The organism is Sutcliffiella horikoshii, from assembly GCF_020524325.1.
In the GTDB taxonomy this organism is placed as follows: domain Bacteria; phylum Bacillota; class Bacilli; order Bacillales; family Bacillaceae_I; genus Sutcliffiella_A; species Sutcliffiella_A horikoshii_D.
In genome coordinates this window covers 57,672-115,342 of the sequence record NZ_JAIVKY010000001.1, presented here as the reverse complement: position 1 = coordinate 115,342, position 57,671 = coordinate 57,672, and the positions used below count along the sequence as shown (strand labels likewise).

Sequence of the window (57,671 nt, the reverse complement as noted above, 5' to 3'; positions counted from 1 at the left end):
CTCGGATGATTATGTTGAATACTATTCAGGAGATGTAAAAGAGTTAATTAATATCATTCGTTCAAATAGTGGAAAGAATATATTTGTTGATGGAGGAGCGGAAGTGATCAAAGAATTTGTCATGCAAGACCTTATTGACGAATATGTCATTTCCACCATTCCAATCTTAATAGGGAACGGTGTGAGATTATTTAAAGAAACAGAACGAGAACACAAGCTTGAGCTTGTAGAGAGCAAATCATTCCCATCCGGACTTGTTCAAAATCGGTATATAGTGATTAGAGACGAAGATAAGCAGGTGTAACTCTTTAAAGGGTGCACCTGCTTTTTTATTTTTTGATTGGAAAAAAGGAAAAAAGGAGTTTCCACCAATAATGCGTCCGCTTCGACCATTAAATTGCGACTTTCTACATTTCCCGGCTAACCTTCTACCATTAATCTCAAACCTTCTACAACTTTGCATGGACGGTTGCAAACTTGTAGGAGATAATAAGTAATATATGGTAGTAATTGGAGGTAAAGGGATAACTATGAAACTCAACACCATCAAAGCACTTGCATTTCTCTGTACAATTTTTATTTTATATCTGTTATTTTGGCCTGTTTCAATTGACCCTGTTGCATGGGAATCACCAAAATCTAGGGGATATACAGGTGATTTTGAGAAGAATAATAGATTAGAGGAGATGAATTATCTTTCTATTGAAGAATATAAAGAGCCGGAGCATATCGTCTATCGTGAAGGTTGGTTGTACGCAGCCACAAAAACTGGTGCAATCATTCGTGTACGGGAGGATGGCACAGGTTTACAGGAAATAGCAAATACGAACGGTAGACCATTAGGCTTTGACTTTGATAACGAAGGATCAATCATCGTTGCAGACCCACTTTATGGGAATCATGGCGGATTACTTAAAATAACCAACTATGAAGAAGGTGATCCAGATATTGAACTTTTAACAGACACTGCTGAAGATAAATCCATAAATTTTATTGACGCAGTAGTAGTTTCAAATAGTGGAACAATTTATTTTACAGATGCTTCTCAAAGATCAAAAGCGAAAGAGATCGGTGAGGTTGGACGCGCTGGAGAAATAGATATTCTCGAAAATAGAAGCACAGGAAGAGTATTGGAGTTTAACCCGTCTACGAAAAAAACTAGTGTTTTGATGAAAGATATTAGCTTTGCAAACGGAATTGCATTAAGTATGGACGAAAAATTTCTCTTTATAAATGAAACGGGAAAATACCGTGTGTGGAAATTGAATTTAGATGCAGATCAGACAGTTAGTACTAAGGAAGAAAGTGAATTTGCAGAGGTGTTAATAGATAACCTACCTGGATTACCTGATAATATGATGCGTGGAAATGACGGCAGATTCTGGGTCGGACTAATCATGCCCAGAAATGATTTATTGGAATTTAGTTCCGATAAGCCATTTTTAAGGAAAATGGCAATGCGTCTTCCAGATAAAATGTTGCCTAAAGGAGCAGGTTATTCGCATGTTATCGCAATTAACGAATCAGGCGAAGTACTAGAAGATATGCAAAGTGATTCCATACAATATACGAATATCACGGGAGTTACGGAAACAGAGGAAGTTCTGTATTTTCACCATCTTAATGATGAGAATGCCATTGGATGGATGAAAAAAGAAGCCTTAGGTTTTTAAAAGAAAGGTTGTTAAATATGTATTTTAAAAAATTGATAGGAATAGAAAAAGTAGAAAACAAACATATAAAAGTAAGGGAAGCTGTCAGAGCTATTGTAATCAGGGATGGCCATATATTGATGGTTCACTCCAACAAAGGTGATTTTAAATTTCCTGGTGGTGGCATCGAATCTGGAGAAACCCATAGAGAAGCACTTATCCGAGAAGTATTAGAAGAAACGGGATATGTGGATACGATTGTAGGCGAAAAGTTTGGTGTGTTTTTGGAAAGAAGAGAGGACGTTTTCGATCAAGATATCCTATTTGAAATGAACTCCCATTATTACCTGTGTGAATGCAGGGGAGAAACCGTTGCTCAACAGTTAGAGGGGTATGAGATAGAACAGGGTTTTACTCCTAAATGGATAACAATAGAAGAAGCTATATCGCAAAACGAATGTGCACAAAAACTAAGTGGGTATAACGGATGGATCGAGAGGGAGACCTACGTTTTACATGAAATTTTAAAGTTTATATCAAAAAGGGTGATAAAACAGTGATCTACGTCATAAGGCACGGTCAAACAGATTTTAATAAAGAGGGAAGAATGCAAGGGAGAAAGGGGCTGCCTTTAAACGAAGAAGGTTTGCGTCAGGCGAACGTATTAAAAGAAAAATTAAAAGATGTAGAGTTTCATTATGTTTTTTCTTCCCCACAAGAAAGGGCCGTTCAAACAGCTGAAATCATTTCCGGATTCAAATCCAACATAGACGAGCGGCTTGATGTATTTGACCTTGGAGAAGCAGATGGATTGAAAAAAGAAGAGGTGATTTTTAAAGGTGCGATACCTGACCCAACCAAGTATGTAGGAGTGGAAGGAATGGACCAATTTGCTGGCAGGGTAACTGGTTTCTTAAAGAGCCTTGAGGATGAGAAGTATGTTGGAATGAACATTCTTATAGCAGGTCACAGATGTACCACTGGTGTAATCGGGGCATATTTAAAAGGGGTTCTCGGGAAAGATAATGTATTAAAGTATTCGTCGGATAATGGAGATTACAAAGTTTATAATAGCAGGATTGTATCTTGACTGTTACATAATTGCAGTAAAACCGTTTTGGCATCAACTTGTACGATTATGGCACGAACTCGTATCATTTTGGCACGAACTCAGGCAGTTTTGGCATCAACTCCTCTCATTTTGGCACGAACTTTGCAAAAAACCTAAATTTTTCTTACATAGTGTCCATTTATCCTTCACCCGTACATGCTAGGTCTTCACCCATCAAGGCAATATCCCATAAGATATCAAAAACTAATGGGGTGACCACATATATGTTCGGAAGAATAATTAAACCGCGTTTGTTTCCTGCTTCCGTTAGAACCGTTGAAGGAACAAAATGGGGGTATATCGATGAGAAGGGGAAGTTTGTATTAAAGCCTACCTTTGAAGATGCGGGGGAATTTCAGCAAAACGGGCTGGCGATAGTTCGAAAGGGTGGGGCAGGAGTTATTACACAAACCGGTAAATTTGTGGTTCGTCCTATGTACAGCTCTATTTTCCCTTTTACAGAGGGCCGTGCCATTGCCATGTTAAATGTGGGTGGTTCCGTTGTCATAAATGAAAAAGGTAAAGTATTGACGCAAGAAGCGTATTCGTTTATTAGTCCTTATCAGGGAGGCCGTGCCGTTTTTCAAGATTCCAAAAATGGGGGAACCACACTTTATGGATACTTAGATCTTAACGGAAATGTCGCGATACCTGCCCAATACCAGTATGCCTTTGATATGAGTGAGGGAAAAGCCCTTTTTCAGGTAAAAGATAGCTTGTATACTTTGTTAAATTCTACAGGAACCCAACTACAAACTTATCCATATGAACAGATGAATGGATTGAGTGAAGGGCTTATTTCTTTTAAGAGAACCTATCAAGATAAAGCCGGGTATGTGGATGAGGCGGGGAATGTGGTTATTAAGCCACAATTTGGGATGGCCTTACCTTTTCAAGGCGGTAGGGCCATTGTCAATGCTTCCACAGACTATAAAAATAGATACGGTTTAATTGATAAGAGTGGAAACTATATTATTCCACCGAGATACAATGATATTAACCAACTTGGTGGGAACAGAGCGGCAATTGGTAGAGCAATTAACCCTGAAGAACCATTTGCAGGCTCCTCATATGCTATTGCTGATACGGTGAGCGGGCAGATAATGACGGATTTTCAATACGATACTGTTAACAACTACAAAGGAGAATATAGCTCTGTAACGCAAGGGCTTAAAAGCTTCTTTATCAACAAAAGCGGCAGAATGGCAAAAGAACTTCCTGTAATAGATGGGGTTGGAACGTTATCCATCGAAGGTCAGTTGGTGAAGGCATTTGTAGATCAGAGATTATCTTATTATGACAAAAGCGGGAACCTGGTGTACGCTCAAAACTCGATCATCCCTGTAAATAGAAATGTTTCAATCCGGGAGGAAAAGTACCGGCCAAATAAGGATTATCTGGTGTATTTTCCACAGCTACAAGGAATGAAAAATAAAGAAGCAGAGAAAAAAGTGAACGAAGTATTACGCACACAATCTCAAATTATTCCCATTCCGCCCGATAAACAACTCGATTATAATTACACAGGTGATTTTTCTGTGCAATTTTATAAGAAGAATTTATTAATTCTAGAGCTTAACGGCTACAATTATCCTTTTGGGGCAGCACACGGGATGCCTACACAAATAATGGTGCCAATAAATATTGATTCCGGTGAAATCTACATGTTAAAAGATTTATTCAAACCGAACAGTGACTATGTGAAAGTGTTAAGCGATTTGGTTGAAGAACAAATACAAGAAAACCCTGACAACTATTTCCCAGATTCTTTTAAGGGGATTCAACCTGATCAGCCCTTCTATGTATCTAGTGATGCGTTGTTCTTATATTTTACCCCATATGAGATAGCGCCATATGCAGCTGGTTTTCCAACATTTGAAATTCCATTTAAACAAATCAATAACATCATCGACAAAAAAGGTGCGTTCTGGCGGTCGTTTCATTAATTGTATGGCATAAAGAAAGGTAGCTTCTTTATCTAGAAGTCTACCTTTTTTCTATGATGGAATGGTTATGGTAAACGTGGTGCCTTTTCCTTTTTCACTTTGTACACTGATGGTGCCCTTGACTTTATTGATGGCACTGTAAACCATTAGCATTCCAAGGCCTGTTCCTTCTTCTTTTGTTGAAAAATAGGGCTTGCCTAATCGGTTTATTTCATGTGAAGTCATGCCAACCCCTGTATCTTTGATCGTAATCACGATGTTTTTCTTATCCTCCGTTATTAAGATAGAAAGTCTACCTCCATGGGGCTTCATTGCTTCAATACTGTTTTTAAAAAGATTAATGAAGCACTGTTGCATTTGATTGCGGTCATAGGACGTTTTCAACGTGTTATGAAAGGAATATTGAACTTCGACTTGGTGCATTGCAGCATATGGAATAATAAGATTCTTTGTATAATCAGCCTCTTCTTCCAGGCTTGAGTAGACCATATTTTGGGATTGTGGTTTGGCAAAAGAAAGGTAGTCACTCACTATTTTTTCTGCACGTTTCAACTCTTGCAAGGAAAGGTCTAAGTACCTTTTTTCTTCCTTGCCAATTGTCGTTGATTTACCCAGTAGTTGAAGAAAACCGCTTGTAACCGTTAATGGATTCCTAATCTCATGGGAAACACTTGCAGAAAGTTCACTTACCACATTTAGTCGTTCGGCATTAATGTAGCGCTCGCGGTTTCTAATATTAAGAATGATTTTTTCTATAAGAATGACTATGACGCCCATAAAAGCTGCATGCGTAGTTACTGCATATATACTAAGCATGATAAATTCACCATTTAAATTATCAAAATACAAACTTAGAAGAGTTAGGTATATACCCATAAACACAGTTGTAATTCCAACTGAGAAAGTTAATCTATTTTTTGGCTTGAATTGCAAAAACAAATTGCTCAGTAAAGGAACCAATAGAAAAATAGCGGTAGAGGTAAGCAATGAATGGATAGTTCCTTCTCCTCCGATATAAAAGCGGTATAAATTTAAGACTATGTAGATCGGAAAAACATATTTATAACCTGAATATAATGCAATGATGAAAAAAGGGATGTAGCGTAAATCAAATATGAAACCAAGCTGTAAATGAATTGGGTGTGACATACATAACACCATGGAAATAGCGGCAAGTAGACTGAACACCCATCTATTAAAAGATTGAGGTTTGTCTTCAAAGAAAACTAAGTAGATGATAATCGGGATAATCAAAAAAAGAAAATTCAATAATAATGTTTCAATCAAGAGGTTAAACGTCCCTTCTGGTACAACTTTCATTCTCATTAATAATATCAGAAACAGTTAGATTTGGGGGCAAAAATAGTAACTGTCTGTAAAATTTACTAGTAAACTGGTAGTGGATGAAAAATAGTTTGAAAAGTGTGGGAATAAGGTATCGAAAAATGGTCAATCATATACAAGATTTGTCTAGGAAGAGAGAGTATGGTAAGTGAGGGCGCCCGTTGAAGGGGTGGAGGATTCTTTCATCTTACCCTTTAATACGTATTTTCACACCACATCCACAAAGAATGGTATGCTTTAATTTTTTCGCAGGTTTATCACATATTTTACATAATGCTGCTGTCAATTGTTCTTCACCTCAATATAAAAAAATAGTATATAAATTATACTAACAGTTATCAGAAAAAAATCAATACTATTTTATAATAATTATAAAGTAATAACGTTTATTATAGGAGGGGTAAATTTATTTTTGTTAACTGTTTATGGTTAAATCTTAATTTGCTATACTACTAGAAAACTTGTTACTGAGGTGGGTGGGTTTGCTGTGAAGAAAAAGCATAACAATAATCAAAGACCTTTTTCGAATAAAAAAGAAGAGAAAGTATCTTTAAAAGATCAGTTAGAGGGGGATGTTTATTCGAAGTTAAAATCGATGAAGGACCAACTAGTTCAAACCGAACAAAAACACAAAGCGGAAGAAGCTGAAAGAAAAAAAGAAGAGAAACGATTAAAAGAGAAAAATAAATCGTTTGAAGAACTGTTTGAAGAAAGTAATCAAAACTGGAAAGAATTTAAGTAAGGATTCTATAGCGAAAGTGAAAGAGAATGGTCCGCTACATAACCATTCTCTTTTTTGTTAGGAAAGGAAAAAAGCCATGATGAAGTAGACTGCCAAACATAGCAGGGAGCCCAGCAAAAATGGCCCTATATGTAGTGTTGGCTTTTGTTGTTGTGGGTTGTATCGACCAGCCATGGAATCAAAAACGGCAGCTTCTGAATTTTTTGTGAAAATGTCTCCTGAGGAGCTTGTGAAGAATGCGATGAAGACAAAGGCAAGAGAGCCGAAAAACATAGTGCTTAAGAGGTTAAAGTCAAAGTAGGTGGAGATTCCGAGTAGGATTCCTATTTCTACTGCTAGCACAATGATTAAAGAGATTAGGTATTTAATCATTAAGTTTCCTCCTTCGGTACATAGATACAATAATATACGATTGGAAATGGAATAAGTTTCAAAATTTTGAAATAAAAAAGCAGTTTCCCGAATTGGGAGACTGCTTTGAGTTAGTCGCGGTGTGAGTCGTAAGAGGACTGTTTGATGATTTCTTTTATTGTTGTGTTCTCTTCTTCTGAAAGTGCTTGTGCGTTCATGGCATGGACGTTCGCTTCCAATTGTTTAATGGAGCTTGCACCAGGGATGACAGCTGCGATAGCGGGGTGTGCCAAACAATAGTGGAAAGCAGTTGTTTGAAGTGGCTTATTACCAGCCACATTCATTAGTTTCGGTAAGAGATTCTCCAACTCCTCATGACTATAATCAAGAAAATCTTTTCCTTTAAACTTGTTTTGAAGCTTACTAAGTCCATTGTCTGACAAGAGTCCTTTTGCTAGTGGACCACGAGCGATTACACTTACATTGTTTTCGTGAAGATAACCCAACCATTCTTCCGGGCGTGTATCAAGCATGCTGTATTGCATCATGACTGATACAATCGAGGAGTTTTCTACAAACCGCTTAATAACATTTGGTCTAATGGAAGAGATGCCGTATTCGCGGATGTACCCTTCTTTTTTTAATTCCTCAAATGCCTCAATTGTTTCTTCGGTAGGATCATCTATCGTACCACCATGAAGCTGGTATAAATCGATGTAATCGGTTTGAAGGCGGCGCAGGCTGTCTTTGACGGCTGATTGAATATGCTTCTTGGAAGGGTCCCATTCCCAGCCTTCTTTTCCTTGCGTCCATTTGTTCCCGGCTTTTGTCGCAAGTACGACCTGGTCGCGTTGACCCTTTAATGCTTTTCCTACCAGTTCCTCATTTTGACCAAAATCGTAAAGATCAGCAGTATCTAAATAATTGATCCCTAAGTCAAGTGCTCTTTTAACAATATCTATCGCTTTCGTTTGATCCGTACCAAGGGACATACAACCAAGTCCCAATTTGCTTACATATAGATCTGATTTGCCAAGTTGATTTTTAGGTAACAAGAAAAACCCTCCTTTTTCATCATTTTACCGAAAAGGAGGGTTCTGCTACAAATCATTCATCTTTTAAGGCGTTGATCCATGTTTTGACATACACGTGGTGAAGAGAATATTCCCTAAGCTTGTTGCGAATTTCCCAAGCCTTTCCAACTAATACGATATTGTTTGGGCGGACATAGACTTTCAATTTGCTCCCTCCTAACCCTTGTATGGTAGAATGTATGAAGAAATGGATGACTACAGAACAAGGAGCGGTCGGGATGAATCATTTAAAAGAAAAAACATTACATAGTGAAAAATTATTCTCAGGAAGGATCATTGATTTATATTTAGAAGACGTGGAACTTCCAAATGGAAAAACAAGTAAAAGGGAAATTATTAAGCACCCTGGAGCAGTGGCGGTTATTGCTGTTACAGAGGAAAATAAGATCATTATGGTCCGTCAATACCGAAAGGCGATGGAACGGGTATTGGTAGAGATTCCTGCAGGAAAGCTAGAAAAAGGAGAAGAGCCTATTGTCACCGCAAAACGGGAACTTCAAGAGGAAACTGGCTATACATGCGACGAATTAGAGCCATTGATTTCTTTTTATACTTCACCTGGTTTTGCAGATGAATTGGTACATTTATTCCTTGCAAAGGGGTTGCGCAAAGATACGGAAGAACATCACTTGGATGAGGATGAGTTTGTGGACCTATTGGAGGTATCATTAGATGAGGCACTCGAACTTATTGGAAAGAAGGAAATTTATGATGCAAAGACTGCTTATGCCGTGCAGTATTTGCAAATGCAAACATTGCTTCGAAAGTAGGGGACGGCCATGCAAGATTATTTTGCCGATTTACATATACATTTGGGCCGGACAGCCAGTGGTAAGCCGGTGAAAATAACAGCCTCCAATAAGTTGACATTGGAGGCTGTTTTGGAAGAGGCTCGCTTTAAAAAAGGCTTAGATATGGTAGGTGTCATCGATTGCCAAGTACCTGAAGTACTTATCGGTCTTCAAAATCGTATTGCATCTGGTGAGTTGGTGGAGCTTGTTGACGGTGGTGTACGCATGGGAGATCTTACATTAATTCTTGGTGCGGAAATTGAAATATATGATGAGAACTGTCAGGGCTTAATACATGCACTCTGTTATATGAAGACAGTGGAGAACATGGTGGAGTTCTCAAATTGGCTTAGCAAGCGTATGAAAAATGTTACGTTGTCTACACAACGTGTATATGAGAGTGGGGTTGCTATTCAGCGTGAGGTTAATCGTCTGGGTGGCCTGTTCGTCCCTGCTCATGTTTTTACACCTTTTAAAAGTTTGTATGGTAAAGGTGTTAAAAATAGCTTGTCGGAAGTATTCGATCCTGACATGATTGATGCAATTGAACTTGGGTTGAGTGCAGACACATCAATGGCTCGAAGGTTGAACGAGTTGGATAGGTACGCTTTTCTATCGAATTCTGACGCACATTCAGTCGGTAAAATTGCCCGTGAATACCAAAAAGTTCGTATGAAGGAACCAAGTTTTATAGAGTTGTGTCTTGATTTGAAGGAAGTGGATGGGCGAGGTGTGGTAGCAAACTACGGTTTGAGCCCGCAACTAGGAAAGTACTATACGACTGTTTGTGAGAAGTGCTTTACTTCATTAACGCAGGGTGAAGATAATTGTGGCAGTTGTGACCACTCGAAATTTGTTAAAGGTGTTTCTGAACGGATTGAAGAGCTGGCGGATAATCAAGAACCGTTAAGAAACCGCCCCCCATACATACATCAGGTCCCTTTGGACTTCATACCTGGAGTTGGTCCGAAGACTCTCATGAAACTACGAGGAGGTTTTGGAACCGAGATGGGGATATTGCATGAAGCAAGCCACGACGAATTGGTGGAAGTCGTAGGGGAAAAGGTGGCGTCTCTGATTGTGGCTGCAAGAAGCGGAAGGTTTGCGTTTAAAGCTGGCGGTGGGGGCAGGTTTGGAAAGGTAAGTGATGAATGAAGAGCGCTAATGAATCCTTCTGAAAGGGAAATGAGGGAAACATTGTCCTCATAGAGCGCCAATGACTCCCTCAGGAAGGGAAAAGTGCAAAACATTGTCCTCATAGAGCGCCAATGACTCCCCCATGCAAGGAAATGCGCGGAACATTGTCCTCATACGACTTAAATTCTACCTTCTCCGCAAGTAAACCAAAACCCACCATCTGAAAATTCTCCCCTAAAACAAGTCATACTTCCCTGTCTCTATCATACACTCTAGTAAGAGCGTGATAGGAGGAAGAGGGATGAAAAAACAGTCGCGGTTTACTATTTTACTAGGGCATATAAAAGAACACTCCTCTCTATATTTGTTTATAGTGGTGCTTTTTTTTATGGGTGTTATCTTCGGGGCCATCGTGGTCAATAGCATGAACTTTTCACAAAAACAAGATTTGTTTGTCTATTTGAGCCGCTTCTTTGGTCAGGTGGAAGAAGGACAGTTTGCAAGCTCGAAAGATATTTTTTTTCAGAGTTATTTTCATAATATTAAATACGTTCTTTTGATGTGGGTGCTTGGCATTTCCATTATTGGACTACCGGTTATATTGATACTTCTGTTTTTAAAAGGAGTGGTAGTTGGGTTTACCGTGGGATTCTTAGTAAATCAGTTAAGCTGGAAAGGGTTCCTTTTTTCCTTTGTGGCCATCCTTCCACAGAATATGATCGCCATTCCTGCTTACATTATTATCGGAACCTTATCGGTAGCCTTTTCCTTAAAGATGATCAGGCAACAATTTGTAAAAAGAATCCAAGAACCGTTTTTTCAACAGTTCATGAGATACACGATGGCAATGGGACTCATCTGCTTACTACTTGTTGGTGCTTCATTGATTGAAGCATTGGCATCTCCGGTTTTTATGAAATCGGTGATATCAATTTTAGAATAATAACAATTTAATAATGATTATTTTCACTTATTTATAATGATTATTTTTTTCTTTGACAGTTCCCTGCGCTTTCGATAAAATAAAGTGGTAAAGCGAGGGAGGGAACGAAATGGAAAATAGGATAGATCGCATAAAAAAGCTACTGCATTCCGCAAGCTATAAGCTAACTCCTCAGCGAGAATCAACAGTCCGAGTCTTGCTGGAACATGAAGAAGACCATTTGAGCGCGGAAGATGTATACCTCCTCGTGAAAGAAAAGTCACCAGAGATTGGACTGGCTACTGTATATCGAACATTGGAATTACTGACGGAATTGAAAATTGTCGATAAAATAAATTTTGGCGATGGAGTATCACGCTATGATCTTCGTCAAGAAGGTGCTAAGCATTTCCATCATCACTTAGTATGCATAGAGTGTGGAGCGGTCGATGAAATTCAAGACGATCTATTAGAAGATGTGGAAGCGATTGTGGAACGTGATTGGAACTTCCAAATCAAAGATCACCGTTTGACTTTTCATGGAGTTTGCCATCGATGCCAAGATACAGAAGAAAAAACTGAAGAAGAGAATACATAAACCTTTTCCACTTAAGATGGGAAAGGTTTTTATTTTGGATTTAAAGGTATAATTCTGCTTTAATTTGTCATACCTTCTAATAAGACAAGTTTATTGGGATAACTTGCATATTTGGAGGTTGACTTTTATGAAGAATATTATAGATTCATGCTATAATACATTTAAAGTGTTTATATTATTCACAGGTTGTACGGTCTTATTTTACTATGGAATTATGTGGATTAATCAAGAGTATCAGAATTATCACCGTTATGACGAGCCTGAAGGGGCAGCGGTGAAAGTGACAAAAATGGTAGAAGAAAGAGATGAGGGCTGGCTGCAGCGCTTAGTATTCTTTTATCATTACGGGGAGTAGAGGGTATTGCAAGATCAATTAAAAGATTTTATACATTTTTTAGTAGTCGAAAAAGGCTTGGCATCAAACACAGTAGTTTCCTACGAGCGAGACTTAAAATCTTATCTTTTGTATATAAGTAAAGTAGAAGAAATATCTTCGATGGATGCAGTTTCACGGCCTACCATTATTCAGTTTTTAAAGTTTCTTACGGAGAATGGAAAATCGTCTAAAACAATTGCCAGGCATATTGCCTCCATACGCTCATTTCATCAGTTCTTACTAAGGGAAAAGGTCACAACTCAAGACCCAACAGTACATATTGACCGTCCTAAACAAGAACAAAAGCTTCCACAAGTGATGTCTTTAGAAGAGGTGCAAGCGTTACTAGACTCTCCGGATACGAGTAAAGTGTTTGGGATACGTGATAAAGCGATGCTAGAGTTATTATACGCAACAGGAATGCGTGTCTCCGAGCTGATATCCCTTAATCTAAGCGATGTTCATTTAACCATGGGGTTTGTTCGTTGTGTTGGAAAAGGAAACAAAGAAAGAATCATTCCTCTTGGAACAATGGCTCAAAATGCCATCACCAATTATATAGAAGAAAGTCGTAGTCAACTGTTAAAAAAGAAAACCACCGATGCTTTGTTTGTGAATCTTTACGGTAACCGCCTAACAAGGCAGGGCTTTTGGAAAATATTAAAAAAGCTGACGAAGGAAGCCGGTATAGAAAAAGAATTAACTCCGCATACGTTGCGCCATTCTTTTGCCACACACCTTTTAGAAAATGGGGCAGATCTTCGTGCGGTCCAAGAAATGCTAGGACACGCCGATATCTCTACCACACAAATTTATACTCATGTCACGAAAACCCGCATGAAGGATGTTTACTCCATGTTCCATCCAAGAGCATAATTTCATTTTGCTGGAACAGTGAAAGGGCTGTTCGAACTGTCTGAACAGTCTTTTTTTAATCATTTTAATTGCAACTTTGAAAGCGCTTGTTTATACTAGAATCAGAGGTCAGACTTCTGACAAGTAGAAGTGCGGTCTTGTATGACTATCCTAAGTGAAAAAGGGGAAAATACAAGAGGTAAAATAAGATCGAAAGTTTGTAGGAGGTTAGAAAATGAGTTCTTATACATATAAAAGAGTGTTTTTAGTTGTAATGGATTCTGTTGGAATCGGCGAAGCACCGGATGCTGAAAAATTCGGTGATAAAGGTGCAGATACTTTAGGGCATATAGCAGAACACATGAACGGGCTGAATATGCCGAATATGGCAAAGCTTGGTCTTAGCAATATTGAACAAGTGAAGGGTGTACCAAAAGCAGAAAAACCGTTAGCATACTTTACAAAAATGGAAGAAGCATCAAGTGGTAAAGATACGATGACAGGTCACTGGGAAATCATGGGCTTGCGTATTGATACACCTTTCCGTGTATTCCCTGACGGATTCCCTGATGAGCTTATTCAGGAGTTGGAAGAACGTACAGGCCGTAAAATTATCGGGAACATCCCAGCTAGTGGAACGGAGATTCTTGATCAACTTGGTCAGGAACACGTGGATTCAGGAGCTTTGATTGTTTATACTTCTGCAGATTCCGTTCTTCAAATTGCAGCACACGAAGATGTTGTTCCTATAGAAGAATTATATGACATTTGTAAAATTGCACGTGAATTAACTTTGGATGAAAAGTACATGGTAGGCCGTATCATTGCACGCCCGTTTGTTGGTGAAGCTGGTAACTGGAAACGTACATCCAACCGTCATGACTATGCATTAAAACCATTTGAACGTACCGTAATGAATGAATTGAAAGACAGTGGATATGATGTTATTTCCATTGGGAAAATCTCCGATATCTATGATGGTGAGGGAGTGACGAAATCACTTCGCACTGTTTCCAACATGGATGGAATGGACAAATTGGTTGAAACGACTGCTACGGACTTTACAGGTATCAGTTTCTTAAACCTTGTTGATTTTGATGCAGTATATGGTCACAGAAGAGATCCTGAAGGATACGGAAAAGCATTGGAAGAATATGATGCACGTCTTCCTGAAGTGTTCGCCAACTTAAAAGAAAATGATCTATTAATCATTACTGCTGACCACGGCAACGATCCAACAGCACCTGGAACTGATCACACGAGAGAATATGTGCCATTATTAGCTTACTCTCCTCAACATAAAGAAGGAAAACAGTTAGATATCCGTAAAACATTTGCTGATATCGGTGCAACGATTGCGGACAACTTCAATACTAGAATGCCTAAGCACGGAAAAAGCTTTTTACAAGATTTGAACTAGGAGGAATTACTAAATGAATTTAGAAGCTATTAAAAAATCAGCTGAATATATCAATGCGAAATTAGCTAACAAACCAGAAATCGGCCTAATTCTAGGGTCTGGACTTGGTGTGTTAGCAGAAGAAATTCAAAACCCGGTTGTAATTCCTTACACAGAGATTCCTGAATTTCCTGTTTCAACTGTTGAAGGTCATGCAGGCCAGTTGGTTATTGGAGAATTGGAAGGGAAAACCGTTATTGCCATGCAAGGACGCTTCCACTTCTATGAAGGATATGCAATGGAAAAAGTGACATTCCCAGTTCGTGTAATGAAATATATTGGTGTGGAGAAATTAATTGTAACAAATGCAGCTGGAGGCGTGAACGAAAGCTTTGAAGCTGGAGATTTAATGATTCTTACTGATCACATCAACAACATGGGAACGAACCCGCTTATTGGACCAAATAACAATGAGCTTGGTGCCCGCTTCCCTGATATGTCCGAGCCTTATTGCAAAAACCTTCGTAAATTGGCCAAGGACGTTGCAGCAGAAATTGGTCTAAAAGTACAAGAAGGAGTATATGTAGGGAACACAGGTCCTTCTTATGAAACACCAGCAGAAGTAAGAATGCTTCGTACTCTTGGTGGAGACGCAGTTGGAATGTCCACTGTACCTGAAGTTATCGTTGCGCGTCATAGCGGGATGAAAGTGCTTGGAATCTCTTGCATCTCCAACATGGCCGCAGGAATCCTTGACCAACCATTAACACACGACGAAGTAATGGAAACAACTGAAATGGTAAAAGCAAACTTCCTACAATTCGTAAAAACAATCGTTAAAGGTATGTAAAAAGAATACATTAGCTGTTGATTGTAGCACAGGGTGGAGACTCCGGCGGGAGGTAGCGGTAGACTTGAGACCCCGCAGCGCAGCGAGGAGGCTCAAGCACCGCCCCGTGGAAAGCGAAGCCCGGTGCGGAAAATCAACAGCGGTGTTTTATAGCATTTATTTTATAGAAAATAAGAGGTGTTTCGGCATGAGAATGGTAGACCTTATTCAAAAGAAACGTGACGGAAAAGAACTAACAACAGAAGAAATCCAATTCATCGTAAAAGGATTCACTGACGGAACCATTCCTGACTATCAAATGAGTGCTTTCTCCATGGCCATTTTCTTCCAAGGAATGAGTGATCAAGAGCGCGCAGACCTTACCATGGCAATGGTACACTCTGGAGACACCATTGACCTTTCTGCTATCGAAGGTATTAAAGTTGATAAGCACAGTACGGGCGGAGTTGGCGATACTACGACGTTAGTGTTGGCACCACTTGTAGCGGCTGTTGGAGTTCCTGTTGCAAAAATGAGTGGACGCGGCCTTGGTCATACTGGTGGGACAATCGATAAACTTGAGTCTGTACCAGGCTTTCACGTAGAAATCGACAATCAAGAATTTATTGACTATGTAAACAAAAACAAAGTTGCCGTAATCGGCCAAAGTGGTAATTTGACACCTGCCGACAAAAAGCTTTATGCATTGCGTGATGTAACAGCTACTGTTAACAGCATTCCTCTAATTGCAAGCTCTATCATGAGTAAAAAGATTGCAGCCGGAGCTGACGCAATCGTATTAGACGTGAAAACTGGTGCTGGTGCCTTCATGAAAGACCTGGATGAAGCGAAAAAACTTGCAAAAGCAATGGTTGATATCGGAAACAATGTTGGACGTAGAACAATGGCGGTTATTTCTGATATGAGTCAACCTCTTGGATATGCAATTGGTAATGCATTGGAGATTAAAGAAGCTATCGACACTTTGCGCGGCGAAGGTCCAAAAGATTTAGAAGAACTTTGCTTGGAGTTAGGTAGCTACATGGTTCTTTTAGCAGAAAAAGCTTCCACACTGGAAGAAGCTCGCGGAATGCTAGAAGAAGTTATCCGTTCAGGAGCAGCAATTGAAACGTTAAAAACGTTCCTAGAAGCCCAAGGCGGAGACGCTTCTGTTGTGGACAACCCGGAGAAATTACCACAAGCAAAGCATGTTGTAGAGCTTGAAGCAAAAGAAGCGGGTGTAGTATCTGAGATTGTGGCTGATTCTGTAGGAACTGCAGCTATGTTACTTGGTGCTGGCCGTGCGACAAAAGACTCTGAAATCGATCTTGCAGTAGGAATTGTTCTGCGCAAGAAGATTGGTGACAAAGTGGAAGCAGGCGAGTCACTTGCAACGATCCATAGTAACCAAGAAGATCTGACGAAAGTAAAAGAAGCATTATATGAGAGCATTAAAGTGGTAACTGGTGACGTTAAGGTTCCGCCACTTGTTTATGATACGATTTCTGAATAATAGTAAATTGCGTTGACAGCAGCCCTGCCTTATTGGTCGGGCTGTTTTTTATTGATTAGATCTTTATGAAGACCTGGTTGACGAGAAAAAAGGAGGAGAGGTGTCTTCATAGTAGTTATGAAGACCTGGTTGACGAGAAAAAAGTAGGAGAGATGTCTTCATAGTAGTTATGAAGACCTGGTTGACGAGAAAAAAGGAGGAGAGATGTCTTCATAGTAGTTATGAAGACCTGGTTGACGAGAAAAAAGTAGGAGAGATGTCTTCATAGTAGTTATGAAGACCTGGTTGACGAGAAAAAAGGAGGAGAGGTGTCTTCATAGTTGTTATGAAGACCTGGTTGACGAGAAAAAAGGAGGAGAGATGTCTTCATAGTAGTTATGAAGACCTGGTTGACGAGAAAAAAGGAGGAGAGATGTCTTCATAGTAGTTATGAAGACCTGGTTGACGAGAAAAAAGGAGGAGAGGTGTCTTCATAGTAGTTATGAAGACCTCGGTGATAAGAAAAAAGGAGGAGAGGTGTCTTCATAGTAGTTATGAAGACCTCGGTGATAAGAAAAAAGGAGGAGAGGTGTCTTCATAGCCGTTATGAAGACCTCGGTGACAAGAAAAAGGAGGAGAGAAGTCCTCATAACTGTTATAAAGACACGAGTGACAAAAAATACCAAGGCAAGCGATTTCATCATCCTTAACTGTTCTTTGTATGTGATAAAATTATTTCCCTCCATTACCAATACTTAGTATAAAACTTAACTTTTTGGAAAAAATGTGAAGTAGGAATATGAATGGAGGTCTAAGGATGAAAAAGTTAACCACCGCAATAATTGCAATTGCTTTTACTTTTTCCGCATTTAGTCCTGTTGTAGGGGCGGAAGAAAAAAGTGTTCAACTTACTGAAAATGCTAGATCTGCAATATTGATTGAACGCGACACTGGTCAAGTGTTGTATGAAAAGAATGGACACGAAAAATTGCCGCCGGCGAGTATGACAAAAATTATGACGATGCTCCTCATTATGGAAGCCATTGATAAAGGTGAACTTACGTGGGATGAAAAAATCAGAACAAGTGAATATGCTGCCTCTATGGGAGGATCGCAGATATTCCTTGAACCTGGTGAAGAGATGACGACAGATGAAATGCTTCGCGGTATTGCAATCGCATCAGGTAATGATGCTTCTGTCGCAATGGCAGAACGTATCGCAGGATCTGAAGCTGCATTTGTAGATAGAATGAATGCCAAAGTAAAAGACCTTGGATTAGAGAACACACTATTTCAAAATCCAACAGGCTTGCCTGCTAAAAATCATTACAGCACAGCAAACGACATGGCAGTAATGGCAAAAGAACTTTTGAAATATGAGGGCATTACCAAATATACAGGTCAATATGAAGACTATCTCAGACAAGATTCAGAGAAAAAATTCTGGCTGGTGAATACGAATAAACTTGTTAGATTCTATCCTGGTGTGGACGGAGTAAAAACCGGATTTACACAAGAAGCAAAATATTGTTTAACAGCTACTGCCAAGAAAGACAATATGCGAGTAATTGCTGTAGTATTTGGTGCACCAACACCGAAAGACCGAAATGCTCAGATCACAAATATGTTGGATTTCGCATTCAGTCAGTATAAAACGCATCCTATGTATGAAAGAAACGTAGCAGTTGGAAGAGTTGAAATCAGTAAAGGTTCTGAAAAAGAAGTAGATGCGGTAACGAGTGAACCGATTTCTGTTCTAACGAAAAAAGGCGAGAGTACTGATGATGTGGAGAAAGAAATTACTGTAGATGAAAATGTGAAGGCGCCAGTTAAAAAAGGAGACAAAGTAGGAAAGATTGTCTTGAAAAAAGGCGGTAAAGTCCTTTCTGAAAGTGACCTTGTAGCTGCAAAAGACAGTAACGAAGCAAGCTGGTGGCAACTTTTCAAACGTTCCATGGGTCACTTCTCCAAGCTAGGATAAATACAAACTACCACCAAAATAGAACTTGTTTTTTTAGCGAATAAACACTAGTTTTGTCTGCAGGCAGGAAAACGGAAATCAAATATAGAAATTGACTCACTGAACAAAGTTTCCACAAGGGGGAAAGTGCAGTGAGTCTTACCGTTGATTTGGAAGTCAAACAAAATGTTCTTTGTGTACGTTTAGCAGGTGAATTGGATCACCATACAGCTGAAAATTTGCGTAACCAAGCTACAGCTATAATTGAAAAACATCAGATCACTCATATTATTTTAAATTTGGAACAGTTATCTTTTATGGATAGCTCAGGGCTCGGTGTCATATTGGGTCGCTATAAACAAATTAAAAATAATGGGGGAGAAATGGTGGTTTGTTCTATTTCACCTGCTGTAAAACGTTTGTTTGAAATGTCCGGGCTATTTAAAATTATCCGTTTAGAAGAAAGTGAAGAAAACGCCCTGCAAAAATTGGGGGTGGCGTAATGAAAAATCACATGAACCTTCAATTTTCTGCCCTTAGCCAAAATGAATCGTTCGCAAGGGTAACAGTAGCGGCTTTCATCATGCAATTGGACCCGACCATGGATGAGTTGACTGAGATTAAAACAGTCGTTTCAGAAGCAGTGACAAATGCAATTATTCATGGTTATGACAATGACCCTAATGCCACTGTTTACATTTCTGTCGAACTAGAAGACGGAGCTGTCCATATCACCATCAAGGATGAAGGTATGGGTATTGATGATGTAGAGGAAGCTAGACAGCCGTTATATACTACTAAGCCTGAGCTCGAGCGTTCTGGTATGGGGTTTACCATCATGGAAAACTTTATGGATTATGTAGAAATTCATTCATCTAGAGATACAGGCACCTCAATCCGTATGACCAAGTATTTAGCTAAGAGCAAAGCGCTTTGTAATTAAGGAGCTAAGCCTATGGATGTTGAGGTCAAGAACCAAACACAAACATACCTAAAAGATCATGAAGTAAAAGAACTGATAAAAAGAAGTCAATCCGGCGAACAAGAAGCAAGAGATACGATTGTGCAAAAAAACATGAGGCTTGTCTGGTCTGTGGTTCAACGCTTTATGAACAGAGGTTATGAACCGGACGACCTGTTTCAGATTGGCTGCATCGGACTTTTAAAATCAGTCGATAAGTTTGACCTTTCCTATGACGTAAAATTTTCTACCTACGCCGTTCCGATGATCATTGGAGAAATTCAGCGATTCATCAGGGATGACGGTAGTGTGAAAGTTAGCCGCTCGTTGAAGGAAGTGGCAAACAAGATCAGAAAAGCGAAAGATGAATTATCCAAAAGGTATGGTAGAGTGCCGACCATTAATGAAATAGCAGAATTCTTGGAGATCACCGCTGAAGAAGTGGTGCTAGCGCAAGAAGCTGCACGCGCACCTTCTTCTATCCATGAAACCGTCTATGAAAATGATGGGGACCCTATTACGCTATTGGATCAAATCGCTGATCATTCTGAGCATCGCTGGTTTGATAAGATAGCCTTGAAAGAGGCTATTGAAGAGCTGGATGAACGAGAAAAGCTGATTGTGTATCTGCGTTACTATAAAGACCAGACTCAAACCGAAGTTGCCCAGCGTCTTGGTATATCCCAAGTGCAGGTAAGCCGTCTGGAAAAGAAAATATTGCAACAAATGAAAGACCGTATGGATGAATAATGTCCGTACGGTTTTTTTGTTGGAGAAAACGTGGTAATTCTTGGTGTTCTTTTTTCCTTTGCATGGTAAATCTCCCACTAATCCATACTACATATACAATATCTTTTGGCAGGATGTGTTTGGAAGATGGATAAATCGCTATATGTTCGCCTTCGTCACCGGATTCAAGCTCGTCCAAATCAAATGATAAAAATAGAAGATGTGGCCCAGTTAGTTGCAGATACGGAAATTTTAGAAAAAGTGCGCAATATTTCTATTCATCAAATAAACATGAGTGATAGATCCATTGTCGTGTTGGATGTAATGCGGATGATTAAAGAGATTAGAAAAGTGGATGGAGAACTCGATATACAAACCTTTGGACCTGCTCAGACCATTGTGGAGGTTGTGTATAAGAAAAAACGCTTCCGCCCAATGTTTTTTATTGGAGTCTGGCTTCTTCTTTTCTTAGGTGCTGCACTTGCCATTATGAATTTTCATGAAGATGTTAGCATGCGGATTGTTCACCAGAAGATATTTAAAACCATCACCGGCCTGGAAGATGACAAGCCGCTCCTTCTCCAAATTCCTTATTCCATCGGTTTGGGCCTAGGCATGATTTTGTTTTTTAATCATGTTTTTCGAAAAAGGATCAATGAAGAGCCAAGCCCCCTAGAAGTAGAGATGTTCAACTACCAACAAGATCTAGATCAATATGTAATCATGCATGAAAACAAGGAGAGCTCAAAAAAAATTGATGACGATTAACATTGTATTTGTTGTATTCCTCGGTTTGGCAGGGGGGCTAGCTGTTGGATCAGGCTTTGTTGCGTTTCTTGCAGTGCTAGGAATCATTCCAAGGTTAACGCAATTGACCAAGACGACAAAATTTGTTTATGGCTACGAATGGGGAGTAATTGGAGGGGCATTGTTTGGAAGTTGGATTAGTTTAAACAGTGTCGCTTTTCATCTACCTTCTATTCTCGCCATCCCGATTGGTTTGTTTTGTGGGGTGTTTGTAGGCTTGCTTGCAGCAGCCTTAACAGAAGTGCTAAATGTCCTGCCGATATTAGCAAAAAGAATTGGCGTTGACGGTCAGATGGCAATTCTCTTGATGGCCATCGTGTTCGGGAAGATAATTGGGTCGTTATATCACTGGTTGGTGTTTGTCAATTTGTAGGAGGTATGGCAATCATGAGTGAAAAGCTTAAAGATAATTATAAAAATAACATAAAAAAGTTCCAGCCTAAAACACCTTACATTATCAATTGCGTGAAGGCTTTTCTTGTAGGAGGGCTAATATGTTTGATTGGGCAGGGTATCCAAAATTTCTATATGACGGTGTTTAATTTCAATGAAGAAAATGTGGGAAATCCTACAGTAGCTACTCTCATTTTAATTTCAGCCTTGCTTACAGGGCTTGGTATTTACGATAAACTTGGTCAATTTGCTGGTGCTGGTTCTGCAGTGCCCGTGACTGGGTTTGCAAATTCCATGACAAGTGCGGCGATGGAGCATCGTAGTGAAGGAATTGTCCTTGGCGTTGCGACAAATATGTTTAAGCTTGCAGGAAGCGTCATCGTATTTGGAGTGGTGGCTGCCTATGTGGTTGGCATGATCAGGTACTTATTAAATATGAGCTTTACTGGTTAGGGGGTAGAAGTATGCGACTTACGGGAAAGCAAAGTTGGGTTTTTGAACAACCAATCTATATTAATTCAACTGGAACAGCTGTTGGACCAAAAGAAGCGGAAGGGCCACTTGGTTCTTTGTTTGATAAAACGCATGATGCGCTCCACTGTGGTGAAGATAATTGGGAGCTTGCCGAAAGAAGGTTGATGGAGCAATCTATTCAAACTTGTCTCGAAAAGGTGAACCTGGAATACAAGGACATTGACTTTTTTCTTGCAGGAGACTTACTTAACCAGAATGTAACGGCTAATTATGTAGCACGGCATCATCAAATTCCTTTCCTTTGCATGTTTGGTGCTTGCTCCACCTCCATGGAAACATTGGCAGTAGGGGCAGCGCTTGTGGACGGTGGTTTTGCCAAAAGGGTACTTGCTTCCACCAGCAGCCACAATGCCACAGCAGAAAGGCAGTTTCGCTATCCTACCGAATACGGCGGCCAAAAACCTGATTCTGCAACTTTCACTGTGACTGGGTCTGGCACTGCGCTTGTCAGCAAAGAGCCGAGCCCTATCCGTATTACCTCAGCGACCATCGGAAGGGTAATGGATCTTGGTATCACAGACCCGTTTGACATGGGTTCCGCCATGGCGCCGGCAGCAGCTGATACGATTCAAGCGCATTTTCAAGATCTAAATGTTAATCCAGACAGTTATGACCTGATCGTAACAGGCGACCTTTCTGGAGTCGGAAGTCCTATCTTAAAGGAGCTTTTAAAAGAAGAAGGCTATGATATCACCGTTAAACATAGCGATTGCGGATTAATGATTTTCCGGCCAGATCAAGAAGTATTTGCCGGCGGAAGCGGTTGTGGATGCTGTGCGGTCGTAACATATGCCCATCTCATTAATGAACTATTGACTGGCATGATCAAAAAAGTTCTTGTAGTCGCTACAGGAGCATTACTCAGTCCTACCATGATTCAGCAAAAGGAATCGATTCCAACGATTGCCCATGGAGTTGTGTTAGAGAGGGTGGGTCCATAATGGAATATCTCATAGCTTTTGTGGTCGGTGGTTTGATTTGTGTTATTGGGCAGCTATTATTGGATTTTGCAAAACTTACACCTGCACATGTAATGAGTTCGTTTGTTGTCGCCGGGGCAATCTTGGACGGCTTTGGAATATATGATAAGCTCATTGATTTTGCAGGTGCAGGTGCAACCGTACCGATAACAAGCTTTGGTCATTCTTTACTCCACGGTGCCATGCACCAGTCAGAGAAACACGGCTTTATCGGGATTGGGATGGGAATATTTGAGTTAACCTCTGCGGGGATTTCCGCTGCCATTCTATTTGCTTTTATCGCCGCACTGATCTTTAAACCGAAAGGGTAGATAGATGTGATTACAAAACGGGTCATCTTAATAACGGATGGAGATGTATATGCCAAAAAGACGATACAGCTTGTTGCTAAACACTATGGTGGCAGATGTATCTCCGCTTCATTTGGCAATCCTACCTTGCTTAGTGGGGAGGAGTTAGTGAAGCTTATATTGCAGGCGAAAAGTGAACCCGTTTTTGTAATGTTTGATGACAGCGGTTTTCTTGGGGAGGGAGCAGGTGAGCGAGCACTTCGCTATGTGGCAACTCATGAACAGATTGAAGTATTAGGAGTAATCGCCGTTGCTTCTAAAACACACCAATCGGAATGGACAAGAGTGCATGTGACTGTTGATCGTGATTTGCAAATCTCCTCTCATGGAGTTGATAAAAGTGGAATACAGGAAATGGATATTGGAAGAATAAATGGTGATACCGTCTATTGTTTAGATGAGCTGCATTTTCCGCTTATTGTCGGAATTGGCGATATAGGAAAAATGGCAAGGAGAGATGACGTAAAACGAGGAGCTCCCATTACCAGTAAAGCGGTCGAAATCATTTTAGAGAGGAATGGGTATGATGTCTCACAATGGAATGGAAAAAGTACCGATATCACCGAAGCTGACGAATAACGAGAAATTTTTCAAAGACGAAGTAGGACTAGATGTCAGCTTTGACCTTGGCGTAAGGAAGTTCACTGTTCTTGGTAAGGAATTGAACCTCTATTATGTAAATGGTCTGTGTGACACAATGTTTATTATAGAGTTAATGGAAGAACTGCTTCACATAAATGATTTTGAAAAGAAGACATATAAAGTAAAAGAAATTGTTCATAATCGCTTGGTGAATCAGCAAGTGAATAACATTGAGTATATGGATGAAGTGGTCGACCAGGTGCTCAGTGGACTTGTTGTTATTTTGCTAGAAGGCGAACACAGCGGATTTGTCATTGATACCCGTGCATACCCAGGACGTAATCCTGAAGAACCTGATACGGAGAAAGTGGTCAGGGGAGCAAGGGACGGTTATGTAGAGAATATTATTGTCAATACTGCACTGACACGAAGAAGAATTAGGGATGAGAGACTTCGTTATGAAATTTTTCAAGTCGGTGAAAGGTCAAAAACAGACATTTGTCTAGCATACATAAAGGATGTAGCAGACCCAGACCTGGTTGATATAGTTCGAAAAGAAACGAAAAATATTGATATTGATGGCCTGACCATGGCGGATAAAACAGTTGAAGAGTTTATCGTAAAGCAGGGTTATAATCCATATCCGCTCGTTCGTTACACAGAAAGACCTGACATTGCAGCTACTCATCTGTTGGAAGGGCATGTCATTGTAATGGTAGATACTTCTCCAAGTGTCATCATTACACCGACTACCTTCTTCCATCATGTGCAACATGTAGAGGAATACCGTCAGTCACCTGCAGTTGGTACGTTTGTCCGCTGGGTCCGCTTTTGCGGTATCTTTGCTTCTTTGTTCCTGTTACCACTTTGGTTCTTAATGATTTTGGAACCAAGTCTGCTGCCAGAACAGATAAGCTTTATTGGACCAAATGAAGAATCTAATATTCCTGTTGTCTTTCAAATCTTTCTTGCAGATATAGGAGTGGAGTTTCTAAGACTGGCAGCGATTCACACCCCGACCGCCCTCTCCACTGCGATGGGTTTGATTGCTGCTGTATTGATTGGGCAAATTGCCATTGATGTCGGGCTTTTTGTCCCAGAGGTTATTTTGTATGTGGCAGTAGCGGCAATTGGATCGTTTACAACCCCAAGTTATGAACTGAGTGTGGCCAATAAAATAATGCGGTTACTCCTTTTATTGCTTGTTGCCTTTTTTCACGTGCCAGGTTTGGTTGTCGGAATAACCTTATTAATTTTATTCCTTGCTGGTACTCGCTCGTTAAATACACCGTACCTGTGGCCGCTCATTCCGTTCAGTCCAAAAGCGTTACTCATGATCCTTGTTAGGAGAAGTACACCAGGTGCAAAAATTCGTCCAAGCATCGTACATCCGAGAAATCGTTTTAGACAGCCTCAATAACAAACTAGTAAGAATATTCGCTTGATAGAGGCATTCATGTGTGGTAAAGTTTAGTTTAATCAAGTACAGAATAAAAGTGATTGTTCGAACAGCTAAAGATTCTGTTTAGCTGTTTTTTGCTTAAATTTTTTTAACAGGGCTAGAACACATCCACATTACTCTCATAGAGAATATGGTATTAAATAGGGTTACATAAACTATCAGCGCGAGGGGAAACGGCATATGTATTTTCATGGAACTAGTAAAGTAAACGCAAAAGGACACTTGGAAATAGGTGGAGTGGACACAATTGAACTTGCTGGAGATTATGGCACTCCCCTATACGTTTATGATGTTGCACTAATTAGACAACGTGCACGCGACTTTCAAACAACATTTAAAAATCTTGGTGTAAAAGCACAAGTAGCATACGCTAGTAAGGCTTTTTCTTCTGTTGCTATGTTTCAACTAATAAAAGAGGAAGGCTTATCACTAGACGTTGTGTCAGGAGGCGAACTCTATACAGCGCTTGTGGCGGACTTTCCGGTAGATCGCATCCACTTTCACGGCAACAACAAGAGTGTGGAAGAGCTTGAAATGGCTGTCGAGAAGAAAATTGGCTGTGTTGTTGTAGACAACTTCTTGGAATTGACTTTGCTTCAGGATATCTGTAAAAAGCATGGATATACGATGCCAATTCTGCTTCGAGTTACACCAGGCATTAATGCACATACACATGATTATATTTTGACAGGCCAAGAGGATTCTAAATTCGGTTTTGACTTGCAAAGCGGCCAGGCACACGAAGCGATGAAGATTGCTTCTAATGCAACTCATTTGGACTTGCTGGGAATTCATTGTCATATTGGTTCTCAAATTTTTGAAACAACAGGATTTAAGCTTGCTGCAGGCAAACTTTTTGATACATTAAAGCAATGGAACGAAGAAGAAGGATTTGAAGCGCGTGTTGTAAACCTTGGGGGTGGATTTGGCATTCGCTATACAGAGGAAGACAATCCCCTTCCTGCTTCCGTTTATGTAGAAGAAATCATCACTGATGTTCAATCTATTGTAAAAGATCATAGTTTGAAAATGCCGGAAATATGGATTGAACCTGGTCGTTCATTGGTAGGAGACGCGGGAACTACCATCTATTCTGTAGGATCTAAAAAAGAGATTCCTAACATCAGGCATTATTTGGCGATTGATGGCGGTATGACGGACAATATCCGTCCTGCGTTATATCAGGCAAAATATGAGGCGGTATTGGCAAACAGAGTGGAAGATGAAGCAGATGACAAAGTATCCATAGCAGGAAAATGCTGCGAATCTGGTGATATGTTGATCTGGGACCTTCCGTTACCAAAAGCGAATCACGAAGACTATTTGGCGGTATTCTGTACCGGAGCTTACGGTTATGCAATGGCAAACAACTATAACAGAATCGCGAAACCTGCTGTTGTATTTGTGGAAGACGGAGAAGCTCAACTAGTCATCCGCCGCGAAACATTCGAAGACCTAGTAAGACTGGACTTACCTTTTCAAGCGAAAACGAAGCTAACAAAATAATCACAACCAAACAAAAGCTCACCCTTTTTGCCGAGGGTGGGCTTTAAAAATCCTGTTGATTTCCATTCCAGGCGCTTAGCTTGCCTGCGAGCGGTCCGTGAGCCTCCTCACTTCGTTGGAAGCCACTGAAAAACTGAAATCTAATGAAAATTGTTGATTTTCAGCTGGTGATTGGAGCAAAAGGCGAAGACTCCTGAGGGAGATAGCGCTAGGTGGAGACCCCACAGGCGCAGCCGTGGAGGCTCCAGCAGCGCCCCTAGGAAAGCGAAGCCGTTTGCGGAAATCAACAGCGGTGGCACAATAATATCTGAAATCAATGACTTCTTCAGTGGCTTCCTCCGTTGCGGGGTCTCACCTGTCCCTTCCTCCCGCGGGCGTCTGCGCGCCTTCCACTACAATCAACAAAGTTACTTCATTTACCTAAAGATTTTAAAAGCTATATTGCAAGTATATTTAAAACCTCTAACATATCGCACACGTAATTTCTAGCTGTTGATTGGAGCAAAAGGCGAAGACTCCTCGAAAATGCTACGCATTTTCTTCGTGCGATGTTTAGCTGCCGAAGTCTTCCTTGTCCTGAGGGAGATAGCGCTAGGTGGAGACCCCGCAGGCTTGCCGAGGAGGCTCTCGTCAGCCCCTAGGAAAGCGAAGCCATTTGCGGAAATCAACAGCGGTGAATATGAGATACAAGAATTAAAAAGTAGCTTTACCGGACCTCTGACTTCCTTTTCCTACTATAATCATGTATGATTATAACTGGTTCTTTTAATTTTTATATACAAGGAGATGTTCATAATGGCAAAAACAGGATACATACTTATGGAAAACGGAGAAAAAATCGAATTCGAACTTTATCCAAACGAAGCACCTAACACAGTTGCTAACTTTGAAAAATTAGCAAACGAAGGATTCTACAACGGTGTTACATTCCACCGTGTCATCCCTGGTTTTGTTAGCCAAGGTGGAGATCCAACTGGTACTGGTGCAGGCGGTAGCGGCACTACAATCAAATGTGAAACAGAAGGTAACCCACATAATCATGAAGCAGGAAGCCTTTCCATGGCTCACGCTGGAAGAGACACAGGCTCTAGCCAATTCTTCATCGTACACCAACCACAACCACACTTAAACGGTGTTCACACTGTGTTTGGTAAAGTGACTTCTGGTCTTGAAACAGCTAGAAACATGAAAAATGGCGACGTTATGGAGAAAGTTGAAGTAACAGACGCTGAATAATAGTTTTAAAAGTGGGAGCAGAGATGCTCTCTCTTTTTTTACGAGAAAAAGAAAGAGGGTAACGACCATGAATAAAAAGAACTGGATTTTACTAGGCGTATTGCTTGGGATGTCCCTAGTGTGGGGCTTAATTTACTGGTTTTTCATCGTTTAACAAACTTATCTGAAACTTTAAATTTTACTTATCAGGAAGATATGCTAAAATAATAACGGTATACAACTACATATGAATGTCCTTCGGGGGTGGGTGAAATTCCCTACCGGCGGTGATGAAGCATTATGCTTCTTAGTCCGTGACCCGATTTTCTTGAAAAAGGAAAGCGGTGGATCTGGTGAAACTCCAGGGCCGACAGTGAAAGTCTGGATGGGAGAAGGATTATAGATTGCAAGCAGTGAAAAATCCATTTTTGAGCACTGTTTATTTTCCTATACGCAATTTTAATCCACTCAAACCTCTAAGGCTGTAATCTTAGAGGTTTTTTATTTTTTTCGGTAGAAGTTTAGGAGGGGGAATTGCTTTGGAAGATCAGTATTATATGAAATTTGCCATGGATTTGGCGAAGCGTGCAACAGGGCAAACCTCTCCAAACCCGGTTGTTGGTTGTGTCGTAGTGAAACATGGAGAAATTGTTGGATTTGGTGCACATTTGCGAGCGGGAGAAGCACATGCAGAAGTGAATGCCATTCAAATGGCAGGCGAAGACAAAGCAAGAAATTCAACCGTTTATGTAACGCTGGAACCTTGCAGTCATTTTGGCAAAACGCCTCCATGTTCTGACCTTCTCATTCAATCTCAGGTTAGCAGAGTGGTTATCGCGTCCACTGATCCAAACCCATTAGTAGCAGGGAAAGGGATCGAAAAGCTTCGTAAGGCAGGTATTGAAGTGGACCTTGGTGTATGTGAGGAGGAAGCCTTGGCGTTAAATCAAGTTTTCTTTCATCATATTAAAACAGGAAAACCATTTGTAACATTGAAAACTGCTGCAAGCCTCGATGGCAAGACAGCGACTCACACGAATGAGAGTAAGTGGATAACTGGACCTGATGCGCGAATGGATGTTCATCAATATCGTCATCAGCATGATGCGATTTTAGTAGGAGTTGGGACGGTTCTTGCAGATGATCCAAGTCTTGACACTAGACTGCCTAATGGCGGGAAGAACCCAATAAGAATCATCCTTGACTCTCACCTTAGAACACCACTGTACTCAAAAGTGCTAACAGACGGGAAGGCGCCTACCTGGATAATCACAGGCTCTAAACCGGAATTGGAGAAAGTGGTTGCTTTAGAGGGAAAAGAAGGAGTCAGAGTTCATACATTACCAACAGAAAAAGTAGAAATCAACGATCTTCTTTCGTTACTTGGCGAGGAAGGAATCACTTCTTTATTTGTAGAAGGCGGCGCGACAGTTAATGCTAGTTTTCTAAAAGAGAAAGCCATTCAACAGGTAATAACTTATATCGCTCCTAAATTAATAGGTGGAAAAGATGCTCCGACGCTTATTGGGGGAGAAGGTTTTGCTTCAATGAGTGAAGTTGTGGAGCTTGAAATAAAAGAGGTCACCAAGATTGGTGAGGACCTGAAGATTGTTTCAACCCCTAAAGAAGAATGGAGGTGAGCCATTGTTTACAGGAATCATTGAAGAGATAGGAACGATTAAACAAATCATTCGAGGCGATCAAGCAATTATTCTAGAAATCGAAGCAGAAAGAGTGTTAGAAGATGTAAAGCTAGGAGATAGTATAGCAGTCAATGGTGTCTGCTTAACGGTTACAACGTTTACTTCAAACCGATTTACAGTCGATGTTATGCCAGAAACAATACGTGCAACTTCGCTTAAGACATTAAATGCAGGTTCTAAGGTGAACCTAGAAAGAGCAATGATTGCGAATGGAAGATTCGGAGGGCACTTTGTCAGTGGGCATGTGGACGGAATAGGAACCATTCAAGATAAGAAGAGATTGGGCAACGCGGTTTACTACACCATCACTGTTGATGGTCCTTTATCACGATATCTCATGCTTAAAGGGTCCGTAACAGTTGATGGTACAAGCCTAACCATTTTTGGGGTGACAGATAATAGCTTTACTATTTCCCTCATTCCTCACACCTTAAATGAAACAATTCTAGGTGAGAAAGGAAAAGGTGATCTTGTCAATATTGAAGTGGACATGTTGGCAAAATATATGGAGCATCTGCTAAAGCAGCAAAATGAAACTTCTTCACGTAAATCGAGTATGTCTGCATCATTTTTAGAAGAGCATGGATTTAAATAAGGTGGGTGAGAAAGATGAGTGAGTTATTTAATTCAATAGAAGAAGCATTAGAAGACTTACAACAAGGCAAAGTGATCATTGTTTGTGATGATGAGGACAGAGAGAACGAAGGAGATTTCGTAGCTCTAGCTGAAAAGGCAACACCTGCTGTAGTGAATTTTATGGCAACCCATGGCCGTGGATTGATCTGTGTGCCTGTACAAGATGAGCTAGCAGAGAAACTGGACCTTGTACCAATGGTAAATCACAATACGGATTCACATGGAACTGCCTTTACCGTCAGTATTGATCATAAATCAACCACAACCGGCATTTCTGCATTTGAACGTTCCACTACCATATTGGAACTCTTGTCACCAACTTCAAAGGCAGGAGACTTTAAACGTCCAGGACATATTTTTCCACTTGTTGCTAAAAAAGGCGGGGTGTTAAGAAGAGCAGGTCATACAGAGGCAGCAGTCGACTTGGCGTTAATGAGCGGCTCCTACCCGGCAGGTGTCATCTGTGAAATTATGAATGAAGACGGCTCTATGGCACGTGTGCCAGAGCTAAGAAAGATTGCCGACAAATTTGATCTTAAAATGATTACGATTAAAGATATGATTCAATATCGTAACCGTAAAGACAAATTGGTTCAACGGGAAGTGGAAATTAAGCTTCCAACCGAATTCGGTGACTTCCGTGCTGTCGGCTACTCGAATGTCGTGGATGGAAAGGAACATGTAGCCTTAGTAAAAGGAGATATCGATCCTGACTCTCCAACGCTTGTCCGCGTTCACTCTGAATGCTTGACAGGAGATGTATTTGGATCCAATCGTTGTGATTGTGGACCGCAACTTCATGCAGCACTTGCTCAAATTGAAAAAGAAGGCAATGGAGTCCTTTTGTACATGAGACAAGAAGGAAGAGGCATCGGCTTGCTTAACAAAATGCGTGCCTACAAGCTGCAAGAAGAAGGTTACGACACAGTAGAAGCGAACGAGAAGCTAGGATTTGGTGCAGACTTGCGAGACTATGGAATTGGCGCGCAAATCTTACGAGACCTTGGTGTATCTCAAATGAAACTGCTGACTAATAATCCTCGTAAGATAGCAGGATTAAAGGGCTATGAACTTGAAGTTGTGGACCGCGTGCCACTTCAAATGCCCACCAAGGAAGCAAATGAAAATTACTTAAAAACCAAGCATTCAAAATTAGGGCATATGTTGCATTTCTAAATAGTCCAGTACGCTAGTTGTTACTTGGAGCAAAATGCGAAGACGCAAGCGGCGAGAAGCGGCAATGTTGAGACCCCTGAAACGTTGTAAGGAGGCTCAAGGCCGCCCAGCGGAAAGCGAAGCATTTTGCGGAAAGTAACAACGGCTTTGATGAAGAAATATAAATTAGGAGGAACTTAAAATGGCGAAAGTGTTTGAAGGTAATTTAGTAGGAACAGGACTTAAAGTAGGTATCGTAGTTGGCAGATTCAATGAATTCATCACAAGCAAACTTCTAGGCGGAGCACAAGACGCTCTTAAAAGACACGGAGTAGAAGAAGACCAAGTGGACGTAGCATGGGTACCGGGTGCATTCGAAATTCCATTGGTAGCAAAAAGAATGGCCGACTCCGGTAAGTACGATGCAGTAATTACCCTCGGAACCGTAATTCGTGGATCTACTCCTCACTTTGACTATGTATGTAACGAAGCGGCAAAAGGAGTATCTCAAGCCTCTATGCAATCGGGAATTCCCGTTATCTTTGGTGTACTTACAACAGAAACCATTGAACAAGCTATCGAAAGAGCAGGTACAAAAGCCGGTAACAAAGGTTGGGAAGCTGCTGCAGCTGCCATTGAAATGGCAAATTTATTACGCGAATTTTAAGATTTATTTTAAAAAGGTGTACTTTAAAGCTTTGTTTGGATAGAATGTATACTTAAGAGTAAGAAAATCTTTCAGATAGGAACATTTTTCATCCATTTTCCTATACTACTTGTAGTTATACTTATGAAAGTTTTTTCGATAATGAGGGGTAATTTATGTTAATTCGTTATAAGAAGAGCTTTGAGAAAATTGCTATGGGTCTAATGTCCTTTATGCCAACTGAAAAAGAGCTGAAGAAATTACAGCAATCGATGAGAGACTACGAAGAGAAAGAAAGTTGGCAGCTTTTCCTTTGGAAGGAAGACGATATTATCGGTTTGATTGGTATCGAGTTGGATGAGGAAAGCTTCACCATTCAACACATCAGTGTGATCCCTTCTCACCGCGGGCAAGGGTTTGGTAAAAGAATGGTTCTAGCGCTCACGCAAACTTATCCAAACAAAGCAGTCAAAACAACCCAATATACTACTGCATTTATTGAAAAATGCGATTTAAATGAAGATGAATGTAGTGAATAACTGCATATATGAGAAAAACGACGGCTTTCTATGTGAAAGCACGTCGTTTTTGTGTTGGGGAAGTGAATTTTTGACTCTGAACAGACCAGGAAAGTCACGTTAAGTAAAATACGAGCGGAACGGGAGCAAATACTGTCCAAAAAACAAAAATACGAGCCGAGCTGAAGCAAATACTGTCCAAAAAACAAAAATACGAGCGGAACCGGACTAAATACATGCCGTTCGACATAAATGGCTAAATTACGACATCAAGACTGAGTCCGACACCGCCTCCAACGCCCCGGCTTCATGTTCACCCTACCCCTTCTTCCGCAAATCCAGCTGCCTCTTCCTTTCCTCAATCACATCAGAACGATCCCTGACTGTATGTCTGTTTACCAATGATTCATTTAGCAAATCGCTTGCTGCTCCCCATACTTTACTCGCGCTCTGAGCCATAGCGTCACAAGACAGTTGCAGATCAGGGTCTGCTATTGGCAAATTCATACTTTCATAGGGTTCTTGTTTCGTTACACAAACGACACGTTCTTCAAGTGCTTCAACCAATCGTCCACTATCAAGTCCTAATGCCTCAATCTCCGCCGATTCCTTGCCGATAATCCGGCAGGCATTTTGAAGCATCCGTAATGCTCCACTGAAATTTTTCCTGCGGTGATGGTAAAGTCCCACGGCAATTTGGATGAGACCGACCCAATGAATGTCACGCTCAGCCGCATCTTTTTCCTTCCAATATTCTTCTAATACTTCATGGCATTCAAAATAGTCTCTATCACAATGAAAATGATATAAATAATCAAGATAAGCTTTTGGATACAAAGGATTTCCTCCTCAATACAAATCTAATAATATTTTAACATAATCATGAAAACCCTATAAAATCTTGCTACAATACTCTATACTATTGTATAGTTTGATGTTTATGTTAGGTGGATGAATGATTGTGCAGGAATACAATGTGAAAGTAGAGGCCTTTGAAGGCCCTTTGGATTTATTATTACATTTAATTAACAGGTTGGAAATTGATATATATGATATTCCGGTTGCTCAAATTACCGAGCAATACTTATTATACATACATACCATGAAAGAACTTCAATTAGATGTTGCTAGTGAGTATCTTGTCATGGCGGCTACCCTTATTGAAATTAAAAGCAAAATGCTGCTTCCGAAACATGAAGAGGAAATCCTAGACGAGGATGATGAATTTACTGAATATGAAGAGGATCCTCGTGAAGAATTGATGAACAGGTTAATTGAATATAGAAAGTATAAAGAGGCGGCAGATGATTTAAAAGAGATGGAAGAGGAACGAAGCCATCTTTTCACAAAGCCCCCAAGTGATTTGAGTGGTCTCATGAAGGAAGTAAAGCCGGAAGAAGTGAACCTGGATGTTTCCTTATATGATATGCTCGGCGCATTGCAGAAACTAATGCGCAGGAAGAAAATACAAAAGCCAATGCAAACGAGGATTACACGCCAGGAGATTCCTATTGAGAAGCGGATGGAAGAACTAATCCAAGATCTACGTCAATTTAGGGGACGCAAGCATTTTTATGAGCTTTTTCCAGAGTCAAGCAAAGAGTATATTGTCGTGACATTTTTGGCGATACTCGAACTTCTAAAAAAGAATAGTATTCTTTTGGAACAGGATAATAATTTTTCGGATATATATGTGTCTTATAAGGAAGGAGGAAACGATGGAAGTGGCTATTATTAATTGGAAAGCGATTGTGGAAAGCCTCCTTTTTGCTGCAGGAGACGAAGGGCTTACGCTAAAGGAACTTACAAATGTCCTTGAAGTGGAGGAACATGTCGCAAAGGATATATTAGATGAGTTGAGAAAAGGTTATCAAAAGAAAGAGAGGGGAATTACCCTCATAGAACTAGCAGGTACGTATCAATTGACTACTAAAAAAGAGCATTCTGTCTATTTGAAAAAACTAGTAGAATCGCCTTCTTCCCAAACACTTTCACAGGCAGCGCTGGAAACATTGGCGATTGTTGCATATAAACAGCCGATTACCAGAACAGAAGTGGAGAGTATTCGTGGTGTGAAAAGTGAAAGACCGCTTCAAACATTGGCAGCGAAGGCGCTAGTGAAGGAGGTTGGCAGGGCGGAAGGAACAGGAAGAGCCATTCTTTATGGAACTACGAAGGAATTTCTGGATTATTTCGGATTAAAAGATATTAAAGAACTGCCGCCGCTATCTGTAAATATGGAAGAAATGGATGAAGAAGCAGATTTGTTCTTTGAAAAGTTTCAAGAAACGTTTGAATCTTAAGATTATTTAAGTCTCTTATGGTAAAATAGTAGTATGGGAGGCTATAAATATGTAAGCCCCTATGACAGATTAGCAGGTGGGAGTGACCGTATGCGTATAATAAATAGTAGAGGGTATGAATTAGAAAAGGCGCAACCCAACACTTCTGAGGATTTTTTCAACCGCTCTGAAGTGACATTTGAAGATGAAGGACAAGAAAAGACGTTACACGTATTGTATATTCGATATTATGACGAAACCTTTGCTGAGTTCATCCCCTCCATGAGTGGAGAGGCAGATCCTATTTTCAAGATTGGTGAAAAGGAAGTTACTTTTAAAGATTTGGTAGCCATTACTTGTTTAATTAAAAACCCAAGTTTTCGTGAAAGAAAGCGAATCTATATTAATACGCAGGAAGAGCTTGCAGGGTATTTTGAAGGAGTAGATATTCCTAAACTTAGAGAGATCTTTGAAGGTATTCACAATCAAGGTCACTATAAGCTTTCATCGCCGCTACATTTTTTAGCGCAATCTACTTCTTGAAGTAGGCCAAGCTAGAAGTACTTCTAGCATTGCTAGTAATACTTTTAGCTTTAGAGACGTAACGTAGTAGAAATAGTAGAAACTCACAATTAGAAAAAACTATACTTGGAGGGTCATTTTTCAATGGCAAATACAATTGTAAAATCACAAACAGAACAGGTTGAGAGCTTTTTAGGAAATACGGTACATCAATTGAATACGTTCTTGAATGAAGCTACACTTTCCACTTTGATGGAAGAGTCTTCTACGAAACAAGAGTATGTAGAACTTCTTTTATTGAATACTCGTCGACTTGCTGTATTCTGTGACGAAGGGTTGAATGCTTGTCAAGTTATCCTGAAAAGTGAACCGTTTAGAAAGTCAGCTGCTGAAAAAGTTTTATATAACATTTACCATCAATGTATTGAAGAGTTTTTTGCTCCAAGAAACGATGCTTGGTATGAGGACAGCCGTTCTGCTTATACCGGAAAGAATTCCATTCAGTTCCATGAGGCACCTCCAGAATCATTAAAAATGGTGATCCGAGGTTTGGAGGGCGACTTCCAATCAGTTCGTGAAGAGTTGGAGTATTATGAAACAGACTACCGGACAAAAATGATGCAAAGCAATTGATCCTATAGCACCAGCCCATTCTTATGGGTTGGTGTTTTTTTTATATAACTCATACTCTGTTCCATTACGCCCAGATATTGCATACAATAAAACGATGAGTGCAGGGGAGGGTGAGGATAATCAGACAAAATCAGCATGTTTTTAGGCAATATTTAAGCGATGTGGAAGACTGGTGTTTGGAAATATTGACCTCCAATCAAAGTAGCAAAGAAGAATACCGTAGCAGTTGGTTATCAGAAATAAGGGGAATTCTAAAAAGGGTTCAACATACACAGGAACAAGAGTATCTCTATGAGTCTGACATATTAGATATCAAAAGGCATGTGGAAGATAGTGCTGAAGGAATGCGTAATGTTTCAGCAAGGCGTGTGAATAATGGAAGAGTGCCAATAGGCCAACACACCCTTCCACCACTGCCATATCCATATAACGCCCTTGAACCATACATTTCAAGGGAGATAATGGAACTTCATCACCAAAAGCATCATAAAAGCTATGTGGACGGATTAAATAAAGCGGAAATGAAAATGCTGGAGGCGCGCGAAACAGGTGATTTTGATCTTATCAAGCACTGGGAACGAGAAGCTGCCTTTCATGGATCCGGCCATTATTTGCACACGATGTTTTGGGATAACATGTCACCTAACGGTGGAGGTCAGCCAAGCGGAAGGCTCATGCAGCAGATAGTCCAAGACTTTGGTAGTTACGAGAAATTTAAAAAACATTTTTCACAAGCTGCTGACAAAGTGGAAGGTGTAGGGTGGGCTTTGCTTGTTTGGTCACCGCGTGCACACCGATTGGAAATTTTGCAAACGGAAAAGCAGCAGCTGTTTACTCAATGGGATACGATTCCCTTACTTGGTTTAGATGTTTGGGAGCATGCTTATTATCTTCAATATAAAAATAACCGCAAAGATTATATCGATAAGTGGTGGAATCTTGTTAATTGGAAAGATGTTGAAAAGCGTTACCAAGAAGCGTCAAGATTGAAGTGGAAACCATATTGATTAGGGAGGGGGGCGTTGTTCTCCTCTTTTTTTGTTTAAGGGTAGATAATGTGCGCAATGAAGACCTGAGTGGCGGAGAAATACGTGGAGAGAAGTCTTCATCAGGGTTATGAAGACCTGAGTGGCGGAGAAATACGTGGAGAGAAGTCTTCATCAGGGCAATGAAGACCTGAGTGGCGGGAAAATAGGTGGAGAGAAGTCTTCATCAGGGCAATGAAGACCTGAGTGACGGGAAAATAGGTGGAGAGAAGTCTTCATCAGGGCAATGAAGACCTGAGTGACGGGAAAATAGGTGGAGAGAAGTCTTCATCAGGGCAATGAAGACCTGAGTGACCAGAAAATAGATAGAGAGAAGTCCTCAATTGTTCTTTCCACCCATTCGACATAAAAACCATTCATAATCTAGGACAGGTTCCGCATAAACTTGTACAAAAATAGATAAGGGATGGGATTGGATGTCTCTCAAAAGAAAAATGTTCAGCATCGTGGTTGTTCCGCTGCTGATTTTCTCCATATGCATTCCACGAAGTGTACATGCAGAACAAGTAGGGGTCAGTGCTCGAAATGCGGTCTTGATGGAACAGGAAAGCGGCAGAATCATTTACGAAAAGGATGCACATGACAAACAGAGGATTGCCAGTATCACCAAAGTGATGACCGCTATCTTGGCGATTGAATCAGGCAAGCTCGATGAGATTGTAAAGGTCAGTGACAAAGCCGTTCGTGCTGAAGGCTCATCCCTTTACCTGAAACCAGGGGAAAAAATAAAACTCGAACATTTAGTTTTTGGTTTGATGCTCCGCTCTGGAAACGACTCAGCAGTCGCTATAGCAGAACACGTTGGAGGCAGTTTGGAAGGCTTTGTCTTCATGATGAATGCAAAAGCACAAGAACTTGGGATGACCAACACAGAATTCGCAAATCCACATGGTTTGGATGACCATGAAAACCATTACTCTACGGCATACGACATGGCACTACTGACTAGATATGCCATGGAAAATGATAAGTTCAAAGAAATTTCAGGCACAAAAGTGTACAGAGCACCGGCTGCTCCTGGTGAATCATGGGACAGAAGTTGGACCAATAAACACCGTTTGGTAACAGGTATGTACGATTACGCAACAGGTGGTAAAACAGGATATACAAAGCGGGCAAAACGGACCCTTATTACCACTGCGTCTAAAGAGGGCTTAGATGTTATTGCTGTGACGTTGAACGGTCCAGATGATTGGAAAGATCATATCTATATGTTCAACCGGGCCTTTGTCGACTATAAATTATATGATATTGCGGAAAAGGGAGAAATAGAAAATGTGAAAGATGATTTCTACAAAGGAAAAGTGTCCCTCTCCCGTGATATAAAATATCCTATGACAAAAAAGGAAAGAGAAAATGTACGGATTAAAGTGACGCTTGAAACACCAAAAAAGCAATGGAAAGACGGTGAGAATGTACCAGAAGTGGTAGGAGAGTATACATTGATTGTCCACGATGAGGCTGTAGTGGAAACACCGATCTACTTTGAGCGGAAACAAGAGAAGGAAGGCGGTTTCTGGAGTATCTTCAAGGATATATTTTTCATCATGGCAGGAAAAACTTCATGGTAAACATTATCTGGGTGGCGATGACCATTATCGGAATCCTGTTTGCGATGATTAATGGAACGATGGATAAAGTGAACGAGGCAATATTTACTGGTGCAAAAGATGCGGTAACAATTTGCATCGGTTTTATCAGTATACTAGTCTTTTGGCTTGGACTAATGAGGATTGCTCAGGAAGCAGGACTCCTGGAGAAGTTGGCCTCTCTCTTTAAACCTATCGTTCGGAGGGTTTTTCCAGAAGTTCCGCCAGATCATCCTGCAATGGGGTATATGCTTTCTAATATGATTGCAAACATGTTCGGCCTTGGAAATGCTGCAACTCCAATGGGTATTAAAGCGATGGAACAACTGAGGGAATTGAACGGAGGAAAAATAGAAGCAAGTCGTTCCATGATCACATTTCTCGCAATCAACACATCAAGTCTTACCTTGATTCCAACCACTGTAATTGCGATCAGGATGAATTATGGTTCTGCCTCTCCTACAGAAATAGTCGGTCCCACCCTCGTTGCCACACTTTGCTCCACTATCGCTGCTATTACAATAGACCGGTTATTCTATTACCGGCGTATGGCAAAAAGGAGGTAGTCCATGCAGCTCATATCCCTTATATCGTTATGGATGATTCCTCTTATAATCGGTTTCATTCTTTTGTATGCTACGTTTAAAAAAGTTCCCACCTACGAGACGTTTGTAGAAGGAGGAAAAGAAGGTATCAAGATTGCTATTTCTATTATCCCTTTCTTGGTTGGGATGTTGGTTGCCATCTCGATCTTCAGGGCTTCAGGCGCCTTGGACTTCCTCGTTGAGTTTGTTAGACCTGCTATGCAGGCAATAGGAATTCCAGCCGAAATCGTTCCACTATCCATTATCAGGCCGATTTCCGGAACAGCAGCCCTTGGGATGACGACAGATATGATTGCAACATACGGACCTGATTCTTTTATGGGGAGGCTTGCTTCTGTCCTACAAGGTAGTACAGATACCACGTTGTATGTCATAACGGTTTATTTTGGGGCAGTTGGTATTAAGAAAATGGGAGATGCCTTGAAAGTAGGTTTGTTGGCGGATATAGTGGGAATTATTGTATCCATTCTGGTCGTTACAATATTCTTTGCTATGTAAACTTTTCTGCGTCGAGAGAAATCTCGGCGTTTTTATTTTGTAATAGAAAGCTATATTACCGTTGATTTCCGTTCCAGGCGCTTCGCTTGCCTGCGGGCGGTCCGTGAGCCTCCTCGGCTTGCAGCCTGCGGGGTCTCACCTGTCCCTTCCTCCCGCGGGCGTCTGCGCGCCTTCCACTCCAATCAACAAGGTGACTTCATTTAACTTATGGCTAAAAAAAGAGACCTAGCGAGTTACTGATAAACCATTAACAATACTTTGACTAAATCTCTAGCTGTGGATTGGAGCAAATGACGAAGTCTCCAGCGGGGGAGTAACGGTAGCTTGAGACCCCTGAAGCGCAGCGAGGAGGCTCAAGCACCGTCCCGCGGAAAGCGAGGTCATTTGCGGAAAGGAACAGCGGGGCATACCAAGCAATTAAAAGTGGAACGGTGTTTTTCACCTTTTATCTATCGTACTTGGTCAAATACGGTTATTTATTATTCCCTCTTCCTTTTTACAATCAACAACAGGTATAATTAGAGTTTGCAAACATTGGGAATGATAGAAGAAGAGAAATCTTGGCTTTTATAGAGAAAGTCGGGTAAGATGTTGAATGAGGTGAAAGATATGGAACGGTTACAAAAAGTAATTGCACACGCAGGGATTGCGTCAAGAAGAAAAGCAGAAGAATTGATAAAAGAAGGTAAAGTAAGAGTTAATGATAAAGTGGTAAAAGAACTAGGGGTAAAAGTTAACCCAAACGATAAAATCGAGGTAGAAGGAATTCCTGTTGAACGCGAGAAACCAGTCTACTTCTTACTATACAAACCGCGCGGAGTTATTTCTAGTGTGAGTGACGACAAAGGTAGAAAAGTAGCGACAGATTTCTTCCCGTACATTGAGGAGCGCATTTATCCAGTCGGCAGATTAGATTATGATACTTCAGGGTTGTTGCTCATGACAAACGACGGCGAGTTCGCTAATGCGCTTATGCATCCAGCATCAGAAGTGGAAAAGGTATATGTTGCAAAATTAAAAGGCATTCCTTCTAGAGAAGCAATCAAAAGCTTGGAAAGAGGTATTAAGCTAGAGGACGAGAAAACAGCACCGGCTCGTATTAAATTGCTTTCCATGGAAAGAACGAAGAACACGTCTATTTTTGAAATTAGCATCCATGAAGGTCGTAACAGACAGGTACGTCGTATGTTTGAAGCAATCGGACATCCAGTCATGAAATTGAAAAGGGAACGCTATGGTTTCTTGAACTTGCATGGACTTTCTGCAGGGGAAGCAAGAGAATTGACACCGCATGAAGTGAAGCAACTTCGTGTGATGGCGACAAAACCTAAAAAATAATTGTAAATAGTAGGGAAAGCGGAGGAAGCTTATAGGGCAGCTTCCGCTTTTGTTTGTGTCTGGTTTCCGGTGTTTTGGGGCATCGGTTTTCAGTCACAAAACCTTCATATTCTATTATCTATGTAAAAAGTAGTAAATGTTATAATAACAAGGATGAAATGTCTCAGTTTTAGGAGAGTATGTATATGAATAAAAAGAAACGTTTACTGATGCGGACAAGCATACTGCTGATTCTTATAGTCGCAATCGGATATACCATGTATACAAACTTCTTCCAATCCAAAGAAATAGTGGATGTGGGGGATGAGGCACCAAATTTTGTACTTACCGATTTGGAAGGTAATGAAGTGATGCTCTCGGATTACCGGGGAAAAGGTGTATTCCTTAATTTCTGGGGCACATGGTGTAAGCCGTGTGAACGAGAAATGCCGTATATGGAAAACCAATATCAAGCTTTTAAAGAACAGGGCGTAGAAGTAATTGCAGTAAATATTAGAGAAACGAACCTCGCAGTCGAGAAGTTCAGAGATCGCCATGGACTAACCTTTCCCATCCCGATGGATAAGCGTGACCAAGTAAGACAGGCCTATGGGGTTTTACCATTACCGACTACTATTCTTTTAGATGAGAACGGCAAGGTCCTGAAAAAGCATTCAGGTGAATTGACAGAGGAAAGAGTTAAAGAATTCATGGAAATGATCAAACCTAAATAATAGGGAGTTTTACGTATGAGTGAAATAAAATGTGAATGTGGACACATAAATCCAGAGGGTACCATACTTTGTGAAGCGTGCGGAAAACCAACGGAAAACGATCAAAGTAAAGAAAAACTTTTGGATATGCGTTATGAAGGTAGTGCTAGGCGTTCACAAACCTATAATAAAACGATAATTGATAAAGTATGGAACTTTTTTTCATCTGTTAAAGTTGGAATCTGGATTATCTTCATTATTCTAGTTGCCTCTTCTATCGGAACAATTTTCCCGCAGAAAGATTATATCAATCAAGCAATCCCTGCTGAAATGTATTATGAGCAGGAATACGGATTTGCAGGAAAGTTATATTATACGTTAGGTTTTCATGATCTTTATGGTTCCTGGTGGTACATGCTTTTAATCGCTGCCTTGGGTATATCTTTAGTGATCGCCAGTTTAGACCGATTTATCCCTTTACATAAATCGTTGAAAACACAAAGGGTGACAAGGCATGAGAGCTTCATGAAACGCCAGAGGGTTTATGGAACGACAGTCGTGGAGGAAGATCCAAGCAGGGAAATCGAAAAAGCGAAGCAAGGTCTATTAAAACGTAAATTTAACGTGAGAGAAGAAGATGGAAATATTCTTGCTGAGAAAAATAGATTCTCCAGATGGGGTCCTTATGTAAATCATATAGGTATTATCATTTTCCTTATTGGTGCTATGCTTAGATTTTTCCCAGGCATGTATGTAGATGAAACAGTTTGGGTTCGTGAAGGGGAGACAGAACTTATCCCTGGCACCGGTGGTCAATATTATATGAAAAATGAAGGATTTATTTATGAAACATATAATAGTGAATCCTCTGACGAAATATTTAATTCCGCTATTTCCAGAGCCGGTGAAGATGCCATTGCGAGTAACTTCCAAACAAACGCGGTTTTATACGAGCGAAAAGGGGAGTACATCGTAGGAGCGGAACCAGAATTAGAAAAAGTAAAAGAGCATGCCGTTCAAGTGAACCAGCCTTTAAAGCATGATAACTATGCTCTTTATCAAGTAGACTATAAATTGAATGAATTCAAGAGCATGTCATTCAACTTGGAAAACAAGGATTCTGGTGACAACTTTGGTACAATAAAGGTGGACTTGCTAAACCCGCAAGAAACATATGACCTTGGTGAAGGTGTGTCTGTGGAACTGGTAAATTACTTTCCAGATTTCACTTTAGATGGTGGAGAACCTGCAACCAAGACCAGGGTACCTAATAATCCTGCATTTGTTTTCAGAATGATTACACCTGAAACTCCTGAAGGGGAAATTGCACTCGTAGCAATACGACAAAATATAGAACCTAATGGTACAAACCAGAACAAGATGACATTTGCAGGGGTAGAGACGCGCAATGTATCAGGATTGACTGTTCGAAAAGACTTGACACTATGGATTCTCGGCGCAGGTGGAGCGATCTTTATGATTGGTGTCATTCAAGGAATGTATTGGAACCACCGTCGTGTCTGGATCAGAAGGAACGGCAATGAGATTATGCTGGCAGGTCATACGAACAAGAACTGGTTTGGATTGAAAAATGAAATTAATAAAGCGTTAGAAAATACTTCTATTTCCATTCCTGTTGATCAAGTGGAAGCAGAAAAAGCACAGGAAAAAAAGGTAGAAAAGAAAGAGGAGGCATAATGATGGCTCAGCTAAGTGGTAATTTGCTTTATACTGCATTTATTCTTTATCTGATTGGTACAGCCTTCTTCGGTGGGGCAATTCGCGGTAAGCAAGGAAATAAAGCTGCGAAAATAGGGATTGTCATCACAATCCTAGGTTTTACAGCTCAACTAGGCTATTTTATTACCCGTTGGATTGCTGGAGGACATGCACCTGTAAGTAATCTATTTGAATTTACAACTTTCTTCGGTATGATGATGGTGTTAGCTTTTATCGTCATTTATTTTATATATAAAACTAGTACACTGGGAGTTTTCACCCTTCCAATAGCATTGCTGTTGATCGCTTATGCAGCAATGTTTCCGAGTGATATTTCTCCATTGATACCTGCTTTGCAAAGTCATTGGCTTGCAATTCACGTATCAACGGTAGCGCTAGGCATAGCCATTCTGTCTGTCAGTTTTGCAGCAGGTTTAATTTATTTGGTAAAAGTGGTAGATTATAGTAAAAAGGGTAAGAAGCCTTTCTGGGTAGAATTCACGCTTTATGTGTTAATTTCTTTCTTAGGTTTTATTTTCATCTCCATCGGATTTGGCGCAATGGATTACGAGGCGCAGTTCTCGTATATCAATAAAGATGGCGCAGAAGAACAAGTGGTATATAACTTATATCCAATTGTAGGTCCTAATGAAGGGGAATTATTGACTGAAGGCAGAATGGATTCTCTTGTAAACCTTTCTCCATGGATCAATACGGTAAAGCTAAACACAGTAATCTGGTCTCTGCTAGGTGGAGCAATATTATATCTTTTATTAAGAGTTATTATTAGAAAGCCAATTGGAAAAGCATTAAAGCCTGCAGTCGCTAGGGTTAACCTTGATATGGTAGATGAAATTGGGTATCGAGCAGTAACGATAGGCTTCCCTGTTTTCACACTTGGCGGACTTATCTTTGCTGCCATTTGGGCTCAACTAGCCTGGTCAAGATTCTGGGCTTGGGATCCGAAAGAAGTATGGGCGTTTATTACATGGTTATTCTATGCAGGATATCTTCATCTTCGTCTTTCTAAAGGATGGGAAGGCGAAAAATCTGCATGGCTCACGCTTGTTGGTTTTGCCATTATCTTATTTAACTTAATTGGCGTTAACTTAATCATTGCAGGGCTACATTCCTATGCGATGTAATACAAATAACCGGCCTTCACAATATTGTGGGGGCTTTTCTTACAGATAATTAAAGGGGGTTTAAGGAATATGGAAAAAGAAGTGAGAATACTTGTAGTGGATGATGAGGACCGAATTAGAAGGTTGCTGAAAATGTACCTTGAAAGAGAAAATTATGTTATAGAAGAAGCAGATAACGGCAACACAGCACTGGAGATGGCGCTTGAAAAAGAATACGATGTTATTCTGTTGGATGTCATGATGCCTGGTATGGACGGAATGGAAGTATGTAAAGAAATCAGGGAGAAAAAAGCGACGCCTATTATCATGCTGACAGCCAAAGGGGAAGAAACGAACCGAGTACAAGGGTTTGAAATGGGAACCGACGACTATATTGTAAAACCATTCAGCCCGAGAGAAGTAGTGCTAAGAGTGAAAGCGTTATTACGTCGCTCTTCTAGTACCACGTTCCTAACTACCGAAACAACAACAAAGGATGTCATTGTCTTCCCTCATTTGACCATTGATAATGATGCACACAGGGTGACATCCGAAGGAAAAGAAATAAATCTTACCCCTAAGGAATATGAACTTCTTTACTTCCTTGCAAAATCTCCTGATAAAGTTTTTGACCGAGAGCAACTGTTGAAAGAAGTATGGCAATATGAATTCTTTGGTGATTTACGGACAGTGGATACACATGTAAAGCGCCTTCGCGAGAAGTTGAACAAAGTGTCAGAACCAGCCTCTAAAATGATTGTAACTGTATGGGGCGTAGGCTATAAATTCGAGGTTGGCAATGAATCATGATTTGGAGAAGTGTAGTTGGTAAGCTATGGCTTACTGTGTTACTTTTAGTTTCATTTGTATTATTTGTTTTAACCATTCTTTTACTAGAATTCTTTGAGAATTACCATGTGCAGGAAGCTGAAAAGGATTTGACTCAGACAGCGAGTAAGATTTCATATATTCTTGAACAGCATAAAGACATGGAGCAATCCAAATCTATTGCTTGGGAGCTTGTAGATGAAGTGTCTCGAGTGGTTATATTTACAGACAAGGGGGAGTACTCCCATTCCCCAACATCCCAAATCGATCATTTGCCTGCTGAATTCTTTTTAAACGACCCGGATCTTTCCTTAGTCTTTGAAGATCAGCCAATTGTAACGAAAAAGACATATTTGCCAGATTTTCAAATTACAGATGAGATGCAAGGAGAAGTGATGATCGTTGGAATTCCCTTGCATATTAATGAAGATAAAGATGGAGCTGTTTTCGTTTATCAGTCTCTGCTTGCGATAAAAGAAACAACCAAACAAACAACGAAACTCATTCTGCTTGCAGCAGGTTTTGCAATCTTTTTAACGACCATTTTCGCATTCTTCTTATCTACAAGGATTACAGCACCTTTGCGTAATATGAGAGAAGCTGCTTTTGAAGTGGCAAGAGGGAAGTTCGATACAAAGGTTCCAATATTAACATCGGATGAAATTGGAGAACTTGGGATGGCCTTTAATCAAATGGGAAGGCAACTCAAATTTAATATTAATGCTCTGAATCAAGAGAAGGAACATTTAGCAAACATTCTTAGCAGTATGGCAGATGGGGTTATCACCTTAAACCGTGATGGCACCATTCTTGTAACGAATCCACCAGCTGAGAAGTTTTTACAAGCGTGGTTTTATCAAGAAGGCAATGCTAGTGGAGAAGACCTGCCAGGTGAAGTGAAGGAAATGTTCCAACGGGCTATTTCCGTTGAAAAAGAACAAAGTATAGAGTTAACCTATCAGGGACGTACGTGGGTGATCGTAATGAGCCCACTATATACTCAGACCCATATTCGTGGAGCCGTTGCTGTAATACGAGATATGACGGAAGAGAGAAGATTGGACAAACTTCGTAAAGACTTCATCGCCAACGTGTCCCATGAATTGCGTACCCCAATTTCCATGTTGCAAGGCTACAGTGAAGCAATTGTCGATGATATTGCAGGAACTGATGAAGAGAAAAAAGAGCTTGCATCCGTAATTTATGATGAATCCTTAAGAATGGGCCGCCTCGTAAATGACTTATTAGATCTTGCGAGAATGGAAGCAGGTCATATCTCATTGAACTATGAACATGCCAATATTGTTGCCTTTGTCGAAAAGATAACAAGGAAGTTTCAGGGGCTTGCAAAAGAGAAGTCTATCGTGTTGCAATCACATGTAGAAGATAATGGGGTCATTCGAATGGATGTGGACCGAATGGAGCAGGTAATGACAAACCTGGTGGACAACGCGATCCGCCATACAGGAGACGGTGGAATCATTACCATTCATGCAAAATTAATAAATGACGGTGTCAAAATAGATGTAAAAGATTCTGGACACGGAATCCCTGAAGAAGATCTGCCTTTCGTTTTTGAACGCTTCTATAAAGCGGACAAGGCACGCACAAGAGGCCGTGCAGGAACAGGACTGGGACTTGCTATTGTGAAAAATATTATAGAAGCCCACCGAGGTACCATATCCGTTCATTCAAAAGAGAACGAGGGAACGACATTTTCTATGTATATTCCGCAAAAACACGCTCAAAATGGAGATGTGTAGCGAAAAATCTTGTTTTCTATGAAACATTATCTTGTCATTAACACTCATATCTTGTAATATGAGACATAGCTAATTAAATAGCAATACGAAATAGTTGGTGTCACAATAGTGACTTAATAGGGAATTTGGTGAAATGCCAAAACTGTCCCCGCAACTGTAAATGTGGACGAAATGAGATGACCACTGTATGAACGGGCTTAAGAAAAATTAGGTCCCCATATGGGAAGGCTCAAAGTAGGAAGAAGCATAAGTCAGTAGACCTGCCAATTATTATACCAGTTTCAATACTTCGGGGGTTGAGTAGGAGAGACGGCAGAATTCTGTCTTTATTTGTCGTATTATGACAATGCCGTTATCACCTCATCCTGAAATTGGATGAGGTTTTTTGTTTTGCTCACTACAGATGGATTGAGACATTAGGGGTAAAGATAGGAGGAGAAAATTTCACGTTTCTACAATATGCACGGCAAATTTACTACATAAGGGGAAAAACAGATGAAAAAACTTTTACTGACACTTTTACTAACATTAACTCTTGCTATTACAGGTTGCGCTAATGCAGGCAATGAAACAAAAACAGGCAATGAATCAAATCAAACCGCTAATAATCAAACATCTGCGGAAACACAAGAACAACCAGAAAGCCAACTTTCCACCACGATTAAACTGACGAAAGAAGGCGAAGAAGTTATCAGTGAGGAGACAGTTGAGTTTGAAGAAGGTGAGTCTTTGATGGATGTCATGGACCGAAACTTTGAGCTAACTACAGGCTTTGGAGGAGATTTCATCGTCGGAATTGACGGTCTTGGATCTGAAGAAGAATCTGATTATTATTGGAACATCTCCGTTAACGGAGAAAGCTTAATGGTCGGGGCAAGTGATTACACGCTAGAGGAGAACGACGAAGTTCATTTTGATTATCAAAAGGTGGAATGATGATGGCAACCAGAAAAATAGCTCTGCTTGGTGTTTTAATAGCTCTTTGTGTAGTGGGTAGAATCGTTTTCGCCTCCGTACCTAACGTCCAGCCTGTGACAGCTATTATTATAATATGTGCTTTCTGGATGGGACCAGTTTCAGGTGTGATTCTTGCAGTAGGTACGACCTTTGCAACAAACCTTGTTCTAGGCACGGGTATGTGGACATTCACACAAATTTTTGCTTGGTCCATCATCGGATTATTAAGTGGAGCAATTGGAGTTTGGTTTAAAAGAATTCCAGTATTCATTCTTTCCATTTATGCTGGACTTTGCGGGCTGTTTTTCGGTTTTGTTTTTTCCATCCAAAACATGATTGTCGGAGGATTTCCATTTTGGCCATATTATCTTGCCGGACTACCATTTGATATCAACCATGCGGTCGGAAACGTCGTTTTTTTTATTATTCTGTATCCGATTCTCTCCAAGCTTTTAAACGAACGAGCACCTTTTATCATCAAAAGAAAAGAGAGCTTGGCACAATATCAAATGAGCAGCACCTATAAGAAATGATATGGGAGCGCCAATCCACACGTGGGGATTGGCGTTTTCTTATGAGAGAGAGAAAGCGAAGCCTTTTGCGGAAATCAACAGCGGCGTCATCAAAATAGGTCGAAATATGTATATAACCTCTTGGAAAAGCCTACAAATATCCCTACAATCCTAACTGGACATCCCTTATACTAATATTACACAACTAAATCCAAAAGAAATAATTACCAAATAACCCTATTCAAATTGTAATTTTTTTAATATATTTGTAATGTAACTTTCCTACTATAATATACGACTAATGAAATGAACGGAGGGAAACTATGAATACCGTTTTTCAAGAGCTCTATGAAAAATATCACCAGGATGTTTATCAATTCTTATATTACATGGTGAACAACAAGGAGCAAGCGGAAGACCTCGTTCAAGAAGTTTATATAAAAGTTTTGCGTTCCTATGACCGTTTTGAAGGGAAAAGCAGTGAAAAGACCTGGCTGTTTTCTATTGCCAAGCATGTTGCCATTGATTCCTTTCGCAAACAAAAAGGATGGAAAAACAAACTACTTGAAACTTTCGACTGGAGTAAACAACAGGTCAAAGATCACGCTCCACTTCCTGAAGAGATAGCTGTACAAAATGAACAAGTCAAACAAATGTACCGGTGTCTGGATAAATGTAAAGTCGATCACCGACTAGTGCTTATCCTGCGGTACATACAAGCCCTTACCATTCAAGAAACAGCCCAAATTCTTGGCTGGACGGAAAGTAAGGTGAAAACAACTCAACATAGAGCCTTAAAGGTCTTGAAGGCATATATGGAAGAACTTCAAGAGAAAGGAGGAAACAGCAATGCGTCATAATGATGAAGACCAAATGGAAAAGCTGTTGAGGCAAATGCCTAAAATTAAAGATGATCGTGACCCGAAACAAATATATAGAGAAATACAACCAAAACTAGCAAATACCCCTCGGCGATCTAAAATAGTTCCTGCTTTCGCATTGGTTGCGGCTTTAGTCCTTTTCGCCCTGGTTGCACCTATGTTCTTAAACAACATGCAATTCGACATAAGTTTAAGTGGGTCTGATAGCAGCTCAGAAGAAAGTATGGACATGGCAACGATGAATGCAGATGGAAACGCAGATGATACTGATGCAGACACTAACAGGAAAGGTTTAGAGGAATCAGAATCTTCATTAGAGGCGGAAGAGGCTGAAGGGGAAGAGGAAACAAATGATTTTGCTGCAGCAGAGGTTAGTTCAGCGGATGTTAAAAGTTTTGTTACACCTTCCTATAATGTAGAGTCAGAATACGCTGTTACCATTGGGGTGTCCTTGTTGGAGGCGGATAATCATGATTATGGTGGATCTACCACTCCATTGACGGTGATTGTTCCTCGTGGTGGAAATGACACATATGTGGATGCTCTCAATAAGGTCCGAGAGGGAATTGCATATGTGGACTATGGAGTTAATGTTCCGATTATTAATGACAATGTGAAAATATCAGAAGGTGACATAGGTTTAGATAGACCGATGCCTATATTAGATGTAACTGAAATGGCTAAAGGTTTAACATCCTATCAAGACACTCTTTTCCCTAGAGAACTTAGTGATACTTTCAGCAATCAATACACACATTTCCTATTTAGTGATAATGGATCAACTAAAGGTGTGCAAGTTGGCAATAATGTTTATGACGGTCCGGTAGAATACAAGACTAAAAACAAGAGGGCTTATTTCAAATATCACAGTGGTATCTTGCCTTTACTTGTCCCAGGACATGAACGATATACATCAATTGGAGATGCTCTCAAAGCGATGACAAGTGCACCAGAGCAAGCTGAGAACAGTAAACTAGAGCCATCCATTTCAGATACGGTGCAAGTGGAAAGTTTGGCGCTGGAAAAAGACAATACTGTCGTTCGCATTAAGCTTGCAGATAGCAGCGTACTTGAAAATAACGATGATACTATTTTTGCTCTTGAGGCGATGATGATGGTAGCTAAAGAATTTGGAATAAGAGGGGTGGTCTTTGAATCTTCTCAAAATGTGACGATCGGGACTATTACACTCAATGAAGAGGTAAGCGTGCCTTACTCTCCGAATCCAGTTCCTTATAGTGAGTGAGTTGAAAAAGCGTGCTGATGAGCACGCTTTTTTCTTTTTGAGCGTCTCTGCGCCCGAAACTACTATGGAAAAGCAAAAACGGTAAGAGAGAAGAGCTCTCTCTGCCCGAAACACCTTCGTAAAAGCAAAAACGGGAAGAGAGACTCTATTAGACTGAAAAGTAGCTATTATCACAGCTTCGGTCGTATAGAAAGGCTCTATACGACTTAAGGACAGCTATTGCCAGAGCTTCGGTCGTATAGAAAGGCTCTATACGACTTAAGGACAGCTATTGCCAGAGCTTCGGTCGAATAGAAGGGCTCTATAAGACTGAAGAGTTACTTTTGCGGAAGCTTCGGTAGTATAGACCGCCTCTATAAGACTCTTTAGGTGCTTTTCAAGTTTCTTCGGGCAAATAGAAATCTTCCTAGTTACCTAAATTTGAAAAGTATGCTTTTAACGCCCCGAATCTCAGCCACATAAGGACAATCCCTAACAAAGATCAATCATCAGCAACCATCTCTACCCAAATACATATTTCCAACCCAAAAAGCAGATACTACCCCTATATGTAGGAAGAAGATTCCCCACATAAAGGAGGATACATATGTTCAGTATTATTGTCGGGCTAGTGCTGTTAATGTTGCTAGCATACCTCGGCTGGTCCATTATCTGGATAGCTCCACTTGTTTCTGCCGTGGTAGCGTTATTTAGTGGACTAGATCTCTTACCAGCCTATACCCAAACGTATATGACTGGCTTTGTCGACTTTGCAAAACAATGGTTTCCAGTTTTCTTACTTGGGGCTATTTTTGGAAAATTGATGGAAGACACGGGGGCTGCACAAGCTGTCGCATTTAAAATCACAAAGTTGATAGGAAAAAAGAGAGCCATACTTGGAGTGCTAATTGCTGCAGCTGTTCTGACATATGGCGGGGTGAGTTTATTTGTTGTGGTATTTGCCATTTATCCGCTTGCCATTGCCCTATTCAGAGAAGCGGATATCTCTAGAAAGTTGCTGCCTGGTACATTTGCATTAGGGGCATTCACCTTTACAATGACTGCCTTTCCAGGGACACCTCAAATTCAAAACTTGATTCCTATTCCATACTTTAAATCTACTCCTCTTTCTGCACCGATTATGGGGATTGTAGCTGGATTAATAATGGCAGTTGGGGGATATTTTTATTTAAAGTGGAGGGAAGGAAGATTAACCAAAGCGGGAGATACTTTTGACGAGCCAAAAGGTGGTCAAGAGGTAAAACAAATCAATGAAGAAGAGTTACCTAACTGGATATTGTCTTTTCTTCCTTTAGTGATTGTTGTAATAACCCTCAATGTGTTTAAGTGGGACATCATACCGTCTTTAATAGTGGGGACTTTAGCTATCATGCTTTTTAATATCAAGAAGTTCAAATCTTTCATTGGTGCAATTAATGGCGGGGCTTCAGGTTCTGTAATGGCCATTATCAACACTAGTGCAGCTGTAGGATTTGGAGCTGTTGTTACCGCGGCCCCAGGATTTGAAACATTGACAGATATCCTGCTAAGTGTAAAAGGTAATCCCCTTATATCTGAGGCATTGTCTGTCCAATTAATGGCGATGATAACTGGGTCTGCTTCAGGAGGGATGGGAATTGCCTTAGAAGCTTTAGGCGATCAGTATTATCAATTAGCACAGTCTACTGGGATGAATCCAGATGCTTTCCATAGAATTGCAGCCCTTGCATCTGGAGCATCTATTTTGCCTCATAATGGCGCTTTGCTTACACTTTTTGCTGTAACTGGTATGACTCATAAGGATTCATATAAGGACATTGCAGCAGTTGCATTATTAATTCCTACAGTAGCTCTTGTAGTAGCCATTATTATGGCAAGTATTGGAATCATGTAAATTGGAAATGGAGGATGGAAAATGGTTGAGAATAAAGTTGTATTTATCACAGGAGCAGCACAAGGAATAGGGTATGAAATTGGAGAGCGTTTTGCCGAAAATGGAGCGAAAGTCGCCATTTCTGATATTAATGAAGAAGGAATTGAAAAAGCGGTCAAACAGCTAAAAGACAAAGGATATGAAGTGTTTGGAGTAAAATGCGATGTGACAAATGAAGAAGAAGTGAAAAGCGCTCTAGATCAAACTTTTGAACATTTTGGATCTCTAGATATCTTGATTAACAACGCAGGGATGCAACACGTTGCACCCATTGAAGAGTTCTCAACAGAAAAGTATGAATTGTTACTGAAAATAATGCTCATCGCGCCATTTATGGCAACAAAGCATGTCTTTCCTTTAATGAAAAAGAATGGTTTTGGCCGAATTCTGAACATGGCATCTATTAATGGGTTGATAGGATTTGCCGGAAAAGCCGGTTATAATAGTGCAAAACACGGTGTGGTAGGTTTAACAAAAGTTGCCGCATTAGAAGGGGCAGAGCATGGTATCACTGTAAATGCTTTATGCCCTGGTTATGTAGATACACCACTTGTTAGAAATCAGTTACAAGATCTTGCAAACACAAGGAACATTCCGTTAGAAAAAGCGTTAGAACTGGTTATATATCCGCTTGTGCCACAAAAGCGTTTATTATCGGTAGATGAAATCGCAGACTACGCTTTGTTTTTAGCAAGCGATAAGGCAAAAGGTGTGACAGGCCAAGCGGTTGTCATGGATGGAGGATACACTGCCCAATAATGATGGAGGTGTCATGGTGAAAAAGGAAGTTAATAGTAAGAGAAAAGATGAGGCCACTACTGCAAACCTCAATCTTGAGCAGAAGTTCTACCATGAAACAGATCACAAAGACGGTAGCCTTTACAATTTAGGAGATAGTACACCATTATTAAATGATGAAGAAAAAGGTGCTGATTAAGCGCCTTTTTTTATGAATTTTTTGAAAATATAACCCAACTCACTATAGATAAATAGTATAATAAGCAAAAAAGAAGTGAGGGGATATCTATTATGCTGACAGATTATCATAACCATTTGGAAAGAGGAACATTAACTCTTGATTACCTAAAACAATTTACAAAGGTAGCTCAACAAAAAGGAATAGAAGAGTTTGGTATCTCAGAACATGCCTATCATTTCTATCAAACAAAAGATATTCTCAGCAATCCTTGGGTGGAAAAACGAAGATATTATGATATGGCTGATTACTATAAACTTTTCCAACAGGCCTGGAATGAAGGTATCCATGTAAAAATGTCCATTGAAATGGATTATACGCCTGGCAAGCATGCAGAGATGAAAAAGTTTATTGATGCTTATCCTTTTGACTATGTGATCGGTTCCATACATTGGGTAGAAGACTTTGGGATTGACTTGGCGGAGTTTCGTAAAGAGTGGGATCGCCGCGATACCAATGAGGTATATACGAAATATTTTGACCAAGTGGTTACCCTTGCAGAGTCCAATATGTTCGATATAATCGGACACCTAGATCTAGTAAAGATTTTTAAATATGTGCCAAAGGACGAAGCATTTCTATTAGAGCAGTATGAGCGAGCAGCTTCCGCACTAGCCAACTCAAAAACTTGTGTAGAAATCAGTACTGCGGGACTGAGAAAACCCGTTGGAGAGCTTTATCCGGATAAACGATTGCTGAAAATGTGTTATGACAAAGGTGTGCCGATTGTGCTCTCATCAGATGCCCATGTGCCTGAACATGTAGGTGCCGATTATGACCAAGCTGTTCAACTTGCTAAAGAAGTTGGATACAAAACTATTATGACTTTTAACAGAGGAGATCGTAGAGAAGTAAAATTAGGTTAATCATTTTCTTCTTAAAGTTTATGACAGACAAAAGCCCCTTACGAAATGTAAGGGGCCTACTTATAGTTGGCTATAACTCTAAAATTATGGCAGAAGAAATATCCGGTATGAGAAGGATTTCATCTACGAGCACTTTTTCAAGGGGCTGGTCAAAAGAAAGCATCATAATGGCTTTTCCCCCTTGTAACATCCGCCCCACATGCATGGTAGCGATATTCGTTTCGTGTTTACCGAATATAAGCCCGAGTTGACCGATGACACCCGGACGATCTGTATGCTGCACATAAAGCAAGTGCCCACTAGGTGCAAAGTCGATGTCAAATCCATTCATATGCACAATCCTCGCTCCAAATCCTTCTATGAAGGTAGCCCTTACTACTAAGTTTACATCATTTCCCCGCGCCTCGACTTGAATGATATTGGAGTATCCATAACTATCTGTTTGATGTTTTTCTCCATAACTGATTCCCCGTTCTTTCGCAATGGTAGCAGCATTAACTTCATTGACAGTCGTATCTACACGGTTTCGCAAAAAACCTGCAATGATACTTTTAGTCAAAATAGATGTTTCCCACTCTGTGATAACGCCGGCGTACGTTGCGGTAATTTCATCAATCGGTGTTTTGGCAGATTGAGAAAGAATGGAACCCAAGGTTTTTCCAAGTTGATAGAACGGTTGGATCTTTTTGTAAATTTCTTTTGGAATGGTAGGCAGGTTGATGCTTGTATTGACAGATTGCCCATTCAAATAAGCAAGCACATCTTTCGAAACTTGGAAAGCGACATTGTATTGAGCTTCTTTGGTGGATGCCCCAAGATGAGGGGTAACAATTACATGCTCATGTTGCACAAGATCATGATTGGTCGGTGGCTCCACTTCAAAGACATCAAGTGCAGCACCAGCAACATGTCCTGTGTTTAAATGGTGTAACAGTGCTTCTTCATCAATGATTCCTCCACGTGCACAGTTAACAAGATAAACACCTTTCTTTAACTGAGGGATATTTTCTTTATTGAACAAACCTTTCGTTTCCTTTGTGAGAGGGGTATGTACAGTAATGATATCTGCTTGCTTCATCACTTCATCTAAAGGTAAGGAGGTGACACTTAATTTCTCAGCACGAGTGTCTGTTAAAAACGGATCATATACCACTACTTTCATTTGAAAAGCCTTTGCACGCTTGGCGATTTCTCCGCCAATACGACCAAATCCCACAATTCCCAGGGTCTTTCCGAATAGTTCTGTCCCAATAAACTTCTTTCTGCTCCATTGGGCGCCTTTCACGTTCATATTTGCTTGAGGGATATGGCGCACCAATGAAGAAATCATGGCAAAAGTGTGCTCTGCAGTGGAAATGGTATTCCCGTCAGGTGCATTTATGACGACTACGCCTCTTTTGGTTGCAGCTGTTATATCAATATTGTCTACGCCCACTCCGGCTCTAGCGACTACTTGGAGATTGGAAAGAGAAGAGAGAAGGGTATCATCAACCTGGGTAGCACTTCGAACGAGTAGCGCATCGATGTCTTCTGGATTGTAATTGTCTCCTTCCCGATCTTTCCGATATACTTTTACATTTTCCGCTTCTAAGAGCGGAGTCAGTCCATCTGAACTTATAGAATCTGCAACGAGCACATGAAACATAAATACAATCCCTCCAAAAAATTATAAAATTTCTGATAACTTATCATCTATAAGAGGGACTGTCAATAACTTTGCAACAGGTCGAACCTATGTAAGCGCTTATTGTTTCAAAATTCCTATAAAAAATGAATAACAGTTCATTTCTCTTCCCTTTTTACTATTTTTTGAGTATAATAAAGTCGTAAGTTAATAATATGATCTATCTTCGGGGCAGGGTGAAATTCCCGATCGGCGGTAATGAGAGGTATTCTCTAAGCCCGCGAGCCTGATGTTGGGGCAGGATTTGGTGCGATTCCAAAGCCGACAGTATAGTCTGGATGGGAGAAGATGGAGGTTCAAAGTTGTCGAAATTTCTTAGTTTCGATGCTTATTTCCTGATGCCTTCGTACTCCCGTTTGTTCACTTTGACAAGCGGTTATTTGCGTGGTCTGGCATCTAGAAATAAACACACATCTTTGAATTCTCTCTTTTCGTACGAGGTGGATCTCCATTTGAAAAGGAGAGAAGAAGAATGAATCAATCAAAACGCGTCAAAAAAATGGTAACAGTAGGGATGTTAAGCGGTATATCGTATCTGCTTATGTGGCTAAGTTTTCCACTGCCATTGTTGCCACCATTTTTATCCGTGGACTTCAGTGACGTCCCAGCATTGCTGGCCGCCATTATTTTTGGACCAGTAGCAGGCATCACAGTCGAAGCAATTAAAAATATCCTGCATTATATTGTGCAAGGAAGTATGACAGGAGTTCCTGTTGGTCAGTTGGCTAATTTCACTGCAGGTGTTTTATTTATATTACCGACTTACTTCATCTTCAATAAAATCCGTACAACTAAAGGTTTAGGATTAGGTTTGGTTGCGGGTACAGTTTCCATGGCAGTTATCATGAGTGTACTCAACTACTATATCTTCTTACCTGCATTCACGTATTTCCTTAATGTGCCGTCTGGGTCTTCCGCTCAAATGATTGAAGGAATTGTGAAAGGTATCCTTCCATTTAACATAATAAAAGGACTGATTGTAACTTTCTTGTTCTTACTTTTATACAAGAAGCTTGCAATTTGGCTCGACCGTCAGTTAGAAATGAAGAATGTCTAAATAGAAGCAACAGAGAAGAAGCCCCGATTCCATTAGGATTCGGGGCTTCATTTAATTACTATTCAAATTTTAATGCGTCGCCATCGAATGGCTCGTCAGCAATTTTAATTGAATCCGTTGGACAGCCTTCAAACGCGTCCATCATATCTTCTTCAAGTACATCAG

Annotated in this window: 63 protein-coding genes and 3 riboswitches (2 of these 66 cut by a window edge); of the genes, 56 read left to right on the top strand and 7 right to left on the bottom strand. The window is 40.4% G+C overall.

From position 1 onward, the window contains the following. The 5 genes from LC091_RS00615 to LC091_RS00595 all read left to right on the top strand — a co-directional run. Window positions 1–304, top strand: partial view of a dihydrofolate reductase family protein gene (locus LC091_RS00615; protein ID WP_226679794.1) — the 3' portion only. Its footprint begins 251 nt before the window's first position; the window shows 304 of its 555 coding nt (coding positions 252–555); the start codon falls outside the window, past its left edge; it ends in the stop codon at window positions 302–304. Between the two features lie 196 nt (window positions 305–500). Continuing rightward, on the top strand, window positions 501–1,673 hold the full coding sequence (locus tag LC091_RS00610) for an SMP-30/gluconolactonase/LRE family protein (RefSeq protein ID WP_226679793.1): 1,173 nt from the start codon (window positions 501–503) through the stop codon (window positions 1,671–1,673). Then, window positions 1,643–2,212: an NUDIX hydrolase gene (locus tag LC091_RS00605; protein ID WP_226679792.1), complete on the top strand. Its 570-nt coding sequence runs from the start codon at window positions 1,643–1,645 to the stop codon at window positions 2,210–2,212. Before LC091_RS00610 ends, LC091_RS00605 begins: the two co-directional genes overlap by 31 nt. Beyond that, window positions 2,209–2,742, top strand: coding sequence for a histidine phosphatase family protein (locus LC091_RS00600; protein ID WP_226679791.1), 534 nt, complete (start codon window positions 2,209–2,211; stop codon window positions 2,740–2,742). Before LC091_RS00605 ends, LC091_RS00600 begins: the two co-directional genes overlap by 4 nt. A 245-nt stretch (window positions 2,743–2,987) precedes the next feature. Then, a complete protein-coding gene (locus LC091_RS00595) occupies window positions 2,988–4,709 on the top strand; it encodes a WG repeat-containing protein (protein ID WP_226679790.1) in 1,722 nt (573 codons plus the stop codon). Between the two features lie 51 nt (window positions 4,710–4,760). Here LC091_RS00595 and LC091_RS00590 read toward each other — a convergent pair whose 3' ends face one another. Beyond that, window positions 4,761–6,029, bottom strand: a complete 1,269-nt coding sequence (locus LC091_RS00590) for an ATP-binding protein (RefSeq protein ID WP_226679789.1) — start codon at window positions 6,027–6,029, stop codon at window positions 4,761–4,763. A gap of 511 nt (window positions 6,030–6,540) precedes the next feature. On the opposite strand from LC091_RS00590, the gene LC091_RS00585 reads away from it, so the two are divergent. Beyond that, complete coding sequence (locus LC091_RS00585) at window positions 6,541–6,795, top strand: YqkE family protein (RefSeq protein WP_226679788.1); 255 nt, start codon at window positions 6,541–6,543, stop codon at window positions 6,793–6,795. A gap of 57 nt (window positions 6,796–6,852) precedes the next feature. Here the strand turns inward: LC091_RS00585 and LC091_RS00580 are convergent, their stop codons facing one another. The 3 genes from LC091_RS00580 to mciZ all read right to left on the bottom strand — a co-directional run bounded on the left by LC091_RS00580 (window position 6,853) and on the right by mciZ (window position 8,385). After that, window positions 6,853–7,167, bottom strand: a complete 315-nt coding sequence (locus tag LC091_RS00580; protein WP_226679787.1) for a hypothetical protein — start codon at window positions 7,165–7,167, stop codon at window positions 6,853–6,855. Between the two features lie 110 nt (window positions 7,168–7,277). Continuing rightward, complete coding sequence (locus LC091_RS00575; protein WP_264179184.1) at window positions 7,278–8,138, bottom strand: aldo/keto reductase; 861 nt, start codon at window positions 8,136–8,138, stop codon at window positions 7,278–7,280. Between the two features lie 115 nt (window positions 8,139–8,253). Then, on the bottom strand, window positions 8,254–8,385 hold the full coding sequence (gene mciZ, locus LC091_RS00570) for a Z-ring formation inhibitor MciZ (RefSeq protein ID WP_010194366.1): 132 nt from the start codon (window positions 8,383–8,385) through the stop codon (window positions 8,254–8,256). Window positions 8,386–8,458: 73 nt separating this feature from the next. Between mciZ and LC091_RS00565 the strand changes: the two genes are divergently transcribed. The 27 genes from LC091_RS00565 to LC091_RS00435 all read left to right on the top strand — a co-directional run bounded on the left by LC091_RS00565 (window position 8,459) and on the right by LC091_RS00435 (window position 32,797). Continuing rightward, complete coding sequence (locus tag LC091_RS00565) at window positions 8,459–9,010, top strand: NUDIX hydrolase (protein ID WP_226679906.1); 552 nt, start codon at window positions 8,459–8,461, stop codon at window positions 9,008–9,010. Window positions 9,011–9,019: 9 nt separating this feature from the next. Next, window positions 9,020–10,186 (top strand): endonuclease Q family protein, encoded by a 1,167-nt coding sequence (locus LC091_RS00560; RefSeq protein WP_226679785.1) that lies wholly within the window; start codon window positions 9,020–9,022, stop codon window positions 10,184–10,186. A gap of 283 nt (window positions 10,187–10,469) precedes the next feature. Next, on the top strand, window positions 10,470–11,111 hold the full coding sequence (gene spoIIM, locus LC091_RS00555) for a stage II sporulation protein M (protein WP_088018617.1): 642 nt from the start codon (window positions 10,470–10,472) through the stop codon (window positions 11,109–11,111). A gap of 109 nt (window positions 11,112–11,220) precedes the next feature. Beyond that, entirely contained in the window at window positions 11,221–11,688 is a 468-nt protein-coding gene (gene fur, locus LC091_RS00550; RefSeq protein ID WP_226679784.1) for a ferric iron uptake transcriptional regulator, read from the top strand. Between the two features lie 127 nt (window positions 11,689–11,815). Beyond that, a complete protein-coding gene (locus tag LC091_RS00545) occupies window positions 11,816–12,043 on the top strand; it encodes a YqzK family protein (protein WP_010194376.1) in 228 nt (75 codons plus the stop codon). A gap of 6 nt (window positions 12,044–12,049) precedes the next feature. Next, on the top strand, window positions 12,050–12,940 hold the full coding sequence (gene xerD, locus LC091_RS00540; protein ID WP_226679783.1) for a site-specific tyrosine recombinase XerD: 891 nt from the start codon (window positions 12,050–12,052) through the stop codon (window positions 12,938–12,940). A gap of 214 nt (window positions 12,941–13,154) precedes the next feature. Continuing rightward, window positions 13,155–14,339 carry a phosphopentomutase gene (gene deoB / locus LC091_RS00535; protein ID WP_226679782.1) on the top strand — a complete coding sequence of 395 codons (1,185 nt, stop codon included), beginning with the start codon at window positions 13,155–13,157 and terminating at the stop codon, window positions 14,337–14,339. 13 nt (window positions 14,340–14,352) lie between these two features. Further along, window positions 14,353–15,168, top strand: coding sequence for a purine-nucleoside phosphorylase (locus tag LC091_RS00530; RefSeq protein WP_226679781.1), 816 nt, complete (start codon window positions 14,353–14,355; stop codon window positions 15,166–15,168). Window positions 15,169–15,355: 187 nt separating this feature from the next. Then, complete coding sequence (locus LC091_RS00525; RefSeq protein ID WP_226679780.1) at window positions 15,356–16,660, top strand: pyrimidine-nucleoside phosphorylase; 1,305 nt, start codon at window positions 15,356–15,358, stop codon at window positions 16,658–16,660. Between the two features lie 796 nt (window positions 16,661–17,456). Beyond that, on the top strand, window positions 17,457–18,620 hold the full coding sequence (locus tag LC091_RS00520; RefSeq protein ID WP_226679779.1) for a D-alanyl-D-alanine carboxypeptidase family protein: 1,164 nt from the start codon (window positions 17,457–17,459) through the stop codon (window positions 18,618–18,620). Window positions 18,621–18,751: 131 nt separating this feature from the next. After that, window positions 18,752–19,102 (top strand): anti-sigma F factor antagonist, encoded by a 351-nt coding sequence (gene spoIIAA, locus LC091_RS00515; RefSeq protein WP_060667032.1) that lies wholly within the window; start codon window positions 18,752–18,754, stop codon window positions 19,100–19,102. Continuing rightward, complete coding sequence (spoIIAB, locus tag LC091_RS00510; RefSeq protein ID WP_226679778.1) at window positions 19,102–19,542, top strand: anti-sigma F factor; 441 nt, start codon at window positions 19,102–19,104, stop codon at window positions 19,540–19,542. Before spoIIAA ends, spoIIAB begins: the two co-directional genes overlap by 1 nt. 12 nt (window positions 19,543–19,554) lie before the next feature. Then, a complete protein-coding gene (gene sigF / locus LC091_RS00505) occupies window positions 19,555–20,310 on the top strand; it encodes an RNA polymerase sporulation sigma factor SigF (protein ID WP_010194391.1) in 756 nt (251 codons plus the stop codon). A gap of 126 nt (window positions 20,311–20,436) precedes the next feature. Beyond that, entirely contained in the window at window positions 20,437–21,057 is a 621-nt protein-coding gene (locus LC091_RS00500; RefSeq protein WP_226679777.1) for a stage V sporulation protein AA, read from the top strand. Next, the gene (locus tag LC091_RS00495; RefSeq protein ID WP_088018611.1) at window positions 21,047–21,469 is read left to right on the top strand and encodes a stage V sporulation protein AB; all 423 of its coding nucleotides are present in this window, start codon (window positions 21,047–21,049) and stop codon (window positions 21,467–21,469) included. The genes LC091_RS00500 and LC091_RS00495 overlap by 11 nt, the downstream gene beginning before the upstream one ends. A gap of 14 nt (window positions 21,470–21,483) precedes the next feature. After that, window positions 21,484–21,942, top strand: a complete 459-nt coding sequence (gene spoVAC / locus LC091_RS00490; RefSeq protein WP_226679776.1) for a stage V sporulation protein AC — start codon at window positions 21,484–21,486, stop codon at window positions 21,940–21,942. An 11-nt stretch (window positions 21,943–21,953) separates the two neighbouring features. Beyond that, window positions 21,954–22,964, top strand: coding sequence for a stage V sporulation protein AD (spoVAD, locus tag LC091_RS00485; protein ID WP_226679775.1), 1,011 nt, complete (start codon window positions 21,954–21,956; stop codon window positions 22,962–22,964). Continuing rightward, window positions 22,964–23,314, top strand: coding sequence for a stage V sporulation protein AE (gene spoVAE / locus LC091_RS00480; protein ID WP_010194401.1), 351 nt, complete (start codon window positions 22,964–22,966; stop codon window positions 23,312–23,314). Before spoVAD ends, spoVAE begins: the two co-directional genes overlap by 1 nt. After that, window positions 23,315–23,932, top strand: coding sequence for a stage V sporulation protein AE (locus LC091_RS00475; RefSeq protein WP_404819641.1), 618 nt, complete (start codon window positions 23,315–23,317; stop codon window positions 23,930–23,932). After that, window positions 23,895–25,355: a spore germination protein gene (locus LC091_RS00470; protein ID WP_404819638.1), complete on the top strand. Its 1,461-nt coding sequence runs from the start codon at window positions 23,895–23,897 to the stop codon at window positions 25,353–25,355. The genes LC091_RS00475 and LC091_RS00470 overlap by 38 nt, the downstream gene beginning before the upstream one ends. A 222-nt stretch (window positions 25,356–25,577) precedes the next feature. Then, window positions 25,578–26,903, top strand: coding sequence for a diaminopimelate decarboxylase (lysA, locus tag LC091_RS00465; protein WP_226679773.1), 1,326 nt, complete (start codon window positions 25,578–25,580; stop codon window positions 26,901–26,903). Between the two features lie 795 nt (window positions 26,904–27,698). Beyond that, window positions 27,699–28,139 carry a peptidylprolyl isomerase gene (locus LC091_RS00460; protein WP_223489689.1) on the top strand — a complete coding sequence of 147 codons (441 nt, stop codon included), beginning with the start codon at window positions 27,699–27,701 and terminating at the stop codon, window positions 28,137–28,139. A 229-nt stretch (window positions 28,140–28,368) separates the two neighbouring features. After that, window positions 28,369–28,519: riboswitch (FMN riboswitch) on the top strand. A gap of 138 nt (window positions 28,520–28,657) precedes the next feature. Further along, window positions 28,658–29,758: a bifunctional diaminohydroxyphosphoribosylaminopyrimidine deaminase/5-amino-6-(5-phosphoribosylamino)uracil reductase RibD gene (gene ribD / locus LC091_RS00455; RefSeq protein ID WP_226679772.1), complete on the top strand. Its 1,101-nt coding sequence runs from the start codon at window positions 28,658–28,660 to the stop codon at window positions 29,756–29,758. Window positions 29,759–29,762: 4 nt separating this feature from the next. Beyond that, complete coding sequence (ribE, locus tag LC091_RS00450; protein WP_226679771.1) at window positions 29,763–30,416, top strand: riboflavin synthase; 654 nt, start codon at window positions 29,763–29,765, stop codon at window positions 30,414–30,416. A 14-nt stretch (window positions 30,417–30,430) separates the two neighbouring features. Next, window positions 30,431–31,633, top strand: a complete 1,203-nt coding sequence (locus LC091_RS00445; protein WP_226679770.1) for a bifunctional 3,4-dihydroxy-2-butanone-4-phosphate synthase/GTP cyclohydrolase II — start codon at window positions 30,431–30,433, stop codon at window positions 31,631–31,633. 181 nt (window positions 31,634–31,814) lie between these two features. Beyond that, the gene (ribH, locus tag LC091_RS00440; RefSeq protein ID WP_060667020.1) at window positions 31,815–32,279 is read left to right on the top strand and encodes a 6,7-dimethyl-8-ribityllumazine synthase; all 465 of its coding nucleotides are present in this window, start codon (window positions 31,815–31,817) and stop codon (window positions 32,277–32,279) included. A 155-nt stretch (window positions 32,280–32,434) separates the two neighbouring features. Beyond that, window positions 32,435–32,797 (top strand): GNAT family N-acetyltransferase, encoded by a 363-nt coding sequence (locus LC091_RS00435; protein ID WP_226679769.1) that lies wholly within the window; start codon window positions 32,435–32,437, stop codon window positions 32,795–32,797. Between the two features lie 297 nt (window positions 32,798–33,094). Here the strand turns inward: LC091_RS00435 and LC091_RS00430 are convergent, their stop codons facing one another. After that, complete coding sequence (locus LC091_RS00430) at window positions 33,095–33,613, bottom strand: DUF309 domain-containing protein (protein WP_226679768.1); 519 nt, start codon at window positions 33,611–33,613, stop codon at window positions 33,095–33,097. Window positions 33,614–33,731: 118 nt separating this feature from the next. Between LC091_RS00430 and LC091_RS00425 the strand changes: the two genes are divergently transcribed. The 22 genes from LC091_RS00425 (at window position 33,732) to LC091_RS00320 (ending at window position 54,765) form a co-directional block, all read left to right on the top strand. After that, a complete protein-coding gene (locus tag LC091_RS00425; protein ID WP_226679767.1) occupies window positions 33,732–34,514 on the top strand; it encodes a segregation/condensation protein A in 783 nt (260 codons plus the stop codon). Beyond that, window positions 34,495–35,079 (top strand): SMC-Scp complex subunit ScpB, encoded by a 585-nt coding sequence (gene scpB / locus LC091_RS00420; protein WP_226679766.1) that lies wholly within the window; start codon window positions 34,495–34,497, stop codon window positions 35,077–35,079. Before LC091_RS00425 ends, scpB begins: the two co-directional genes overlap by 20 nt. Window positions 35,080–35,169: 90 nt before the next feature. Continuing rightward, window positions 35,170–35,601, top strand: a complete 432-nt coding sequence (locus tag LC091_RS00415; protein ID WP_226679765.1) for a hypothetical protein — start codon at window positions 35,170–35,172, stop codon at window positions 35,599–35,601. A gap of 123 nt (window positions 35,602–35,724) precedes the next feature. Further along, window positions 35,725–36,213, top strand: a complete 489-nt coding sequence (locus LC091_RS00410) for a YpuI family protein (RefSeq protein ID WP_226679764.1) — start codon at window positions 35,725–35,727, stop codon at window positions 36,211–36,213. Window positions 36,214–36,329: 116 nt separating this feature from the next. Continuing rightward, the gene (locus tag LC091_RS00405; RefSeq protein WP_404819640.1) at window positions 36,330–37,220 is read left to right on the top strand and encodes a superoxide dismutase; all 891 of its coding nucleotides are present in this window, start codon (window positions 36,330–36,332) and stop codon (window positions 37,218–37,220) included. 473 nt (window positions 37,221–37,693) lie between these two features. Next, on the top strand, window positions 37,694–38,830 hold the full coding sequence (locus LC091_RS00400) for a D-alanyl-D-alanine carboxypeptidase family protein (protein ID WP_404819637.1): 1,137 nt from the start codon (window positions 37,694–37,696) through the stop codon (window positions 38,828–38,830). After that, a complete protein-coding gene (locus tag LC091_RS00395) occupies window positions 38,824–39,414 on the top strand; it encodes a nucleoside recognition domain-containing protein (RefSeq protein ID WP_226679762.1) in 591 nt (196 codons plus the stop codon). Before LC091_RS00400 ends, LC091_RS00395 begins: the two co-directional genes overlap by 7 nt. A 3-nt stretch (window positions 39,415–39,417) precedes the next feature. Continuing rightward, window positions 39,418–39,951, top strand: coding sequence for a spore maturation protein (locus LC091_RS00390; RefSeq protein ID WP_226679761.1), 534 nt, complete (start codon window positions 39,418–39,420; stop codon window positions 39,949–39,951). Window positions 39,952–40,560: 609 nt separating this feature from the next. Then, window positions 40,561–41,289 carry a pseudouridine synthase gene (locus tag LC091_RS00385; protein WP_226679903.1) on the top strand — a complete coding sequence of 243 codons (729 nt, stop codon included), beginning with the start codon at window positions 40,561–40,563 and terminating at the stop codon, window positions 41,287–41,289. A gap of 185 nt (window positions 41,290–41,474) precedes the next feature. After that, window positions 41,475–42,002, top strand: a complete 528-nt coding sequence (resA, locus tag LC091_RS00380; RefSeq protein ID WP_226679760.1) for a thiol-disulfide oxidoreductase ResA — start codon at window positions 41,475–41,477, stop codon at window positions 42,000–42,002. Between the two features lie 15 nt (window positions 42,003–42,017). Next, window positions 42,018–43,679, top strand: coding sequence for a cytochrome c biogenesis protein ResB (resB, locus tag LC091_RS00375; protein WP_226679759.1), 1,662 nt, complete (start codon window positions 42,018–42,020; stop codon window positions 43,677–43,679). Window positions 43,680–43,681: 2 nt separating this feature from the next. Next, on the top strand, window positions 43,682–44,845 hold the full coding sequence (gene ccsB / locus LC091_RS00370; protein WP_226679902.1) for a c-type cytochrome biogenesis protein CcsB: 1,164 nt from the start codon (window positions 43,682–43,684) through the stop codon (window positions 44,843–44,845). A 69-nt stretch (window positions 44,846–44,914) separates the two neighbouring features. Next, window positions 44,915–45,634, top strand: coding sequence for a response regulator transcription factor (locus LC091_RS00365; RefSeq protein WP_010194457.1), 720 nt, complete (start codon window positions 44,915–44,917; stop codon window positions 45,632–45,634). After that, window positions 45,631–47,415, top strand: coding sequence for a cell wall metabolism sensor histidine kinase WalK (locus LC091_RS00360; protein WP_264179178.1), 1,785 nt, complete (start codon window positions 45,631–45,633; stop codon window positions 47,413–47,415). The genes LC091_RS00365 and LC091_RS00360 overlap by 4 nt, the downstream gene beginning before the upstream one ends. Before the next feature lie 78 nt (window positions 47,416–47,493). Next, window positions 47,494–47,697, top strand: a riboswitch (cobalamin riboswitch). 213 nt (window positions 47,698–47,910) lie between these two features. Then, a complete protein-coding gene (locus tag LC091_RS00355) occupies window positions 47,911–48,351 on the top strand; it encodes a DUF4430 domain-containing protein (protein WP_226679758.1) in 441 nt (146 codons plus the stop codon). Further along, window positions 48,348–48,905, top strand: a complete 558-nt coding sequence (locus LC091_RS00350) for an ECF transporter S component (protein ID WP_226679757.1) — start codon at window positions 48,348–48,350, stop codon at window positions 48,903–48,905. Before LC091_RS00355 ends, LC091_RS00350 begins: the two co-directional genes overlap by 4 nt. A gap of 302 nt (window positions 48,906–49,207) precedes the next feature. After that, entirely contained in the window at window positions 49,208–49,744 is a 537-nt protein-coding gene (sigX, locus tag LC091_RS00345) for an RNA polymerase sigma factor SigX (RefSeq protein ID WP_226679756.1), read from the top strand. Continuing rightward, on the top strand, window positions 49,734–51,011 hold the full coding sequence (locus tag LC091_RS00340; protein WP_226679755.1) for a hypothetical protein: 1,278 nt from the start codon (window positions 49,734–49,736) through the stop codon (window positions 51,009–51,011). The genes sigX and LC091_RS00340 overlap by 11 nt, the downstream gene beginning before the upstream one ends. 586 nt (window positions 51,012–51,597) lie before the next feature. Continuing rightward, complete coding sequence (locus LC091_RS00335; RefSeq protein ID WP_226679754.1) at window positions 51,598–52,884, top strand: GntP family permease; 1,287 nt, start codon at window positions 51,598–51,600, stop codon at window positions 52,882–52,884. Between the two features lie 21 nt (window positions 52,885–52,905). Next, window positions 52,906–53,682, top strand: coding sequence for a 3-hydroxybutyrate dehydrogenase (locus LC091_RS00330; protein ID WP_226679753.1), 777 nt, complete (start codon window positions 52,906–52,908; stop codon window positions 53,680–53,682). Then, window positions 53,660–53,860, top strand: coding sequence for a hypothetical protein (locus LC091_RS00325; RefSeq protein WP_226679752.1), 201 nt, complete (start codon window positions 53,660–53,662; stop codon window positions 53,858–53,860). Before LC091_RS00330 ends, LC091_RS00325 begins: the two co-directional genes overlap by 23 nt. Window positions 53,861–53,952: 92 nt before the next feature. Next, window positions 53,953–54,765 carry a histidinol-phosphatase gene (locus LC091_RS00320; protein WP_226679751.1) on the top strand — a complete coding sequence of 271 codons (813 nt, stop codon included), beginning with the start codon at window positions 53,953–53,955 and terminating at the stop codon, window positions 54,763–54,765. Between the two features lie 70 nt (window positions 54,766–54,835). On the opposite strand, the gene serA is transcribed toward LC091_RS00320, so the two are convergent. Next, a complete protein-coding gene (gene serA / locus LC091_RS00315; RefSeq protein WP_226679750.1) occupies window positions 54,836–56,410 on the bottom strand; it encodes a phosphoglycerate dehydrogenase in 1,575 nt (524 codons plus the stop codon). A gap of 197 nt (window positions 56,411–56,607) precedes the next feature. Next, window positions 56,608–56,743: riboswitch (FMN riboswitch) on the top strand. 178 nt (window positions 56,744–56,921) lie between these two features. Here serA and LC091_RS00310 point away from each other — a divergent pair. Further along, a complete protein-coding gene (locus tag LC091_RS00310; protein ID WP_226679749.1) occupies window positions 56,922–57,506 on the top strand; it encodes an ECF transporter S component in 585 nt (194 codons plus the stop codon). 58 nt (window positions 57,507–57,564) lie between these two features. On the opposite strand, the gene LC091_RS00305 is transcribed toward LC091_RS00310, so the two are convergent. After that, on the bottom strand, window positions 57,565–57,671 hold the final stretch of the coding sequence (locus tag LC091_RS00305) for a ferredoxin (RefSeq protein ID WP_010194489.1). The gene runs 142 nt beyond the window's last position; the window shows 107 of its 249 coding nt (coding positions 143–249); its start codon lies beyond the right edge, outside the window — the gene reads right to left on this strand; the stop codon is at window positions 57,565–57,567.

Coding starts and splice junctions, on each gene's coding strand:
- LC091_RS00320 (WP_226679751.1), top strand. CDS start 53,953: ATGCTGACAGATTATCATAACCATTTGGAAAGAGGAACATTAACTCTT.
- LC091_RS00460 (WP_223489689.1), top strand. CDS start 27,699: ATGGCAAAAACAGGATACATACTTATGGAAAACGGAGAAAAAATCGAA.
- LC091_RS00565 (WP_226679906.1), top strand. CDS start 8,459: ATGAATCATTTAAAAGAAAAAACATTACATAGTGAAAAATTATTCTCA.
- resB (WP_226679759.1), top strand. CDS start 42,018: ATGAGTGAAATAAAATGTGAATGTGGACACATAAATCCAGAGGGTACC.
- LC091_RS00325 (WP_226679752.1), top strand. CDS start 53,660: ATGGAGGATACACTGCCCAATAATGATGGAGGTGTCATGGTGAAAAAG.
- LC091_RS00425 (WP_226679767.1), top strand. CDS start 33,732: ATGATTGTGCAGGAATACAATGTGAAAGTAGAGGCCTTTGAAGGCCCT.
- LC091_RS00310 (WP_226679749.1), top strand. CDS start 56,922: ATGAATCAATCAAAACGCGTCAAAAAAATGGTAACAGTAGGGATGTTA.
- LC091_RS00580 (WP_226679787.1), bottom strand. CDS start 7,167: ATGATTAAATACCTAATCTCTTTAATCATTGTGCTAGCAGTAGAAATA.
- spoVAC (WP_226679776.1), top strand. CDS start 21,484: ATGAGTGAAAAGCTTAAAGATAATTATAAAAATAACATAAAAAAGTTC.
- LC091_RS00435 (WP_226679769.1), top strand. CDS start 32,435: ATGTTAATTCGTTATAAGAAGAGCTTTGAGAAAATTGCTATGGGTCTA.
- LC091_RS00335 (WP_226679754.1), top strand. CDS start 51,598: ATGTTCAGTATTATTGTCGGGCTAGTGCTGTTAATGTTGCTAGCATAC.
- LC091_RS00525 (WP_226679780.1), top strand. CDS start 15,356: ATGAGAATGGTAGACCTTATTCAAAAGAAACGTGACGGAAAAGAACTA.
- LC091_RS00355 (WP_226679758.1), top strand. CDS start 47,911: ATGAAAAAACTTTTACTGACACTTTTACTAACATTAACTCTTGCTATT.
- LC091_RS00365 (WP_010194457.1), top strand. CDS start 44,915: ATGGAAAAAGAAGTGAGAATACTTGTAGTGGATGATGAGGACCGAATT.
- LC091_RS00575 (WP_264179184.1), bottom strand. CDS start 8,138: ATGTCCCTTGGTACGGATCAAACGAAAGCGATAGATATTGTTAAAAGA.
- scpB (WP_226679766.1), top strand. CDS start 34,495: ATGGAAGTGGCTATTATTAATTGGAAAGCGATTGTGGAAAGCCTCCTT.
- LC091_RS00610 (WP_226679793.1), top strand. CDS start 501: ATGGTAGTAATTGGAGGTAAAGGGATAACTATGAAACTCAACACCATC.
- LC091_RS00590 (WP_226679789.1), bottom strand. CDS start 6,029: ATGAAAGTTGTACCAGAAGGGACGTTTAACCTCTTGATTGAAACATTA.
- LC091_RS00415 (WP_226679765.1), top strand. CDS start 35,170: ATGCGTATAATAAATAGTAGAGGGTATGAATTAGAAAAGGCGCAACCC.
- ribH (WP_060667020.1), top strand. CDS start 31,815: ATGGCGAAAGTGTTTGAAGGTAATTTAGTAGGAACAGGACTTAAAGTA.
- LC091_RS00595 (WP_226679790.1), top strand. CDS start 2,988: ATGTTCGGAAGAATAATTAAACCGCGTTTGTTTCCTGCTTCCGTTAGA.
- LC091_RS00385 (WP_226679903.1), top strand. CDS start 40,561: ATGGAACGGTTACAAAAAGTAATTGCACACGCAGGGATTGCGTCAAGA.
- LC091_RS00500 (WP_226679777.1), top strand. CDS start 20,437: ATGGATAAATCGCTATATGTTCGCCTTCGTCACCGGATTCAAGCTCGT.
- LC091_RS00410 (WP_226679764.1), top strand. CDS start 35,725: ATGGCAAATACAATTGTAAAATCACAAACAGAACAGGTTGAGAGCTTT.
- LC091_RS00545 (WP_010194376.1), top strand. CDS start 11,816: ATGAAGAATATTATAGATTCATGCTATAATACATTTAAAGTGTTTATA.
- ccsB (WP_226679902.1), top strand. CDS start 43,682: ATGGCTCAGCTAAGTGGTAATTTGCTTTATACTGCATTTATTCTTTAT.
- LC091_RS00560 (WP_226679785.1), top strand. CDS start 9,020: ATGCAAGATTATTTTGCCGATTTACATATACATTTGGGCCGGACAGCC.
- LC091_RS00400 (WP_404819637.1), top strand. CDS start 37,694: ATGTTCAGCATCGTGGTTGTTCCGCTGCTGATTTTCTCCATATGCATT.
- spoVAD (WP_226679775.1), top strand. CDS start 21,954: ATGCGACTTACGGGAAAGCAAAGTTGGGTTTTTGAACAACCAATCTAT.
- LC091_RS00470 (WP_404819638.1), top strand. CDS start 23,895: ATGGAAAAAGTACCGATATCACCGAAGCTGACGAATAACGAGAAATTT.
- spoVAE (WP_010194401.1), top strand. CDS start 22,964: ATGGAATATCTCATAGCTTTTGTGGTCGGTGGTTTGATTTGTGTTATT.
- LC091_RS00445 (WP_226679770.1), top strand. CDS start 30,431: ATGAGTGAGTTATTTAATTCAATAGAAGAAGCATTAGAAGACTTACAA.
- sigX (WP_226679756.1), top strand. CDS start 49,208: ATGAATACCGTTTTTCAAGAGCTCTATGAAAAATATCACCAGGATGTT.
- LC091_RS00395 (WP_226679762.1), top strand. CDS start 38,824: ATGGTAAACATTATCTGGGTGGCGATGACCATTATCGGAATCCTGTTT.
- lysA (WP_226679773.1), top strand. CDS start 25,578: ATGTATTTTCATGGAACTAGTAAAGTAAACGCAAAAGGACACTTGGAA.
- serA (WP_226679750.1), bottom strand. CDS start 56,410: ATGTTTCATGTGCTCGTTGCAGATTCTATAAGTTCAGATGGACTGACT.
- sigF (WP_010194391.1), top strand. CDS start 19,555: ATGGATGTTGAGGTCAAGAACCAAACACAAACATACCTAAAAGATCAT.
- LC091_RS00520 (WP_226679779.1), top strand. CDS start 17,457: ATGAAAAAGTTAACCACCGCAATAATTGCAATTGCTTTTACTTTTTCC.
- LC091_RS00330 (WP_226679753.1), top strand. CDS start 52,906: ATGGTTGAGAATAAAGTTGTATTTATCACAGGAGCAGCACAAGGAATA.
- spoIIM (WP_088018617.1), top strand. CDS start 10,470: ATGAAAAAACAGTCGCGGTTTACTATTTTACTAGGGCATATAAAAGAA.
- deoB (WP_226679782.1), top strand. CDS start 13,155: ATGAGTTCTTATACATATAAAAGAGTGTTTTTAGTTGTAATGGATTCT.
- LC091_RS00605 (WP_226679792.1), top strand. CDS start 1,643: ATGGATGAAAAAAGAAGCCTTAGGTTTTTAAAAGAAAGGTTGTTAAAT.
- fur (WP_226679784.1), top strand. CDS start 11,221: ATGGAAAATAGGATAGATCGCATAAAAAAGCTACTGCATTCCGCAAGC.
- LC091_RS00495 (WP_088018611.1), top strand. CDS start 21,047: ATGACGATTAACATTGTATTTGTTGTATTCCTCGGTTTGGCAGGGGGG.
- resA (WP_226679760.1), top strand. CDS start 41,475: ATGAATAAAAAGAAACGTTTACTGATGCGGACAAGCATACTGCTGATT.
- LC091_RS00350 (WP_226679757.1), top strand. CDS start 48,348: ATGATGATGGCAACCAGAAAAATAGCTCTGCTTGGTGTTTTAATAGCT.
- LC091_RS00340 (WP_226679755.1), top strand. CDS start 49,734: ATGCGTCATAATGATGAAGACCAAATGGAAAAGCTGTTGAGGCAAATG.
- LC091_RS00530 (WP_226679781.1), top strand. CDS start 14,353: ATGAATTTAGAAGCTATTAAAAAATCAGCTGAATATATCAATGCGAAA.
- spoIIAB (WP_226679778.1), top strand. CDS start 19,102: ATGAAAAATCACATGAACCTTCAATTTTCTGCCCTTAGCCAAAATGAA.
- LC091_RS00360 (WP_264179178.1), top strand. CDS start 45,631: ATGATTTGGAGAAGTGTAGTTGGTAAGCTATGGCTTACTGTGTTACTT.
- LC091_RS00390 (WP_226679761.1), top strand. CDS start 39,418: ATGCAGCTCATATCCCTTATATCGTTATGGATGATTCCTCTTATAATC.